The organism is Asanoa iriomotensis (assembly GCF_016862515.1).
Lineage (GTDB): Bacteria > Actinomycetota > Actinomycetes > Mycobacteriales > Micromonosporaceae > Asanoa > Asanoa iriomotensis.
In genome coordinates, this window is the sequence record NZ_BONC01000026.1 from 53970 (window position 1) to 105402 (window position 51433).

Consider the following 51433-nt stretch of genomic DNA (forward strand, 5'->3'; position numbering starts at 1 on the left):
CGCAGTGCGCACAGCAGAAGAACCGGCCGCCCACCTCGACGCCGTGCCCGACGATCTTCGTGCCGCAGTGCTCGCAGATCGGCGCGAGGCGCTGGATCGCGCATTCGAACGAGTCGAAGACGTGCCGGTCGCCGCTGACCGTGGCCACCTCGAACGCCAGCCAGTAGTCGTTGCCGCAGGTCTCACACACCGCCATGGTGCCCGCCCCCAATCGGTTACCCGCAGCGTTACCCGGAACTATGCCGCCCTGCAACCGGAACGCCCGATTTGCCCGTTGGAAACGTGGCGTAACGCCCGGTGTGTCGACCCCTCCAGTCACGCGTCCGGCAGGGAAGCTCCAAGAGGTTGTGTCCTTACCGGGAGGAGCCGACATGATCAAGAGAACCAAGCTTTTCGGCAGCAAGACCCGCGTGACGTTCTGCCTGCCCAAGGACAGCCCGGTCGGCCAGGTCAGCGTCGTGGGCTGCTTCAACGACTGGGAGCCCGGGCGGCACGAGCTGCAGCCGAGGCGGGACGGCACCCGCACGGTGACGCTCACGCTCGCACCGGGTGAGTACACCTTCCGCTACCTCGCCACCGGTGGCGTCTGGCTCGACGACGAGCAGGCGGACCGGATCGACGGCCAGGGTGGCCGGATCGTCCTCGCCCAGCGTTAAGGCGACCGGAAGGCGTCGTGAGGCGCCAGCATCGCGACGGCTGAGGACCTCAAAATTCCAGATGAAAGACCGGTCAGCCCGGCATTAACCTCACCGGGATGACCGCCGAAGAGATCGTCGTACCCCCGGCTCTCGTAGCCGCCCAGGTCCGGTTCCGCGGCGCAGCGGGCCGGGCCTGGGTGGACGGTGTGGCCCGCACGGCGGCCGAGTTCCTCGACCGCTGGGAGTTGCGCCGCGACGGCCCGACCCGCAGCGGCGTGGCCGGCCTGGTGCTCCCGGTCGTCACCGCCGACGGCACCCCCGCGATGCTCAAGCTCCAGGACACCGACTGGGACCACCCCGGCGAGGGTCTCGCCCTGCGCACCTGGGCCGGTGACGGCGCCGCCCGGCTGCTCCGCGAGGACCCGGAGACCTGGACGCTGCTGATCGAACGCCTCGACCCCGACCGCGACCTGCGCTCCGTCGAGGACGACACGGCGGCGGTACGGGTGATCGCCCTGCTTCTGAACCGGCTCAACGCGCACACCGCGCCGCCGGAGATCCCCCGGCTGGCCGACAAGGCCGCGAAGATGATCGAGGACACGCCGGCCGCGGCGGCCCTCCTCGCCGACCCGGCCGAGGGTCGTCTGCTGCGGCGCTGGGCCGACATGCTCGCCGAGGTGGCGCCGGCGGCCGGCGACCGTCTGCTGCACTGGGATCTGCACTACGAGAACGTGCTGGCCGGCGGCCGCGAGCCGTGGCTGGCGATCGACCCGAAGCCGCTCGCCGGCGACCCCGGCTTCGAGCTGTGGCCCGGGCTGTGGAACCGGTGGGACGCCGCGGCGCCGGAACGCACGATCCGGCGCCGGTTCGACATCATGACCGAGGCGATGGGCCTCGACCGGCAGCGGGCGGCCATCTGGACGGCCGGCCGCACGCTGCAGAACGCGCTCTGGTCGGTCGAGGACGGCGAACGCGTCCTCGACCCCGTGGAGATGACGATCGCCGAGGTGGTTACCCGGCGGGGATGAGCCGCATGCTCACCGAGTTGATGCAGTAGCGGGCGTCCTTGGGCGTGTAGCCCTCGCCGTCGAACCGGTGGCCGAGGTGCGAGTCGCAGTGTGCACATCGGACCTCGACGCGGACCATGCCGAGCGACCGGTCCTCGATGTAGCGGATCACGCCGGGGATGGCCTCGTCGAACGACGGCCAGCCGCAGTGCGAGTCGAACTTCGTGCCGCTCTCGAACAGCGCGGCGCCGCAGGCCCGGCAGACGTACGTGCCGGGCGTCCTGGTGTCGACGTACTCGCCCGTGAACGGCCGCTCGGTGCCGGCCTCACGCAGCACCCGGAACTCTTCGGGGTTGAGCCGGACCCGCCACTCGTCCTCGGACGTGGGCAGCTCTTCGGTGGGGATTTCGGTCACGGGGGAGGACTTCTCAGGTGCCATGCGTCAACCGTACGACCCCCTTCGCGCGAGGGCCGATTACCTCGGTGTGGCCTCGTCGTTGACAGTGCATGCGTACACCGGCCAGGTCGGCCAGTGGTCAGGCGTGGGAGCCGTTCCCGGGCGACCCGCTGCGTTTCCGGCCGACCTGGCGGCAGTCGCTGGGACAGGGCATGTGGATGGGACTGCTGGTGGCCGGCGCGCTCGCGCTGACCGGCCTCGCGGCGGTGCTCGCCCCGGTGGTGGCGCACTGGCTCACCGGGGTGCACCCGCAGCGGTCGGTGCCGCCGCAGGTCTGGTGGGCGCTGGCGCTGCCGGTGCCTGTCGGGGGACTGGTCGGCCTGGTGGTGGGCCGCCGGGTGGGCGCGGACCTGGACGCCGTGGGCGCGTGGGCGGTGCCGGGCGCGCTCGGTGGTTCGGCGCCCTGGCACCGGGTGGTCGAGGTGCGGATGGAGCGGCGTGGCCGGCGCACGGTGGTCGCGCTGCCGCTGGTCGACGGGTCGATCGTCCGGCTCCGGGCGCCCTACGACGGGCACCTGATGGGCCGCGACCCGGACTTCGAGCGCAAGCAGTTCCGCATCCGGTTGCACTGGGAGACCCACCGGTACGGCTGACCCTGGCTGGGTGATCTGCATCCGACCGCTTCGGCGTTTTCGGACATTACGCCGTACGCTCCCAAAAATGCTCCTTTCGAGACGAATTACCGGACGACAGGAACAGAAGGACGATGAGTAGAAAACGACGGCTGGCCAAAGCCGCCCTGCCGGCCGCGGGCCTCGCGGTGGTGGCCGGCGCGATCGCCCTCACCGGGCAGGCGGCCAGCGCCGCACCGCTCGGCGACGGCGCCGGCCACGGCGAGACCGGCGATCCGGGTGCCGCGGCGGCGACCGTGACCGACCGGGCGCAGCTGGTCACGGACGAGGCGCGCGACGCCGCCGACCGGGCGCTGGCCGCGGTGGGCGAGGCACCGGTCAGCGACGACGCCGAGGACGGCGAGGGCGCGTCGAAGGGTCCGTCGGACCTGCCCGCCGCAGCGAAGTTCGGCAGCGGCGTCTCGCACATCGCCACCGGGCACAACGCCGGCATCCTCAACGGCAACCAGGTGGTCGTGCCGGTGCAGGTCGACGTGAACGTCTGCGGCAACAGCATCGCGGTGCTGGGCAACGCCACGGCGTCCTGCGGCTCCGACGACCACGGCTACGACGACGAGCCGCCGGCTGACGAGGAGCCGCCTCCGCCGACCGACCAGGAGGAGCCGCCTCCGGTGCCGCTGCCCCGGCCGGTCGCGGAGCCGCCGGCCGCACAGCCCGAGCTGCCCAGGACCGGCCTGCCGATCGGCTCGCTGGCGGGCATCGGCGGGGTGCTCACCGCCGGCGGCGCCGCGATGCAGCTCGCCGGCGTCCGCGGTGGCCGCTACGTCGGCCGCCACCGCCGCCGCCCGCAGCCGTCCTGACCGTCACCAACGCGCATCGCCCGGGGTCCTACCTCGGGCGATGCGCCTTGAACTTCGCTATCCAGTCCGCGTTGAGCTGGTCGGCCTGGCGCCGGTGCCCGACCACCAGGTGCCGATCCGGCGGGACACGCAGGCCGAGATGGTCGAGCACCCGTTGTGCGGTGCCGAGCGGATCTGCGGCCAACTCCTCGTACGTCACCTCGCACGGCACGATGCCGTTGGCGGCGAACCAGGTCGTCCAGTCGGCCTCGGAGCGCTCGATCGTGGCGACCAGCCGGCCGATCAGCTCTTCGTCGTAGTGCGGATCCTGACCTCCGGGTGCGACGGCTTCGCCGGGATGCCAGAAGTGGGTCTGCAGTGACCTCGCATACGAGACCGCCTGGGCCACGACGTCACATCGCCGCAGGTGAACGAATTTGAGTCGACCCAGTTGGGCGCTCAACAGGTCGACATCCGCCACCCCGGGGGCACCGAGCCCGTTCAGCAGCTCCGGCAGCGTCTCGGCCATGATCCGCCCGCCGAAGACACCGTTCGGTGTCCGGCCGGCGGTCAGCGCCGCGCGAACGAACGCCTCGTCGATCCGGCCGTCGCGCGGTCTTGCTATCCGCCACTCGTCGGCGTAGTCGTCCAGGCTCTTGCGGTTGAAGTAGGAGGCCGGGTGGCCGGCCACCCCGGACGAGTCCAGCAGGCCGCAGAGCAGGGTGCTTCCGGAGCGGGGCGTCGCGCAGATCAGGTACGAGTCGAAATCCGGGCTGGTCACGGTGGAGGACCGTAACCAAGCGTCGGCGTGCGACCAACCGAATTCCGGCCGTCGGTCAGCGCGGGCTCGGGGGGGGTGGTGCGTATCTGGATGCAGAGCAGAGCAGGGCCTCGCCGGCTGCGCAAGGGGCATAGGGTCGAGGGCATGCCGTCGAAAAAGGCCGCCGCTGTCGAGGTCGAGGTCGCCGGGCACGCCGTGCGGCTCAGCAGTCCCGACCGCGTGATGTTTCCGCGGGCCGGCTACACCAAGCAGGACGTGTTCGACTACTACCTGGCCGTCGGCGACGGCATCATGCGGGCGCTCGACCACCGGCCCACCACGCTGCAGCGGTTCCCCGACGGGATCGACGGTGAGGCCTTCTACCAGAAGCGGCTCCCGGCCCGCGGCACGCCCGAGTGGCTCAACGGCGCCGAGATCACCTTCCCGAGCGGGCGCAAGGCCACGGAGCTGTGCCCGGTCGACCTCGCACACGTCGCCTGGGCCGCGCAGATGAACTCCGTCGTCTTCCACGCCTGGCCCGTGCGGGACGCCGACCCCGACCACCCCGACGAGCTGCGGATCGACCTCGACCCCCAGCCCGGCACCGACTTCGGTGACGCCGCCGAGGCGGCCGGTGAGCTGCGGGCCGTCCTCGAGGAGATCGGCGCCACCGGGTGGCCGAAGACCTCCGGTGGCCGGGGCGTGCACGTCTACCTGCGGATCCAGCCACGGTGGACGTTCGTCGAGGTGCGCCGGGCGACGATCGCGCTGGCCCGGGCGCTCGAGCGGCGCCGGCCCGACCTGGTCACCACCAGTTGGTGGAAGGAGGAGCGGGGCGAGCGGGTGTTCGTCGACTTCAACCAGATGGCCCGCGACCGGACGATCGCCTGCGCCTACTCGCTGCGGGCCAACGCCCGGGCCACCGCGTCGACGCCTGTGACCTGGGCCGAGTTGCCCGACGTGGAGCCTGACGACTTCGACCTGCGTACGCTGCCGAAGCGGTTCGCCGAGGTCGGCGACCCGCACGCGGGGATCGACGACACCGCGTTCGACATCACGCCGCTGCTGGAGTGGTCGGCGGCCGACGAGCGCGAGGGGCGCGGCGGCGACATGCCCTACCCGCCCGACCACCCCAAGATGCCGGGCGAGCCACCTCGCGTGCAGCCGAGCAAGAAGAACCCGGCGAACTGGACCGAATAGGCTAGACCCCCAGCTTCATGCCCTCGTGGGTCGCGGCGAAGCCGAGGGACTCGTAGAAGCGCTTGGCGTCCGGGCGGCGCTTGTCGGTGGTGAGCTGCACCAGCGTGCAGCCCGTCGCGCGCGCCTCCGCGACGGCCCAGGCGATCATCCGGCGGCCCAGGCCCGCGCCGCGGTGGGCCGACGAGACGCGTACACCCTCGATCTCCAGCCGTTGCGCACCGCGGCGGGTGAGCGACGGGATGACGATGAGCTGCATCGTGCCGACGATCTCACCGGCCAGTTCGGCGACGACCACGGTGTTGCGGGGGTCGCCGTCGAGTGCGTCGAACGCTTCCCAGTAGGCCGCGTCGACCTCCTCGGACACCGTCTCCCGGGCGCTGCCGAGCGGGTCGTCTGCCAGAAGCCCGACAATCGCCGGTACATCGGCCCGCAAAGCGGACCGGAAGATCAGGTCGGTCACGGCGAGCAGCTTCGCACATCGACCCGCGGGTGCATGATGACGGACCATGAAGGCCCTGCTGCTGCCGTTCAAGGCGGTCTACCGCGGGTTGGTCTACTTCGCCAACTCGCCGCGGACGCTGATGCTGTCGTACGCCCTGATGATCGTCATCGCGGCGGCGCTCTACAGCGTGTTCGAGAAGGTCGGCGTGGGTGACTCGCTCTGGTGGGCCGTGGTCACCGCGTCGACCGTCGGGTACGGCGACATCTCGCCGGAGACCTGGCAGGCCCGCGCCCTCGCGGTGCTGCTGATCTCGACGATGGTGCTGCTGGTGATCCCGCTGATCACCGCGCACTTCGCCAGCAAGCTGATCGTCGACACCGACGCGTTCCGGCACGACGAGCAGGAAGAGCTCAAGAACAACCTGCGGATCGTGCGCCGCTTGCTGGAGGAGATGGCGGCCCGGGACGCTACTTCGCCGGGCAGCGGGTCCCCTCTGGCGGAAGCGTCTGATTGAGCAGGTACTTGTTGACCGCCGAGGTGATGCACTCCGTCTGCGGGTAGGCCGTGTGCCCCTCGCCCTCCCAGGTCAGCAGCCGGCCCACGCCGAGCATGTTGGCCAGCGCCGGTGCCTGGGCGTAGGGGGTCGCGGGGTCGCCGGTCGTGCCCACCACCAGGATCGGCGCCGACCCGGTGGCCGGACCGGTCGGGTAGGGGTCGTGCCCGCCCGGCCACTCCGAGCAGGGCAGCATGCCGACCGCGAGCGGCGCGCCGAACATCGGGATCGACGAGCGCCACTGGTTCTGGTAGGTGCGGACCTGGTTGGCGTCGGGCACCGTGCGCTGGTCGGCGCAGTTGACGGCGATGTTGGCGTCGAACAGGTTGGAGTAGTGCCCGCTCGGGTCGCGCTCGGCATAGCTGTCGGCGAGTTGGAACACCTCGGCCGGGTCGCCGCCCTCCAGTGACTTGATCGCGCTTGCCAGCGCCTGCCAGCCCGACTGGGTGTAGAGCGACGAGATCACCGCGTAGAAGACCCAGCCCGAGGTGGCCTTGCGCCCGCCGGCCCCGGTCACGGGGGAGACCTCGGCCTTCTCGATGGCGGTGTTGACCGCCGCCTTGGCGTCGGGCGCGATCGGGCACTGTGCCGGCGTCGAGTCGCACCACTTCGCAAAGTTGTCGAACGCCAGCGCGAAGCCCTTCGCCTGGCTCTCCGAGCCGGCGACGAAGTTCTGCCGGGGGTCGACCGCGCCGTCGAGCACGAGCGCCCGCACGTTCTGCGGGAAGAGTTGGGCGTACGTGGCACCGAGCAGCGTGCCGTAGGAGTAACCGAGGTAGGTCATCTTCTGGTCGCCCACGGCGGTGCGGATCGCGTCCATGTCGCGGGCGGTCTGCACCGTGGAGAACAGCTTGAGCTTGTCGCCGTATTTGGCCCCGCACTCCTGGCCGATGCTCTTGTTGAGGTTGACCAGGCCGTCGAACTGCTCCTGGGTCACCGGGTCGGGGGTGTAGCCGAAGCTCTCGTCGAGCTGGGCGTCGCTGATGCACTCGACCGGGCTGGACCGGTCGACGCCGCGCGGGTCGAAGCCGACGATGTCGAACCGGTTGGTGATCTCTTCCGGGATGCCCTGGAAGGCGGCGCCGAACGAGAGGTAGACGGCCAGGTTGACCCCGGACGCCCCCGGGCCGCCCGGGTTGACCAGCAGCGACCCGATCCGGTCGTGCTGCTTGTCGGAGCGCACCCGGATCAGCGCGATGTCGAACGTCTGCCCGTTGCCCTTGTCGGCCCAGTCCTGCGGCACCTTGATGGTCGCGCAGTCGTAGCTCATCCCGCGCGCGCCGCGGCCGACCAGCTGGGCCGGCACGTCGGGGCAGGGGCGCCAGTTGGGCTGGCCGGAGGCGGCCGGCGCGGGCGCGGCGCCCCGCACGTCGCCGCCGGAGTTCGGCGCGACCACCGGCACCGTGCAGCCGGCGAGTGCGAGCAGCCCGGCGAGCAGGCCGAGCACGAGGAATCTGAAACGCAAACGCACTAGGAGACTCCCGTGCCGGCAGCCGGGTCGCCGCCCAGCACCTGGTCGACGTCGAACCGGACCGGGCGGTCCAGCTGGTCGTAGCCGCACGAGCGCGGGTCGCGGTCGGGGCGCCAGCGGACGAACTGGGCGGTGTGCCGGAAGCGGTCGCCCTCCATCGCGTCGTAGCCGACCTCGACCACGAGGTCGGGGCGCAGCGGCTCCCAGGCGAGGTTCTTGCCGCCCGTCCACCGGCTCACCCCGCCGGGGCGGCGCTGGCCGGTCGCGCTGGTCGGGCCGATCTGCTGCTCGTCGCTGTCGGCGTCGATCCACGGGTGCTCGGCGGGCTCCCGGTAGTCGGCCAACTCGTCGAGCAGCTTGGCCCGGCGGGCCATGCTGAACGAGGACGAGACGCCGATGTGGTGCAGGGTGCCGTGCTCGTCGTAGAGGCCGAGCAGCAGCGAGCCGACCACGGGGCCGGACTTGTGCCATCGGAAGCCGGCGACGACCGCGTCGGCCGTGCGCGCATGCTTGATCTTGAACATCAGCCGCTTGTTGGGCTCGTACGCGATGTCGGCCGGCTTGGCGATCAGCCCGTCGAGCCCGGCGCCCTCGAAGATCTCGAACCAGCGCCGCGCCGTCGCGATGTCGTGCGTGGTGGGCGTGATGTGCACCGGCGACTTGACCCCGGCCAGTGCCTTCTCCAGCCTGGCCCGGCGGGTCGCGTAAGGCTGGTCGACCAGCGCCTCGTCACCGAGCGCGAGCAGGTCGAACGCGACGAAGTCGGCGGGCGTCTCTTCCGCCAGCAGCTTGACCCGGGAGGCGGCGGGGTGGATCCGCTGGGTCAGCCAGTCCCACTCGAGCTTGGGCTGCTGCCCCTCCTGGCGGTGGATGACCACGATCTCGCCGTCGACCGCGCACCGCTCCGGGAGCTGGGCCTTGGCCTGCTCGACCACCTCGGGGAAGTAGCGGGTGAGGGTCTTGCCACCCCGGCTGGCCAGCTCGACCTCGTCGCCGTCGCGGAACACGATGCACCGGAAGCCGTCCCACTTGGGCTCGTAGCTCATGCCCTCGGCCTCGGGGATCTGCGGCACGCTCTTGGCGAGCATCGGCTCGACCGGCGGGTTGATCGGCAGGTCCATCCCACAGAGTCTTCCAGATTCGCGTATCGAAGCGGGTCCCGGAGCGGCTTTCCTAGTTGACCACCACCGCGGCCACCCAGATGATCGCGATGGCCAGGGCCGAGCCGAGCTCGACCAGCATGGCCAGGCCGGCCGCCTTGATCGCGTGCTTGGTCGACGGCCAGGCCTGCCGGCTGTCGCCGAGCCGGGCGATCTCGGCCAGCCAGACGCCGGCGACGAAGCCGATCACGAGGCCGATCACCGGGATCAGGAAGAAGCCGACGATCGCCAGGACGCCGCCGAGGAGCAGGGTCCGATTGGGTACGCCGGTGCGCTTGAGGTTGCGCCCGGGCCAGGCGTACTTGACCACGATGCCGAGGCCGGCGATCAGCGTGACCAGCGCCAGCAGGCCCCACCGCGTGGCGCCCTCGCCGGCCAGGAACGCCCAGGCCACCGCCGACGCCCAGCAGAGCAGCAACCCGGGCAGGAACGGGATCACGACCCCGAAAACGCCGACCACCATGGCGACCCCGGACAGGATCGTGACGTTGGTCTGCGTATCGGTCAGATCCATTGCCGCACTCTAGCGGTCTACAGCACGAAAGCGTCGGTCCAGAGCTGCCCCGATCGCCCGGAGAGGGCGTCGAGCAGAGCAACGGCCTGCTGGTCGGTGAGCGCGGCGACGAAGTCGACGATCGCCCGGCCACGGGCCCGGGCGGCCCGGTCGGGCGTGCCCACCGGCAGCTCGGCCTCGGCCAACTCGACCAGGTCGTGCAGGCGCTGCGGCAACCGGGCCTCCTCGGCCGGGTCGACGATCCAGGCCAGCAGCGCCTCGACCAGGGTGGCCAGCAGGCGGGCCTGGCCGCGCTGGTGCAGCGCCAGGTCGGGGCGGTCCAGCACGAACCGGTGGTGGATCAGCTTGAGCACCTGGACCTCGTGCCACTGGGGCCGGTCCAGCAACACGTAGCCGGAGCGGACCGACGGGTTGTCGGTCAGCCGGATCGCGTCGACCAGCCGCCGGGTCCACCGGCCGGAGAACCGGGCCACGTACTGCTCGGCGGCCACCGAGCCGTCGAACTGGTCGGCCAGGAGCCCGTCGACCAGGTCGTGCCGGACCTGCTCGACCGCGTTCCCGAAGGCCTCGTCGTCGCTGTTCCAGCGGTCCCGGCGGTGCAGGCGGCGGCGCAGCTTCTCGATCGCCGCGCCGGCCTGGCGACTGCCGGCGTCGAGTGCGGCGTCGGACAGGCCGCCGAGCCGCTTGGCCTCGCGCTGCCAGCCGATCAGCTCGGCGGCCACGGTGCCCTGCTGCAGCACGCCGACCCGGTGGAAGTCCTCGACGTCGTGGATGGCGTACGCGATGTCGTCTGCGGTGTCCATGATGGACGCCTCGACCGTCTGCTGCCAGTCCGGGATGCGGCCGACGAACGGTGCGCGCGCCTGCCGCAGGTCGTCGACCTCGGTGGTGTAGGCGCCGAACTTGGCCGACCCGCTGGACGGGGCCCAGCTCGGCGCCGACGCTCCGCGCGGCGGCGGGCTCATCCGGCGCGGGTGCGGGTCCGGGTAGTCCAGGCGGGTCCACGGGTACTTGACGATCGCGGCGCGGACCGCGGCGGTCAGGTTGAGCCCGATGGTGGCCGCGCCGCGGATCTCGGTGCTGGTCACGATGCGGTACGACTGCGCGTTGCCCTCGAACCCGTCGGGCAGCCCGAGCCGTTCGCGGGCCAGCCGGTCCAGCACAGCCTCGCCGAGGTGGCCGAACGGCGGGTGGCCGAGGTCGTGCGCCAGCGCGGCGGCCTCGACCACGTCGGGGTCGCAGCCGCCGAGCTTGTCCAGCAGGGCCACGTTGCCGGGGTCGGCGGTGAGCCGCTCGGCGATCGCCCTGGCCACCTGGGCGACCTTGAGGCTGTGGGTGAGCCGGTTGTGCACGAGCAGACCGCTGCCGCCGGGGCTGATCACCTGGGTGACGCCGCCCAGCCGGGCGAAGAACGGTGAGGTGACGATCCGGTCGCGGTCGGCTCGGAAGGGGCTGGCGGCCAGGTCACCGGGCCCGGTGCGCCCGGTGTCGAACAGCCGCCGCGCGCGGGGATCGACCGGCTCCGTCATGATCCGACGCTAGCGCACCGCGGGTTTCGCCAGGTAAACCAGGCCCGGCCCACGGCCGAGGGAGCGGCGGTCGAACTCGGTGTAGCCGTTGCGCTCGTAGAGCCGGATGTTGTCGTGGCTGGCTGCGCCGGTGAACAGCTCGAACCGGCGGGCCTCGTGATGCGCTGTTTCGACCGCGCGCAGCATCCGCCGGCCGAGCCCCTGACCGCGCAGGTCCGGCGCGACCGCGAGGCGGGCGATGTGGCAGGTGCCCTGATCGTCGAGCCGGCCGCGGCCGACGGCGACCAGTCGCCCGCCCTGGTGGCCGACGAGCACGGTGACCGGGCCGGCGATCACGGCTTCGATCTCCGCCAGGGTCTCGGTGAGCATGGGCAGGTGCGGGTCGTCGTACCGCTGCGCTTCGCGCAGGAACGCCGCGCGTTGCAGGGTGAGCACCTCGCCGGCGTCGCCGGGCGTGGCCCGTCGGATCTCCATGCCGGCCAGCACACCGGCCCGTGGCGCACGGCACATCAGCCAGCGTCGACGCGTCTCGACAGGTGAGACTTGAACGTGTTCAAATGATCTCGTGACCGCGCTGCTGAACCTCGTCGACGCGCTCGCCATGGTGCTGCTCGTGCCGCTGGCCCTGGGCCTGGTCGGCGTGCCGGCACCGATCCGCCGGGTCTGGCCGTGGGTCGCCCTGCCGGCGGCCGTCGCGCTCTGGCTGCCGCCCGGCGCCGGTGCCGCGCTACTCGCCGCGCCGTATCTCGCGCTGACCGTGGCTCTGGCGGCGCTCGCTGTCGCCCGGCTGCGTCGCTTCGCGGCGGCCGACGTCGCGGTGGCGACCGGGCTCGCCGCGCCCGCGGTCGCCGCATCCGCGCTCGTCGCCGAGCGGGCCGGTCACCGGCTGCTGGGCTTCTCCCTGGAGACGCTCGCGTTGACCGTGCCGCACCTGCACTACGCCGGCCTGGTCGCGGCCGTGGTGGCGGCGCTGGTCTGCCGGGCGACCGGCGACTCGGTGCTCGGCCGCGCCGCCGCCTGGTGCGTGCCGGCCGGCACCGGGATCGTGCTGGTCGGCTACTTCATCGGCGACCCGGTCGAGTTGGCCGGGGCCGCGGTGCTGACGGCGGGGATGTGGCTCGTCGGCGGGCTGACGGTCGCGCGGGTCCGGCGGCGGGCGCCGCGCTGGGCCCGTGCGCTGTTCGCGGTGTCGTCCGGCATGCTGGTGATCACCATGCTGCTGGCGCTGGACTGGGCGGCCGGGCACGTGTTCCCGGTGCCGCACCTTTCGGTCTCGTGGATGGTGGCGACGCATGGGCTGCTCAATGCGGTCGGCTTCGCGTTGTGCGCCCTGCTCGCCTGGCGACGGACGGAGACGAGATGGGTTCCCTGACCTACGCCGAGGTCGGCGCGACCGAGACGGGCACGCTGCCGCCGGGCTACCGGCACCTGCGCTACCGCACCGCGGTCGGGCACGACGTGTTCGCGGCGGCCGCCGAGGCGGTGCTGACCTGGCGGATGCACCGGGCGGCAGGCATCACCGTGGACACCACCGCGGACCGGGCGGCGCCGGGCGTGGACGTGACGATGCACATCGGGCCGCTGCCGGCGCCGTGCCGGGTGGTCTGGGTGGTCGACGAGCCGGGCCGGGCGGGCTGGGGGTACGGCACGCTGCCGGGACACCCGGCGCGCGGCGAGGAGGCGTTCGTGGTCACGCAGGGCGCGGACGGCACGACCTGGTTCGAGGTGACGGCCTTCAGCGTGCCGGCGGGCTGGCTCATGCGGGCGGCGGGCCCGGCCGGGCGGCTGTTCCAGCGGGCGTACGCCGCGTGGTGCGCGCGGGCGCTCCGCCGGCTGGTCCGCTAGAACTTCGCGAACGAGCGGATCGGCATCCGCGGGCCGAACTTCGGTGCCATCAGGCCGCTGGCCTCCAGCAGCATGCAGACCCGGCCGCGGTGGCCGCGGAACGGCTCCAGCAGCGCGAGCATGCGGGCGTCGTCGCCCCGGGCTTCGCCGGCCAGGTTCCAGGCGACCATGTTCGGGATGTGGAAGTCGCCGACGCTGACCGCGTCCGCGTCGCCGTACGCGATCCGCACGACCTCGGCCGCGGTCCAGACGCCGATCCCGGTGATCGACCGCATCCGGGTGGTCGCCTCGGCGGCGGTCGCGCAGCGCTCGATCGCGGCGGCGGCGACCGCGGCCCGGCGCAGCGTGTCGGCCCGCTTCTGCTCGACGCCGAAGGGGTGGAACACCCAGTAGGGCTGGGCGGCGATCACCTCGGGCAGCGGCGGCAGCGTGAGCCCCTCGATCGGCCCGGGCGCCGGGGTGCCGAACTTCCGCACGGTCCCGGAGTAGCCCTTGTAAGCCTCCTTGCCGGTCACCTTCTGCTCGAAGATCGCCCGCATGAGGCGGGGGAAGACGATCCCGGTGGCTGGGATCCGCCGGCCACGGTGCACGCGGGCCACCTCGCGGACCACCGGGTGGGCGGCGGCCAGTTCCGCGAAGCCGGTGAGATCGTCGCGCAGTCCGGCAACCGCGTCGGCGTGCTCGACGACCCAGCCCTGGCCCGGCCCGTACCCGGTGGCGGTCAGCTCTTGACCTTGCCTGCGGAGCGCGAGCGTGGCGGGACCGTCGGGGGTGTGCGTCGCCCACCAGAACGTGTCGCCGGTGAACCGGGCGCACGGATCCCAGCGGCTCATCGGGATGGGACCCACCGAGCCGCCGAGGTGGTAGCCCTCCGGGGCGCGCATCACCCGCTGCACGGGACCAACTGTATGGCTCACTCCGGCACCTCCGGTCGGGGGCCGAACATGCCGACCGGTGGGGGAGCGGAGGGTGTGGCGTCGGCGTCGGTGACGACCGTCTCACCGCCGGCGAACCGGGTGAGGTCGTCGCCGGTGAGCAGCCGCCCCGGGAACCAGTCACCGGCCACCCGGCGCCCGATCGCGGCGGTCGGCAGCGGGGTGTTGGCGGCGGTCAGCACCAGGTTGCCGAACCGCCGGCCGCGCAGCACCGACGCGTCGGCCACCAGAGCGGCCTCGGCGAACACGTCCGCGACGGTGGCGACCTGGGCCTTGGCCAGCCCGAGCGGCGGCCCGTCGGTCATGTTGACGAGGTAGCGCCCGTCGGGGTGCAGCACCCGGGCGGCCTCGTGGACGAACTCGACCGACCGGACGCTGGCCGGCGTGCGCGCGCCGGCGAACACGTCGACGATCACCACGTCGAACTCGTCGTCGTGCGCCTTGCGCAGCTCGGTGCGGGCGTCGCCGATCCGGACCTTCAGCTTGGGGTCGGGCCGCCAGGGCAGCCACTCGCGGACGAAGTCGACCAGCTTGGCGTCGGCCTCCACGACCCGCTGCCGGCTGCCGGGCCGGGTGGCGGCCAGGTAGCGGGCGATGGTGAGCCCGCCACCACCGAGATGCAAGACCCGCAACGGCATCCGCGGCGGCGCGGTCAGATCGAGCGAGGCGGCGATCCGGCGCACGTACTCGAACTCGAGGTAGGTCGGATCATCGAGATCGACATGCGACTGCGGCGCACCGTCGACCAGCAGGGTGTAAGCGTTGGGCCGGTCATGGTCGGGCAACAGCTCCGCGACCCCGGACCCGATCTGGGTCACCACCCGCCGCTGCTGCCCGCGCTGTCGACCCACGTCGCCTAGCGTATGCGGCCCGGCGGCGGAACCATTCTCGATGGACCGTCTATGTCGGCGAAGAAGTCGTGCGTCGCGGGGTGGAGGAACCGCTTCCAGCCGGCACCCGCTCCCAGCGAGCCGCGAAGCTCCGTCGACGTCACGACCTCGAGGTCGGAGACGTCGATCAACGCGGTCTCCCAGCCGAGCCGCTTCCACACCTCGACCCGTCGAAGGTCCGAAGCGTCCTTGTTGCTCGTGCACCGCACCGTGCGCCTGGGCAGGAACGGCCGCAGCAGTCCCCACCGCGGTTCGTCGAACTTCGGCACGAAGACGGAGTCGACCCGCGAGGCGAGCCCTTCCGCGGCGAGGATCAGGCTGAGCATGGTCCGTCGTTCGTTCGGGGCGAAGACGTCGAAGGGCCCGTGGGATGCCGAGCCGAACTCCGTGCAGACGAACGCCACCAGGTGCTCGGTGGGAAGCACCTGGAGGCTCCGCTCCAGGATCCGAAAATGCCCAAGGTGATATGGGTGCATGCGGCCGATCCAGACGGCCACTGGCTGGTCGGCACCATCGATCACGCGGCTCTTCCACTCTCCAGATCTCGGTAGGCGATGACCGGGCATCCCATGTCCCTCAGCATCGCGTCACCGCCGAGACCGCTCTTGCGAAAGGCGACGCAAGCGGCGAGGACCGAGGCGTCGCACGATCGGTGCAGGATGTCCAGCACCGCCGTCAGTGCGGCGCCGGTGGACAGGAAGTCGTCCACCAGCACCACACGGGAAACTCCGCGAAGTTGTCGGGAGCTGAGTGACAGGCGGGTGCGGGTCTCGCCGGTGTAGGAGTCGACAGGCGAGTCGAGCAGCGGGCCCCTGATGTTTCTCCCCATCGTCTTCCTGGCGAAGAGCACCGGCACGTTGACTCGGATGCCGAGCGCGACAGCCAACGCGATCCCGGAAACCGCGGGGCAGACGAGCAGGTCGACGTCGGGCCAAGAAATGTCAGCACGGTCGATCCAGTGATCGCACACGTCATCGAGAAACAGCGGATCCACCTTGTGGGTAACCAGGTCGTCACCGTAGTACATGTCGGTGTTGACGAGGTCACGGGCCAGCGCGCCCGACCCCAACGGGACGTACAGATCCGAGAACACCTTACGCGACCAAGGAGTCCAGCTCGTGCAATGCGATCTCGTCGACCTTTGGCAAAATGGGATTGTGCGTCCTGGTCGGCGGGCGGAGGAAGACAACGGTGGTGTCGCCGAGCTCTCTGCGCCCGGTGACCGTCATGCGCTGATATCCCCATGCGGTCGACGTGGAAACGTGGCCGAGGCTGCCATGGCCGAGCCGACCCATGATGATCGGTGCGATGGCCACCCTCATCTCGTCGACGAGGTCGGCCTCGAGCCATTGACCGATTATCTGCGGACCACCTTCGATCAGCAGGCGCGCAATTCCCTGCTCACCCAGGAAAGACGCGACGTCTTCGAGGTCCTTCAGGCCGGGAACGACGCGGACGCCGGCCAGACCCGCCAAGTTGCCGGCCGCAAGCTCGGGGTCCTGCCCGAGGACGTATTTCGTCGACTCTCCGGCAGTGAAGAACGGGTTGTCGGGATCGATGTTCCCGGACCGCGTCATGACACATTTGAGCGGGTCCGGGGGCCGTCCTGAGGAGACGCGAACGGATCGGGCTTCGTCGGAACGCGCGAGCAGACGCGGTTTGTCGCGGCGCACGGTGTCCGCGCCCACGAGAATCGCATCGGCCCAGATCCTCAACCGCCCGGTTGCCTCGCCGTCCTCTCGACTCGAAACCGGAAATCCGCCACCGTCGCCGGCCTTGTCCATATAGCCGTCCAGTGTGATCGCGCATTTGGCTATCACGGTCGGGCGTCGGGTCATCGGGCACTCACCTTCCTGCCTGCCAGTTCGCGTTGTACATACTAGGGCTCGCCTACGGCGAATGTGCAGACCGTCCTCGACTCGCCAGAACGGGGGCCGCGAGAGATCATGCAAAGGTGCACGGCATCGGTCCGCACTGTTACCGCACGGGGACTGATCTGCCGGTTGATCTCCACCGCTATCTCCTGCGTCAAATGCTCCTGGATGATCAGCCGTCGTGCCATGAGATCGACCAGCCTGGGTATCTTGCCCAGTCCGGTAATGATTTCGTGGGGCCAATAGGTGACGTCGCAAGAGCCGTAGTACGGAAGCAGGTGATGCCCGCACATCGAAAAGAACGGAATGTTCGAGATCGAGACCGGCCCGGCCGTCCCGGGTTCCTGTCTCGCCGTGACGTTCAGGACGTCGAAGCTGGTCGAGTGGCCGACGAGCAGCTCGCGGTAGGCGCGCTTGATCCGCGCCTCGGAGTCCCGGGCCACGGCCGCCGCCACCTCGGGCGGCAGAACTTCCGCCAACCAGTCCATCAAGGTGCCCGAGCGGACGTCTGCCTGGGTCATGCGTCTCCTTCGAAATACCTGAGCACGGTCAGACCGGTTAGCCAGACGACCCGGCCGCTGATCGGCTGCCGCGGAGTCGTGTGCTGGATCAGCGGCCCGAAGATCGCCAATGACCCAGGTGTGTCCTGGACGACGTCGCCGTCGTCCAGATGCATCAGGAACTCGACTCCGGTCGGCAGGCGGATGGGCATCGACGAGCTTACGGTCGTTATCTTGTGCGGCGGATGACTCGCGACGGTCACCAGCTCGACGTCGTCCGCGTGCCGCGGGTGGCCGAGCACTCCGTTGTCGTAGAGCCGGACCTGGACCTCGGTCGTCGCGTCCGAAGCGCCGAAGGACGCCGCGAAACAGTCGGTCAGTTCGCGGGACAGCGTGTGGAGCAACGGAATCTTGCGCTCCGCGTCCGGGACGACCACCTCCTTGGTCACATCGTCGGCGACGACCCCGCCGTACGCGCTGACCAGGTCGTCGCCGCGAGTGAACAGGCCGGCGACGAGAACCTTGGTGACCTCGGCCGAAAAGGCATGTTGGACGTTGATCGCCGTGTTGAGCGCCCGCACTCCTTGGCTGGACTCCAAGCTGGATTCGAGCGCCGACGCAACCCGTGCCCGGGTCTCGCGTGACAGCAGTTCCAATGCCCCTCCCTAAGTTGTCGTCGCCCAGCCCCGCTCCATGACGCCGCCGAGCCAACGCGCCACGTCGTCCGTCTTCGACATTCGGGAAAGCGTCACGATCTCGGGCGGTTGCTTCAGCACGCCGGTCTTGATCCGCTTGGCCATCTCGTCGGCGACGCCGCCTGTGCCCGGCACCGGTGCGACGGGAACCCCGAGTGAGACCGCGATGTCAACCTCTACGCTGGTCATGAACCCGCCGCCGATCACGATGAACAGATCGGTGCCGCTCACCAGCCGTTCGCGGTCCACAAAGACCAGTTCTGAACTGACCGACCGCGATTGAAACTGGTTGTTGCATTCGTTGGCGACCATGATGCCCGATCCCCTGGGTCCGTGCACGAGGATCACCCGGTACCTGGAGATGACCCGGGCACAAGCGGTCACCGCCGCACGCGCGGCGGGCTCGCGGGCTCCACTGCGCTCCGGGTTTCCGCCGATCGCTATCCGCTGGAGGGCGGCGATTTTCGACGGATCGCCGGGGTTCTCGGCCGCGGGGCCGGCGGTGGGTGAGGGTGCCGAGTCGCGTGCCAACAGAATCTGTTCGATCGCCATGGCCTCTGCCTCGACGAGGTTCCCCACTCCGCGGGGCGTCTTCAAGGTGAAGGCCACGGCTTTGGGCCACGCCTTGGCCGCCTCGCTCCACCCCAGGGACCTGATCAAGATGAGCCCGGCCTCTCTCGCCGATAGGTCGTCGCTGTCGAGGAGCTGCTCAAGTGATCGTGGCTTCCGCATTGCTGGTGCTATCTGGGACTCTCTGGCGGCTGTTTGATTAACGCGCGGATTTGCGCGGTGGCCACCTCGGGCCGCACGAGGGCTTTTTCGAGTGCGCGCTTGAGGGCGGTCGCGACGATCGACCCGACGATGACCGGAACGATGGCGTATCCGAGCAGCGCCAATGGAACCGTGATGTGATAGGCGCCCGCCGCCGACGGACCACGATCACCGACCAGGATCTCGAGGGCCGGGATCCAGCCCACCTCGAAACCGGCGATGACGAAGACCGGTGCTGTGACAGCCAGCGAGACGAACGAGACGATCGCGGTGTGTCCAACGGCGGGGTGCACGGTTGACGACCATTGTCGGGTCAGTCGGACGAGCTCGCGCCTGGTGATGACCAAGGTCAATCTCCCGTCACACGTCAATGCCATGCACGGTGGCCGCCCAGTTTACGCCCGGCGTTTCTGCCCGAGCGTCATCCGATGGTATGAATGCACCCCTGCGATGATCCGCTCGAAGGTGGACCCCTCCAAGACGGGCCCGGGGAGCGTGTATCCAGGTATGGCGGCTGAGGACTCGTTCCGTGACTACGTCGCGGCGCGGCTCGTGGGGTTGTCCCGTGCCGCCTACCTGCTGACGGGGGACCGGCATCTCGCGGAAGATCTGGTGCAGCAGGCGTTGGTCCAGGTCGCCAGCCGGTGGGAGAAGATCGCCGCCGGTGGCGACCCGGATCCGTACGTGCGCCGGGTGCTCTACCACCAGCACGTCTCCTGGTGGCGGCGGCGGCGCGTGGTGGACCGGCCGCAGGCCGAGCCCCCGGACACCGCGGTCGCCGACCGGGTGTCCGACAAAGACACCGAGCTGACCGTGCGGCAGGCGTTGCGCCGGCTGACCCCGCGCCAGCGGGCCGTGCTGGTGCTGCGCTACTTCGAGGATCTGACCGAGGTGCAGACGGCCGAGGTGCTCGGCTGCTCGGTCGGCACGGTGAAGAGCAACACCCGGGACGCGCTGGCCCGTCTGCGGGCCACCGCCCCCGAGCTCGAAGACCTCCGGGGGGCGCGATGAGCGACCGGCTGTTGAAGGAGATCGCCGACGAGATGCCGCCGGTGCGGCTGCCCGACGACCTGTGGGCGGCTGGGCGGCGGCTCCGGCAGCGCCGGCGCTTCGGGTACGCCGTCGCCGCGGTCGCCGTGCTGGTGCTGGTCGTGGCGCTGCCGGGGCTGGCGGCACACCGCCGGGCGGCGCTGGTGCCGGCCGACGGACGCGGTGCGGTGCCGTCCGGCGTCGACTTGCCGCACTTCTGGCAAGCCAAGGTCGGGCAGTGGCCGGCCGGGCCGGGTGGACCGGCGGCGCTGGTGTTCTACACGGGGAAGACCCGGTACTTCGAGAGCACCGGGGTCGCGGTGGGCGTATCCGGCAGCTACCGGCTGATCTACCAGGACATCGGCGAGGGGAGCGGGCTGCTCACGCCGGACGGGCGCTACTACGTGCGACCCGGGCTGCGGATGCTCGACCTGACCACCGGCGAGGAGCGGCAGGTCGCCGGCGACCCGATCCTCGGTCAGCCGCTGGCGTTCTCGCCCGACGGCACCGAGCTGCTGGTCGGCGTGTCCAACGACGACGGCGTGATCGTCTACGGCGACGACGCGGTACCTGACAACGACCCCGACAAGCCGGACGACCTGGTCGCGGTCGACCTGCGTACGGGTGCCCGCCGGTTCGTGGCCGTCGGGCGGCTCAACTCCTACACGGCCGCCGCCTGGTCACCGGACGGCACGCGGATCGCCGTCGAGGGTCCGGTGGGTCGCGGCGACACCGGGCGTCGCCTGTCGGTCATGGACGCGCGCACCGGCGAACCCTTCTGGTCGCTGGACGTGCCGCTGACGCAGGGCCTGGCCGGGCCGGGCGCCTGGAGCCCCGACGGTCGGCAGCTCGCGCTGTTCGCCTTCGACGGCTGCACCAACACGTGTGACCAGGCGGGCTACCTGGCCCGGAGCTGGCGGGTCGAACAGGTCGACGCGGCGACCGGCCTGCCGCGAGGCGAGGCGGCCGTGGCGCTGCGCGGCGAGCCGGGTCGAGCGATCGGCTGGCGGGACGGCCGCGACCTGGTGTTCACGTACCTGCCGGACCCGGGCGGGGAGCCGCGCACGACGCTGGTCGCGTTGGGTCCGGCCGGCCGGCTCGACACGCTCGTCGACACCCCCGCCGGTGTGTCGGGTCTGGAGGTCGCGGCGGACCTGGTCGAGGTCGGTGCGTACGGCGGCCCGGTGCCGCACCCGTCCATCTGGGCCGCGCCCGCCTGGGCCTACCTGTTGGCCGCGGCACCGGTCGCGCTGGTGGTCTGGATCGTGCGCGCGGTGCGCCGGCGCCGTCAGCGGCGGGTGTAGCGCAGCAACAGCAGGTCGTCGCCGAGCAATGTGTGGTGCAGGCGCAGCGGGACCGGGTCGCCCTCGCGGTGCGGTCCGGCGATGATCCGGCCCGCCGAAGGGCCGGTCAGCAGCGGCGAGACCGTCAGGCACAGCTCGTCGACCAGGTCGGCGGCCGTCAGGGAGCCGAACAGGTGCGGGCCGCCCTCGCACAGGATCTGGTCGAGCCCACGCTCGCGCAGCGCGGCCAGCCCGGCGGTGAGGTCGAGGTCGCGCTCGCCGACGCGTACCACGTCGGCGACCTTGTCCAGGCCCGGCGGCGCCGCGGCGGCGGTCGTCGTCAGCACCACCGGCCGGACCGGCGCCTCGGTGAAGACCGGCGAAGCCGGGTCGACGTGGAGGCTGGCGGTGACCACCACCAGCGTCGGCACCTCGGGCAGGCCCTGTGCGCGCCGCCAGGCCCGGCGCGGCTCGTCGAGCTTGACTGCCTTGTAGCCCTCGTGGCGCAGCGTGCCGGCGCCGACCAGCAGGGCGTCGCAGACCTTGCGGAGGATGCCGAACACCCGCTTGTCGGCCGGCCCGGACAGGCCGGCGGAGTAGCCCTCGACCTCGACGGCGCCGTCGACGCTGGTCACGAAGTTGACCCGAACCGTCGGCCGCTCCGATCGGCCGTACCACCGTGTGAGTGCCTCGTCGTCGAGCTCCTCACCCGGCGCCGCAGCCGCGTCGACGCTCCACAGCGCCCGGATCGCGGGCTTGTCCGTCACGCGACGTCACCGTTGCTCGGAAGGGCCGATCCAGGGGTACGGTGCTGGCAGTCGCAGCTCATCCGGCCACCTTATCGAGGGACCATCGCATGCCTCGGCAGATCTTCCAGGTCAAGGTGACGCTGGCCGACGTGCTGCCCGAGGTCTGGCGCCGGGTGGAGGTGCCGGGCGGCTACACGCTCGACCGCGTGCACCGGGTCGTGCAGCACGCGATGGGCTGGCAGGACTACCACCTGCACTCCTTCGAGGTCGACGGCGTGCAGTACGGCGAACCCGACCCCGACGGCGAGCTGGCCGTCCGCGACGAGTTGGACGTCCGCCTCGACGCCGTGGCGCACAAGGGGACCCGGCTGCTCTACACCTACGACTTCGGTGACTGGTGGGAGCACGAGCTGCTGGTCGAGGACGTGTTCGTGGCCGAGCCGGACGAGCGCTACCCGCGCTGCGTGGCTGGACAGCGGTCGTGCCCGCCGGAGGACGTGGGCGGTGCGTTCGGCTACGCGGAGCTGCTGGTGGCGCTGCGCGACCCGGCGCACCCGCAGCACGCTCACCTGCGTGGCTGGGTCGGGCGGGGTTTCGACGCGGAGGAGTTCGACGCGGTCCGTGCCAGCACGCTGCTCCGCCGACTCACATAACCCGCTCAAAAGGATGAAACTCTCTTTCATCTCATCCGGCACTGCCCCGCGAGTCGACTGGGAGCCGGTCGTACTGATGTTGCAAGATGCGAGTCGTGGTATCGGTGGGAGCGATGGGTGAGCAGAGCGCGGTCGGCCGGGTGCTCGGCACCTCCGACGCGACCCCGCTGCAGTTCTGGACGGCGGTCTCGCCGGGCAGCTACCTGCAGCTCGACGACGTCGTGGTGACCACCCGCGAGCTGCCCGACGGCCGGCCGCCGGTGCGGATCGCCGGCGTGGTGACCCAGGTCCGGGCCCGGCACGAGGGCGCGGTCTTCGACTCCGACGTCTTCTCGATCGCCGACGGCACGCTGCCCGCCCAGGTGCAGGAGGCGGCCGAGATCAGCGTCACGCGGGTCGACCCGGAGCTCTACGTGCCGCCCGCGCCGGGCGCTCTGGTCCACCGCGCCACCGGCGACCTGCGGGCCGCCGCGCTGCACTTCGACCGGATGGAACGCCAGGTGCCGATGGGCACGGGTCGCGACGGCGTCCCGGTCTACCTCAACGCCGACTTCCTCGACGGCACCCGCGGCGCGCACGTCTCGATCTCCGGCATCTCCGGCGTCGCCACCAAGACCAGCTTCGCCACGTTCCTGCTCTACTCGGTGTTCAACTCGGGCGCGCTCGGCGGCGACGGCGTCAACGCCAAGGCGCTGATCTTCAACGTCAAGGGCGAGGACCTGCTCTTCCTCGACCACCCCAACGTCAAGCTCGACGATCGCACGACGGCGGCCTATGCGGCCCTCGGCCTGCCGGCCAAGCCGTTCGCCGACGTGCGGGTCTACGCGCCGCCGCGAATGGGCGACTCGTCCGGCACGCCCGACGTGAGCAGCCGGCTCGCGGGGGTCGACAGCTTCTACTGGACGCTCGAGGAGTTCTGCGCCGACCGGCTGCTGCCCTACGTGTTCGCGGACGCCGACGACGAGCGCCAGCAGTACACGATGGTCGTGCACGCCGTGACCGCCCATCTCGCGCGGCACGCGGTGCCGGCCGACGGCGGCATCGCGATCGACGGCACCCGGCTGGGCTCCTACGCCGACCTCGTCGACTTCGTCGTGGCCCAACTCTCCGACGACGAGACCCGCTACACCTGGACGGGCAGCGCCGTCGGGCTCGGCACGGTCAACGCGTTCGCCCGCCGCCTGATCGCCAGCAAGCGCGACCTCGGCCGGCTGATCCGGGGCGACCTGGCCACCCGCCGGCCGCACCAGATCAACACCGACGAGAGCGCCCAGGTCACCGTCGTCGACCTGCACAACCTGCCCGACCGCGCCCAGCGCTTCGTGGTCGGCGTGACGCTCAAGCGCGAGTTCGAGCGCAAGGAGAAGAAGGGCACCGCCAAGCCGCTGCTCTTCGTGGTGCTCGACGAACTCAACAAATACGCGCCGCGCGAAGGCTCGTCGCCGATCAAGGAGGTGCTGCTCGACATCGCCGAGCGTGGCCGCTCGTTGGGCGTGATCCTGATCGGCGCTCAGCAGACCGCCAGCGAAGTCGAGCGGCGGATCGTGACCAACTCGGCGGTACGCGTGGTCGGCCGGCTCGACCCCGCCGAGGCGTCCCGCCCCGAATACGGCTTCCTGCCGCCCGCGCAGCGGCAGCGGGTGCTGCTGGCCAAGCCCGGCACGATGTTCGTCAACCAGCCCGACATCCCGGTGCCGCTGTGCGTCGAGTTCCCCTTCCCGTCGTGGGCGACCCGGCACTCCGAGGCGGGCGCGGCACCGGCCGGCTCGCTGCGCTCGGTCACCCAGTCCGCCGACCCGTTCGCGGTGGTCGGCTCGCGGTCGGGCGCGATCTCCGACGACGACATCCCGTTCTAGCTCCGGAGGAGGTTCGCCGTGCGCATCCTGCACACCTCGGACTGGCACGTCGGCAAGGTCCTCAAGGGACAGTCGCGGGCCGAGGAGCATGTCGCCGTGCTCGCGCAGGTGGTCGAGATCGCCCGCGCCGAGCAGCCCGACCTGGTCATCGTCGCCGGCGACCTCTACGACACCGCCGCGCCGTCGCCGGAGTCGACCCGGCTGGTCACCCGCGCCTTGTCCGCGCTGCGGCGCACCGGCGCCGACGTGGTTGCGATCGGTGGCAACCACGACAACGGCGCGGCGCTCGACGCGTTGCGGCCGTGGGCCGACGCCGCCGGCATCGCGCTGCGCGGCAGCGTGCGGGACAACCCGGCCGAGCACGTCATCTCCGGCACCACGGCGAGCGGCGAGGCGTGGCGGTTGGTCGCTCTTCCGTTCCTGTCCCAGCGGTACGCGGTCCGCGCGGTCGAGATGTACGACCTGACCGCCGCCGAGGCGACCCAGACGTACGCCGACCACCTGTCGCGGCTGATCGGGGCGCTGACCTCGGGGTTCTCCGAGCCCGGTGTGGTCAACCTGGTCACGGCGCACGTGACCGTGGTGGGTGCCAGCCAGGGCGGCGGCGAGCGCGAGGCGCAGACGGTGCTGGGCTATGCCGTGCCCGCCAACGTGTTTCCGACGAACGCGCACTACGTGGCGCTCGGGCACCTGCACCGGGCGCAGACGGTGCTCGGGCCGTGCCCGGTCCGCTACAGCGGCAGCCCGCTCGCGATCGACTTCGGCGAGGGCGAGAACGTGCCGGCCGTCTCGATCGTCGAGGTGACCGCGCAGACGGCGGCCAAGGTGCGCGAGGTGCCGGTCACGGCGGCGGTTTCTCTGCGCACGGTGCGCGGGAGCTTGGAGCAGCTCGCGTCGTTGAAGACGGGCGAGGCTTGGCTGCGCGTGTATGTGCGTGAGACGCCCCGGGCTGGGTTGCGCGAAGAGGTGCAGGAGCTGTTGCCGCGGGCGCTGGAGGTGCGGATCGACCCCGAGATGGTCGCCTCCGCCCCGGGGCCGCGTGCTGAGGAGCGCGCCGGGCGGTCGCCGCGCGAGCTGTTCGCCGCGTACCTCGAATCCAGGGGTGTTTCCTCCGAGGACGGCGTTCAGGATCTGTTCGACGAGCTTTACGAGGAGGCTTCCGCGTGAGGGAGCTTGCGACCGAACCAGTCGGCTCAGCAGGCCAGGGCTCATGCCCGAGCTCGCGAAGCGAGGTCGCGGAGTGAGGCCCTTGCGGCTGGACATGGCGGGTTTTACGGTCTTTCGGGACGAGACGACCGTCGACTTCACCGACGCTGACTTCTTCGCGCTGGTGGGGCCCACCGGGGCCGGCAAGTCCACCGTGCTCGACGCGATCTGCTTCGCGCTTTATGGGCAGGTGCCGCGGTGGGGCAGCAGCCGGGGCATCGCCAACGCGCTGTCGCCGTCGGCGACCGAGGCCCGGGTGCGCCTGGTGTTCGAGTCCGCCGGCGCCCGGTTCGTGGCGACCCGGGTGGTGCGCCGGGACAGCCGTGGCAACGTGAAGACCGGTGGCGCGGGCCTGCAGCAGATGCCCGACAACTTCGACGTGTCCAAACTCGACACCGGGATGACGCCCGAGGACCTCGGCGAGGTGCTGGCGGGCACACCGGGCGAGATGGACGAGGCGGTGCTGCGGGCGGTCGGGCTGCCGTACGAACAGTTCACGAGCTGTGTGATCCTGCCGCAGGGCCAGTTCGCCGACTTCCTGCACGCCAAACCCGCGACCCGGCAGCAGATCCTGGTCAACCTGCTCGGCCTGCACGTCTACGAGGACATCCAGAAGCGGGCCACCGCGCGGGCGCAGCAGGCCGACGCCGACCTGCGGGCCGTCGACCAGCTGCTCGCCGGGCTCGACGACACCTCCGACGAGGCGCTGGCCGCGGCCGCCGATCGGGTCGACGCGATGCTGGCGCTCGCCGCCCAGGTCACCGCCGGCACGCCGGCGTTGGACGACGCGCGGCGGGTGGCGGCGGAAGCCGCGGCCGGTCTGGCCGCGCTCGACGACGAGATCGCGCTGCTCGACCGGGTGCGCCCGCCGCGCGGCGTGGCCGCCCTGGCCTCGGCCGTGGCCACCGCCCGGGACGCCGCGACGGCGGCCGGCGACGCGGTGACCGCCGCCGAGGAGCGCGAGGAGAAGGTCCGCGGCGAACTGGCCGCCGCCGGCGACCCGGCCGCCCTGCGGCTGCTGCTGCGCGGCCACGAGGAGCACGCGGCGGTCACGGCCGAGGCGACGACGCTCCATGATGGACTTTTGGCGGCGACCACCGAGCACCGTGACGCGGCGGCCTCGCTGGAAGAGGCACGGGCGAAGGCGCTCCGCACGGCCGCCGAGCTGGAGGCGGCCCGGCGGGCCTACCAGGACGCGCAGGCGGCCGACCGGGCCGGCGCGCTGCGGGTGCACCTGCACGCGGGTGCGCCCTGCCCGGTCTGCGAGCAGCCGGTCTCGACGGTCCCGGCGGTGCCGGCGACGTCCGCGGTGCCGGCGGCCGAGAAGGCCGGCCACGCCGCCAAGGCGGCCGACGAGAAGGCGCAGGCGCGCGTGGCGGAGCGGGAGAAGTCGGCCCGCGCCCTCGAGCGCACGCTGGACCGGGCGCGCGCCCAGCACGAGCAACTGGCCACGCGGTTGGTCGCCCTCGACGAGCAACTCGCCGCGTCACCGGGCGTCACCGCGCTGCGCCGCGAGCTGGACACGCTGGCCGGCCTGCAGAAGTCGCTGGACGGCGCGGTCGCCGCGCTGAAGTCGGCCCGCGAGCAGGCCCGCACCGCCAACGCGGGCCGGGCCGCCGCGGAACAGCGGCTGACGGCGGCGTGGCACGAGTTCGACACGGCGCGCGACGCGGTCGCGCGATTCGCACCGCCCGCGGCCGCCCGCGACGACCTCGCCGGGTCCTGGTCGGCGCTGTCCGACTGGTCGGCGTCCGAAGTGGAGAGCCGGCGCGCCGCCCGCGCGTCCCTCGCGGCTGCCGCGGCCGACGCGGACGCCGCGGTGGCCACGGCCCGGGAGCGGCTCGACGCCGCGTTCGTCGACGCCGGGCTGCCGGCACCGGACGACCACGTGCGGGCGGCGACGGTGGCGGTCGAGCGGGCCACCGCGGCGCACCAGCGGGTGGAGGAGCGGCGCGCCCAGGCGCAGGGGCTGCTGGACAAGCGCACCGCGCACGAGCACGACGGTCAGGTCGCCAAGTCGCTCGCGGGGCACCTGCGGGCCAACAACTTCGAGCGCTGGCTCCTGGAGGAGGCACTCGACCTGCTGGTCGAGGGCGCGTCACGGATCCTGCGGGAGCTGTCGGCCGGGCAGTACGACCTCGTGCACGAGAAGGGCGAGTTCTCGGTCGTCGACCACCACGACGCGGGCCTGCGCCGGGGTGTCCGCACGCTGTCGGGCGGCGAGACGTTCCAGGCGTCGCTGGCGCTCGCCCTGGCGCTGGCCGAGCAGCTCGCCGGGATGTCGACGTCGGCGGCGAGCCTGGAGTCGATCCTGCTGGACGAGGGCTTCGGGACACTGGACGCGGCGACGCTGGACACGGTGGCGGCGACACTGGAGGGTCTGGCGGCCCGCGGCGACCGGATGGTCGGGGTGGTCACCCACGTGCCGGCGCTGGCCGAACGGGTGCCGGTGCGCTTCGACGTGACGAAGGACGCCCGCTCGGCCCACATCACCCGGAGCGGGATATGACCAGCTATTTCGTAGACAACTGGGATCCGGCGTACGGCGCCTCGTTCGAGGCCACCAGCGCGCCCGCGACCCAGAGCAGCGCCCAGGTCAACACGGACGTCGAGCTGCCCGCGGCGGCCTGGCGGCCGCTGACCGCACCACCGACGGTCCGGGCGCCGGACGTGGTGCTGCTGGTCGACGGCGTGCGCCGGATCGACGCGAGCCTGTGGACCCGCGAGGAGGACGGCACGTCGCATCCGGGCCTGGCGGCCTCGTACGCGGCGGGTGTGGTCCGTTGCGACCTGCGCGCGGGAGCGGCGTCGCTGGCCGGCGCCCTGGTCGAGCGCGGCCTGTTCACGACGTCCCCGACGGCGACGGACATCACGGCGGGCTCGGTCCGCTACGGCGTGCGCCAGATCTCCGGCGCACCCGACCCGGCCCGGCTGATCCCGGCGGTGCAGGGCCCGCTGACGGCGCTGGAGGTCGCGGTCTCGACCCAGGTCCGCGGCGAGTCCGACGACCTGCTGGTGGTCGACGGCCCGCTGCGCAACCGCCGGCAGCTCACCCGCACGATCGGCTACGTCAAGACGCAACAGAGCCAATACCTGGACGGCGCGTTGACCGCGGTGGTCACCGCGCTGCGCCCGGGCGAGCGCTCGCCGGTGTTCCTGATGGGCACGGCCTGGGGCGGCTACACGTGGTACCTGCGCCTGCCGGGCCCGTCGGGCGCACCGTGGGCGGGCATCGTCCGCGTGGAGTGCTCGACGGAGCTGCCACCGCAGGAGGCCATCGAGCTGGCGGACCTGTCGCTGGTCACGCTGCCGAGGTTCGCCTCGACCCCGTACAAGGACCCCCGCGCGCCGCAGAACCTGATCCCGATCGCGGGCCTGGAACGCCGCCTCCGCACGCTACTCGGCGACTCCCGCCTCCTGCACCGCGCCCTGACCCTCGCCGCCGCCCGCAGCACCGCGGTACCAACCGGCGCCCGACCGTGACGGACCTGTTCGATCGGCTCGGCGTTGGTCCTTGGGACGAACGAGCCTATTTCGACCTCGGTGAGACGTCCCACCGTGTCGAACTCCTCGACGGCAGCCTGCTGGTAACCGGCGCCGGCACCAAGGTGCGCCAACGCCTGGCCTCTCGACTCGCGATGAGCTTCAACGCGGCCGCGGAGAGATCCGGGCTCGTCGCCTACCAAGCGGTCAACCTGCGCCTACGCACGGACCGGGTGGTGATTCCCGACCTCGTCGTTGCCGCAACCGATCCGGACGGTCTGGTGGTCGAGGCCGCTGAGGTCAAGCTGGTCTACGAGATCGGGCCGTCTACCAATGCGATCAAGAAGCAGCTCTACGCGGATGCCGGAATTCATAGCCTCCTGCTGGCGGAGCCGGAACCGGCAGGACTGGTCCTGCGGCTCTTCAGGTTGCGGGTTGAGCGGTACGTGCTTGCCGCGGAGGCGCGCAGCGGTCAGGTGTTGCGGCTTACCGAGCCCTTCCCGATCGAGCTTGCGGTCGACACGCTTTCCTGAGTGCGGCGCCCGAAGTGGAGTTCTGGGTCCGTGACGCGGTCGGCGCGGAGGAGTTTGACGTCTGTGTGGTAGTGCATCGAGGTCCGCCACGGTAGGCGGTCGCCCTGGCGGGGGAGTTCGTCGATGACCCGGCGGATGTAGCCCGCGCCGAAGTCCAGGAACGGGCGCGTCGGCATCGCCGGGTCGGCCGGGGCCGGGCGGCAGATCTCATAGCCGTGTTTGTCCATGTGGGCCAGCAGCAGGCAGAAATGCTCGCAGAGCAGGCCCACCTTGAGCGTCCACGACGAGTTGGTGTAGCCCACGACGAACGCGAAGTTTGGCACTCCCGAGAGCATCATTCCCTTGTAGGCGATGGTGTCCGGGATGCTCACCGGGGCGCCGTCGACCGTGAGGGTCACGCCGGCCAGCGCCTGGACCCGCAGGCCCGTGGCCGTGACGATGATGTCCGCTGCCAGGTCGCGGCCCGAGGCCAGGCGGATGCCCTGCTCGGTGAACGTCTCGATCCGGTCCGTGACCATCTCGGCGGTGCCGGCGCGGATCGCCGCGAACAGGTCGCCGTCGGGCACCAGGCACAACCGTTGATCCCACGGGTTGTACGGCGGCCGGAAGTGCTCGTCGACCGGATAGCCCTCGGGCAGGCTGCGGGCGTTGAGCCAGCGGATCACGCGGCGCGCCCGGTCGGGGTGGCGCTGGCAGAACCGCCAGATCGTGCGCTGCATCGTGATGTTCTTGCGCCGGGTCCAGGCGTGCCCGCGCTCCGGGCCCAGGTATTTCTTCAGCGCGTTGCCGATCGCGTCCTTGGTGGGCATCGAGAGGATGTACGTCGGGGTGCGCTGGAGCAGTGTGACGTGGGCGGCGGTCCCCGCCATCGCCGGGACGATCGTGACCGCGGTCGCACCGCTGCCGACCACGACGACCCGCTTGCCGGCGTAGTCGAGGTCCGCCGGCCAGTGTTGCGGGTGCACGATGGTGCCCTCGAAGCGGTCGCGACCCTCGAAGTGCGGCGTGAAGCCCTCGTCGTAGCGGTAGTAGCCACCGGCGCAGAAGAGCCAGCGGGCCGTGAACGTGACCGGCTCGCCCGCCCGGTCCACCATGACCGTCCACAGTGCTGTCTCGGAGTCGAACGCCGCCGCGCGTACCCGATGGTGGTAGCGGATGTGTGGGTCCAGGCCGTTCTCCGTCGCGGTCTCCCGCAGGTAGGCGAGGATCCGGGGCGCCGAGGCGATCGCCTCCTGGTCGAGCCACGGCTTGAACGCGTAGCCGAACGTGTGCAGGTCGGAGTCCGAGCGCGTGCCGGGATAGCGGAACAGGTCCCAGGTGCCGCCGGACGCGGCGCGGGCCTCCAGGATCGCGAACGTCTTGGCCGGTAGCTCGGTCTTGAGGTAGCGCCCGGCCCCGATGCCGGAGATGCCGGCGCCGACGATCAGGACATCGAAATGCTCCACCGCCATGCCCTGACGTTAATGCTGCCGGCAGCACCTGAACAGCCCCGGCGGAGGGCCGCGCCGGGTAGGCCGGCGCGGCCCTCGCTATGACTACGGCCGCCAGCCGTCGCGGTAGACCACCGTGGTCAACGCGACCTCGTCGTGCGAGCTGCCCGGCACCGGAGCCGTCCGCACCGAGGCCGGCCGGTCGACCAGCACGCACACGTCCGCGCCGGGCCACCACCAGCCCGTGGAGCGGGCGAGGGCGGCCCAGTGTCCGAAATGGTCGGCAGTGTCGGAGTCCCAGCTCGCCAGGCCGAGGCGGTGCAGGGTGTCGTAGTAGCCGATCCAGCACGCGTCCTGCTGCCCGTACCAGCACACCGGGACGTCAGGGCCGAGCGCCGCCCGGACCGGATGCCGGAACCCGTCGCCCAGGCTGCGATGCAGACCGCCGCGGACCGCCTGGTGCAGCACCACCGCCAGTGGCACGCCGCGACCGATCGCGTCCAGCGGTGGCAGTTCGGGCCAGGGATCCTTCTTCTTCCCGGGCTGGCGGGCCGGTGACAGCTCCGGATCGGCGTAGCCGACGCCGGCGCTGAGCGCGGCCCGCAACCGGGACCCCACGGCGGCCACGTCGGTGGCCGGCGGCGGCGAACCCACCGGGTCACGGATCCAGCGGTAGAGGTCGTCCAGCGTGGGCCAGCCGTCGACCAGGGCGAGCGCCTTGGCGGGGGAGGAGACCCACTCGAACCGGGGACGTGGTCGGGAGATCCGGGCGTAGATCGCGGTCACGGAGCGTTCCGCGGTCTCCCGATCGGCGGGCAGTGTGGACAGGGCCTGGTCAAGCCATTCCTGTCGGATGAGCACTGCTTCTCGCCAGGTTTGGGCGGCGTCATTGCGCCGCACCGGCGCGGTCATCGCGCGAGGGCGTCGACGCCCTTTCGGTTGGAGATCATCCGTCCATGGTGCCACAGGACCGCAAGACCTGCGCACCGTTGGTACTGTCCCGGAGATCCAGCCGTCCCTCTCAGCGGAGTCGTGATGATCATCTTCGGTGTGTCGGTCTTCTACATCTTCGGTCTGATCGGCACCGGGCAGTTCCACTGCCCGCACTGCGGCGGCGACCGGGACTACGAGCACCGCACCGCGCGCCGGTTCTTCACGCTGTTCTTCCTGCCGGTGATCCCGCTGGACAAGGTCGGCGAGGTCGTCCGCTGCAAGACCTGCCGCACCAAGTTCGACCCGATCGTGCTGACCCGCCCGACCACCGCCCAGCTCGCCAGCGCCCTCCCGGCCGGCATGCGGGCCGCCGCGGCCGTCGTGCTGCGCGCCGGCGGGGTCTCCGACGCCGCGGCCAGGGCCGCCGTCGACGCGGTGCGCGAGGCGGGCGCGACCGACTACGACCTCGCGCACGTGAGCGCCGACGCCGGCCAGCCCACCGAGTTCGCGGTCGAGCCGCTGCGCGCCCTGGCCGGCAACTTCACGCAGGACGCCTGCGAGCGCCAGCTCGCCAACGCGGTCCGGATCGCCCTCTCCGACGGCCCGCTCAGCCAGCCCGAGCGCGAGGCCATCCACTGGATCGCCGAGCAGCTCCGGATGACCCCGGCCCACGCGACCGGCGTCATCGCCACGGTCGAGCAGTCGATCCGCAACTAGAGGTCGCGGACTTCGATCACTCGGGTGGACGGGGCGGCCACGCCGATCGCCGCGCGGTGGGCGAGGCGCTCCGGGTCGACCATGAAGGACTCGTAGCCGGCGCGGTCCGCGAAGCGGATCAGGTGCACCTCGGTCGTGCCGTCGGTGCCGCGGGTGCGCCGTTCCACGGTGCCGCGGTGCCGGGGGAGGAGCGCGAGCACCGCGTCCTCGTAGCCCTGTCCGGCCGGAACGTGCCCAGCGGCCATCTCGACCACGGCGACCAGCAGCAGGCCGGCACCCGGCCGCTCCAGCCAGACCGAGGCGGGCCAGCCGGGCCGCTCGGCGGGCTGCTGGTGCGACTCGACGAAACCGTGCCGGGCGTAGAAGCGGGCGGCATGGTCGTTGCCGGCCAGGTACGCGAGCCGCACCGGCCGCCCGCCCGCCGCGTCGATCAGGGCGGTGAGCAGCGCCGAGCCCACCCCGCGGCCCTGCGCGGCCGGCCGCACGTACAGCCGCCACACGATCGGGACCTCGCCGGACAGGTCGAGGTTGCCGATGCCGAGCAGCTCGTCGCCCTCCGCCGCGACCAGCACCGTGGTGTTCGCGATCGCCCGCTCGGTCGCCTCGGCCGACCACCACGTCGCCAGCCCGTGCGCGACGTAGTCGGCGCCGGCGAACGCGTACGTCGCCGGCCAGGTCTCGTGCCCGACCGCGATGATCTGGGCGATGTCGCCCGGGCCGGCCGCTCTGATCTCCATGGCCGTCAAGCCTGTCAGACGAGCAGGCCTCCGGTCGCCCGGATGTTCTGCCCGGTGATCCAGCCCGCGTCCGCCGTGGTCAGGAACGCCACCACGGCCGCGACGTCGTGCGGCGTGCCGAGCCGCCCGAGCGCGCTCCAGGCCGCCGACAGCGCCAGCTCCTCCGCGGAGTTGTGCGCCCGCAGCAGGTCCGTGTCGGTGGCGCCGGGTGAGACCGTGTTGACGGTGATCCCGCGCGGGCCCAGCTCGCGCGCCGCCACCGCGGTGACCTGCTCCAACGCCGCTTTGCTGGCGCAGTAGAGCACGTTGCCCGGCGCCGGCGAGACCGTGTTGATGGTGGAGATGTTGACGATCCGGCCGCCGTCGCGCATCAGCGGCGCCGCCCGCCCGATCGCCAGCAGCGGCACCTTCGTGTTGGCGGTCAGCGCCCGGTCGAACTCCTCGGCGGTGACGTCGGCGACCGCCGCGGGCACGATCACGCCGGCGTTGTTGACCAGGATGTCGAGTCCATCCTGGATCGGCGCGAACATTTCGTCCAAACTGGACAGCGACGTCTGGTCGGCCCGCACCGCGATCGAGCCGGGGCAGAGCGCGGCCACCTCGTCGGCGGCCGCCTTGTCGTTGGCGTAGGTGAACACGACGCGGTGGCCGGCCGCGGACAGGCGCTCGACGACGGCCCGGCCGATGCCCCGCGAGCCGCCGGTGACCAGGGCGGTGGATGTCATGCCCCGGGACGCTACGCGCCGGGCAGCGGCTCGTATTGAACGATTGCGCACAGCTGGGCCGGGGTCAGCCCGGCCATCGCGCGGGTCGACCGGGTGAAGTGCGCCTGGTCGGCGTAGCCGGCGCCGGTAGCGGCGCGCGCCGGCCCCACCCCTTCGGTGAGCAGGCCGAGCGCGGCCTGGAACCGGGAAACCCGGGCCACGGTGGCCGGTGCGAGCCCGATCTCCCGGCGGAAGCCGAGTTCCAGCGCCCGCCGGCTGACACCGAGCCGGTCCGCCAGCGCCGAAACGGCGATCCGCGGGCCCTGCAGGCGGCTCCAGGCGGCAGAGACGACCGGCGGCGGCGCGGCCGCTCCGAGCCGGGCCAGCAGCGCCGCGTCGAGCAGCGCGAACCGGGCCGGCCAGGACGGTGCCGCGAACAGCCGCTCGGCCAACGGGTCGGCCCGCGGGCCCAGCACGTCGCGCCAGTCGACGATCTGGCCGACCAGCGCGCTCGACGGGAGTCCGAACAGGACGGACACGCCGGCCGGGGTCAGCCCGACCGAGATGCCGCGGCCCCAGGTGGTCCTCCCGTCGACGGTCGCCTGGGCGCGGGGACCGCTGAAGACCGCGAACGGGCCTTCGAAGGCGATCACGAGCGTGGTCGAGCTGAGCGGGAGCACGCGGTGGGGCAGTGGTGCGCCGGTGTGCGAGGAGAACCCGCCGTAGCCCAGCACGTACGGGCGCAGCCGCGGGTCGGGCCGTCCGGGCGTCGCGCGGCACGCACCCTCGGGCGGGCGCAGCGGCACCGAATGGATCAGCTCCACCGACCCATCATCGCGGAGCCGCCAGCGCGTACGCCACCGCCGAGGCCAGGTTGTCGGCGGTGCCCTCGGCCCACGCCCCGGTGTGCGCGGCGGTGTCCGGCTCGGGGCCACCGCCCGGCCACGGCGGCACGTACGACCGCATCCACGCGGCGCTGGCCGTCGTCCGCAGCTTGTGTGCGGCCGCGGCCAGCCGCACCGCCCGGTCCTGCGCACCCCGCCGGGCGGCGACGTCGGCCAAGGCCTCGAGGAATAGCGCGGCACCGGCCTCGTCGCGGTTGCCGCCCGCCACCCGCAGTCCCGACTCCAGGCACGTGGCCGCGTTTTCCAGGTCGCCGCCGGCGACGGCCGTGACCGCGAGGCTGTAGAGCGCGACGACCTCGCCCAGGTAGTCGTTGGTCTTGCGGGCGATCCGCAGCCCGTCGGTGAACTTGTCGACGGCGTCCGCGAAGTCGCCGGTGCTCAGCGGCACCAGGCCCAAGCGGGCGTAGTAGAGCGAGATCATCCACTCCTCGCCCAGCCGCTCGCTGATCTGCTTGGTCTCCTCCAGCAGCTCGCGGGCGAGGTCGTACTCACCGCGAGCGATGGCGAGCTGCCCGAGCATCCCGGCGGCCCGGGCGGTGGCGTCCTCGTCGCCGACCTCGCGCAGCAGCGGAAGCGCCTGCTCCAGCTTGGCCCGACCGGCGACCGCCTGCCCCGTCATCACCGAGATCGCGCCGTCGCCGAAGAGCACATGGGCGTACGCCTGAGGCGAGAGCGAGTCCGCACGCTCCAGCACCCGCTCGATGTTGCGGGCGCCCTCGTCGGTGTGGCCGCGCAGCCACCACAGGACCCAGACGATCCAGCCCAGCCGCACGGCGTCCTCGAGCTGGTCGGTGTCGATGAACCAGCTCATCGCCGCGCGGAGGTTGTCGTGCTCGACCTCGAGCTCGTCGACGGCCTGGGGGTTGGTGGACGTCCGGCCGAGCGGCGGCGCGGTGCGCTCGGCGAACTCCAGGTAGTGCCGGGCGTGCCGGTCGTGGGTGTCCTTCCAGTCGCCGGCGTCCAGGAGCCGCTCAAGGGCGAAGTCCCGGATGATCCCGAGCATCGTGAACCGCGGCTCGCGCTCGCCCGGTTCCTGGGTGATCAGGCTGCTCTCGACCAGCGAGGCGAGCGCGTCCAGGCCGGCGTACTGGTCGGGCATGCCGGCCACCGCGCGGGCCGCGTTGAGGTCGAACGCCCCGGCGAAGACGCCGAGCCGGGCGAACAGCTCCTGCTCGCGGGGCGGCAGCAGCTGGTAGCTCCAGGCGATCGCGTCCCGCAGCGTGCGCTGGCGGGCGGGCAGGTCGCGGGCACCGCCGGTGAGCGTGCCGAGGCGGCTGGCCAGCCGGTCGAGCAACGCCCGCGGGGTGAGCACCCGCACCTTGGCTGCGGCGAGCTCGATCGCGAGGGGCAGGCCGTCGAGCCGGCGGACGATCTCGGCGATCGCCGCCGCGTCGTCCGCACCGACGCCGAAGTCGGCCTTCACGGCCCGGGCCCGCTCGACGAAGAGCCGGGCCGCGCCGTCCCGGCGGACCGCGATCGCGGGGTCCTCCCTCGGGTCGGGCACCGGCAGCGGCGGCACGTCGAACACGTGCTCGCCGGTCAGGCGCAGCGGGACCCGGCTGGTGGCCAGCACGGTGACGCCGGGCGCCGCGTCGAGCACGGCGGCCAGTGCCGGTGACGCCTCGGCGAGGTGCTCCATGTTGTCGACGACGAGCAGCAGCGACCGGTTGCGCAGGTAGGTGACCACGTCGTCGATCGGCGACCGGTTGGGCACGGTGCGCAGGCCGAGGGACTGGGCCAGCGCGGCGGCGACCAGGGCCGGGTCGGTGACGCCGGACAGGTCCACGAAACGCACGCCGTCCGCGTACGTGTTGCGCAGCTCCGCACCGAGCTCGGTCGCGAGCCGGGTCTTGCCGACGCCGCCAGGCCCCGTCAGTGTGACCAGCCGCACGTCGTCGCTGGTCAGCAGGTCGCGCAGGCCGCGCAGCTCGACGCGCCGGCCGAGCAGCGGGTTCGGTGGCACCGGCAGCTCGTCGCGCGGCGTCACCTCGGGCTCGGCCTGCGCCGTGCGCCGGGAGCTGAATCGCTCGGTGAGCAGCACCGCGATGTCCTCGCCGACCACCCGGCGCAGCTCGTCCGCCGAGCGGAACTGCCGGTAGCTGACGCGGGCGTCGTCGCGGATCCGGTCGAGCATGGCGGCCAGCCGCGGGTCGCGGTCGGGGGCGGGCGTCTTGACGTAGATCAGCTTGGGGAGGTTCCCGGCGAACCGCAGCTCCTCGGCGATGCCGGACACCTCGGCCTCGGGCGCCACCCAGCCGTAGCTCTCCCAGTAGACGCCGATGAAAAGCTGGCTCTGCTCGATGTAGGCGCGGTAGACGTCCTGTGGCCGGTGCGGGCGGGCGCCCAGCTCGAACATGACCGGCACCAGCCGCATCCGGGCGATCGCGTCACGGACCGCCAGTCGCTCGGGCTCGAGCTCCTCCAGCGTCGACGAGACGAACACCCGCAACCGGTGGTCCGGCGTGTGGATCAGGTTGCTCGATCCAGAGGCCGGCTCGCCAGAGCTTGCCATGAAAAATCATCACATCCCCCCGTACGGCTGACGAAGCTACCTGCTTTCGGCAGCGCTGCGTAAGACGGGTCCCACCCAACGCGACGGAGCACTCCCTGAGAGCGCTCCCATAACGATATGGGAACGCTCCCAGCAACCGGTATTGACGGGGACGAAACCGATCGGCAATCTCGTGGGAGCGCTCCCGGCGGACCGTGAACCGGCACGAGTCCGGACGAATCCGTGTGGCGCCGACCACCCCACCACTTTGTGTTCAGACCTGAGAGGGGTCCTGGATGAGCGTCATCAGGCGCCGCAACAGGCTGGTCGCGCTCGCCGCTGTTTCCGCTCTTGTGCTCGGCGTCGCAGCCTGTGGCAGCGACGACGGCGACAGCAGCGGCAGCACCGGCGGCAAGCCCGACAAGCTGGTCGTCGAGACCTTCGGCGAGTTCGGTTACGACGAACTCGTCAAGCAGTACGAGAAGGACACTGGCATCAAGGTCGAGCTGCGCAAGACCGCCCAGCTCAACGAATACCGCCCGAAGATCGTGCGGAGCCTGGCGACCGGCAAGGGCATCGCCGACGTCGTCGCGCTCGAAGAGGGCATCCTCAACGAATTCAAGATCAACCCCACCAACTGGGCCGACCTGACGCCGCTCGTCGCGGACCACAGCAAGGAATACCTGCAGTGGAAGTGGGAACTGGGCAAGGCCGCGGACGGCCGGCTCATCGGCCTGCCGACCGACGTCGGCAGCCTCGCCGTCTGCTACCGCTCCGACCTGTTCAAGGCGGCCGGCCTGCCGACCGAGCGGGACGCCGTCACCGCGCTGTGGCCTGACTGGGACGCCTTCATCGAGACCGGCAAGAAGTATCGCGCCGCGACCGGCAAGGGCATGCTCGACTCGGTCACCACGGCGGCCAGCGCGGTCACGATGCAGGTCGGTGGCGACATCTTCTACGACAAGGACGACAACATCGTCGCCGACAAGAGCGCGGCCGTGAAGCAGGCGTGGGACACGTCGCTGAAGATGGTCGACGCCAACATCACGGCGAAGACGGCGACCTGGTCTCCGGAGTGGAGCGCGGGCTTCAAGCAGGGCACCTTCGCGGCGACCTTCTGTCCTTCGTGGATGCTCGGCATCGTCCAGGACAACTCCGGCCCGGAGAACAAGGGCAAGTGGGACGTCGCCGGCGTGCCGGGCAAGTCCGGCAACTGGGGTGGCTCGTGGCTGGCGGTGCCTGAACGGGGGAAGCACAAGACCGAGGCCGCGAAGCTTGCCGAGTACCTGACCAGCGCGACCAGCCAGGTGGCGGCCTTCAAGCTCAAGGGCCCACTGCCGACCAACCTGGAGGCGCTGAAGAACCCGGAGTTCCAGTCCTACACCAACGAGTACTTCAGCGGCGCGCCGACCGGAAAGATCTTCGGCGGGAGCGTCGAGGGCATCCAGCCCGTCCACCTCGGCCCCAAGCACCAGGCCGTGAAGGAGCAGGCGATGGAGCCCGCGCTGCGGGCCTATGAGAACGGCGAGGCCAAGGCGGCCGCAGCCTGGGACCAGTTCATCAAGGACGCCGCGACACAGGGCGCCTTCTGACGGAGCCTCCCGGAAGGGCCCCTTGTGCAAAGGGGCCCTTCCGCACGGTCGGAGAAAGGACCCAGGATGGCCCTCGCCACCCCCGCGCGCCCGGCGTCGCCCGCGCCGGCCAAGCCGCCCCGGCATCGCCCGGCCCGCGGTGCCAAGCGCGCCCGCTGGGACATGAAGTACTCGCCGTACCTCTACATCGCACCGTTCTTCGTCATCTTCGGCATCTTCGGGTTCTATCCGATGCTCCGGACCGCCTGGATGTCGCTGCACGACTGGGATCTGATCGGCGCGCACACGTTCATCGGCTTCGACAACTACGCCGCCCTGCTCAAGGACGAGTACTTCTGGAACTCGGTGTTCAACACGCTGGGCATCTTCGTCGTCGCCACGGTGCCGCAGCTCGTCCTCGCGCTGTTCCTCGCCAACCTGCTCAACCGCACGCGGCTGCGGGCCAAGACGCTGTTCCGGATGGCCATCTTCGTGCCCAACATCACCTCGGTGGCCGCGGTGGCGATCGTCTTCGCGATGCTCTTCCAGCGTGACTTCGGCGTCGCCAACTGGCTGCTCAGCCTCGTCGGCGTCGACCCGGTCGACTGGGACGCGCAGCGGTGGAGCTCGTGGACCGCGATCGCCTTCATGGTCGACTGGCGGTGGACCGGCTACAACGCCCTGATCCTGCTCGCCGGCATGCAGGCGATCCCGCGTGACCTCTACGAGGCGGCGGCGATCGACGGTGCCAACCAGTGGCGGCAGTTCTGGCGGATCACGTTGCCGATGCTCACGCCGACGTTCGTGTTCGTCGTGCTGCTCTCGACGATCGGCGGGCTGCAGCTGTTCACCGAGCCGCTGGTGTTCGGCAACGGCAACATGCGCGGAGGTACGCAGCGGGAGTTCCAGACGGTCGCGATGTACATGTACGAGAAGGGCATCAACAGCCTCAACACGGCCGGGTACGGCGCGGCCATCGCGTGGGCGCTGTTCGTCCTCATCGGAATCATCGCCGCGATCAACTTCGCCCTTGTCCGCCGTACCGTTAAATGAGGGAGCCCACGATGGTCGCGGCCTCCGCCCGCCTCTGGAAGACCAGCCCGCTGACCTACATCGCGTTGGTCCTCGCGGTCCTGGCGTCGATCTACCCGTTCTACTACATGTTCGTCATCGCCACCCGCAGCCTGGACGCCATCAACTCGGTGCCGCCGCCGTTCACGCCCGGCAGCGCGTTCGGCGACAACTTCCAGCGCGTGCTCGACAACGACGCCGCCAACTTCGTCAAGGGCCTCGTCAACTCGGTCATCGTGTCCACAGTGGTCACCGTCGCCGTCGTGCTGACCGGCACGCTGGCCGGGTTCGCGTTCGCCAAGCTGCGCTTCCGAGGTCGCGGCGGCCTGCTGCTGTTCATCATCGTGACGATGATGGTGCCGACCCAGCTCGGCCTCATCCCGCTCTGGGGAATGATGCAGGACCTGGGCTGGTACGACACCCTCTACGCGGTCACCGTGCCGTTCCTGGTCACGGCGTTCGGTGTGTTCATGATGCGCCAGTACGCGATGCAGGCGGTCTCCGACGAGCTGATCGAGGCGGCGCGGGTCGACGGCTGCAGCACGTTCCGGATCTACTGGAACGTCGTGCTGCCGGCGCTGCGCCCGGCCGCCGCGGTGCTCGGCCTGCTGACCTTCATGGACACCTGGAACCAGTTCCTCTGGCCGTACGCGGTGCTGACCAACGACAACCCGACGCTGCAGGTCTCGCTCGCGTTCCTGTCCTACGCCTACTACACCGACTACGCGCAGGTCTTCGCCGCGACGGCGGTCGGGACCGTGCCGCTGCTCCTCGTGTTCATTTTCTTCGGCCGCCAGATCATCGGCGGCATCATGGAAGGCGCCGTCAAGTCGTGACCACCACGTTTCCTCCCGGCTTCCTCTGGGGTGCGGCCACCGCGGCGTACCAGATCGAAGGGGCGGCCGCGGAGGACGGGCGTACGCCCTCGATCTGGGACACCTTCAGCCACACGCCCGGCCGCACGGTCGGCGGCGACACCGGTGACGTCGCGTGCGACCACTACCACCGGTGGCGCGACGACGTGAAGCTGATGTCCGCGATGGGGCTGCGCTCCTACCGGTTCTCCCTGTCCTGGCCCCGGATCCAGCCGGGCGGCAGCGGGCCGGCCAGCCAACGGGGGCTCGACTTCTACCGCGCGCTGGTCGACGAGCTGCTCGACAACGGCATCGAGCCGTGGGTGACGCTCTATCACTGGGACCTGCCGCAGGAGCTGGAGGACGCGGGCGGCTGGCCGGCGCGGGACACGGCGCGCCGGTTCGCGGACTACGCGACGCTGGCGCACGATGCGCTCGGCGACCGGGTGCGGCTCTGGACGACGTTCAACGAGCCGTGGTGCTCCGCGTTCCTCGGCTACGGGTCGGGGGTGCACGCGCCCGGGCGGTCGGATCCGGGCGACGCGGTGCGGGCGGCCCACCACCTGTTGCTGGGGCACGGGCTGGCCGCGCAGGCGGTGGGGCCGATCGGGATCACGCTGAACCTTTACGCGATCTCGCCGGCGTCTTCCGCTGAGGTTGATCTTGATGCCGCGCGGCGGATCGACGGCATGGCGAACCGGATCTTCCTGGATCCGCTGTTGCGTGGTGCGTATCCGGCGGATGTGGTCGCCGATCTTGCACCGGTTTCCGATATGTCCCACGTACGCGATGGGGATCTTGAATTGATCTCCACGCCGTTGCCGATGCTCGGCGTCAACTACTACAGCCGCCACGTCGTCGCGGGCCCCGTCCCGGGCGTTACGCCGTCGCCGTGCTGGCGGAAGCAGACGTCGTGGCCCGGCAGCGAGGATGTCCGGTTCGTCACCCGAGGGTTCCCGGTCACCGATATGAACTGGGAGATCGACGCGCCCGGCCTGGTCGAGACGCTGACCCGGCTCGCGGCGGAGTACCCGGCGGTGCCGCTCTACGTGACCGAGAACGGCGCCGCGTTCGTCGACCAGGTCGTCGACGGCGAGGTCGCGGACCCGCAGCGGGTCGCCTATTTCGATGCCCACCTGCGCGCCTGTCATGAGGCGATCACGGCCGGGGTGCCCCTGCGGGGCTACTTCGCCTGGTCGCTGATGGATAATTTCGAATGGGCGTGGGGTTACACCAAGCGTTTCGGCCTGATTCATGTCGATTACGCCACGCAACTCCGCACCCCGAAGACGAGCGCCAGGTGGTACGCCGAAGTGATCCGACGTAACGGACTGGCCGCAGAATAAGGCGCGGTGTCCGGCCGGCGGAGGAGCGAGAAGATGACGACCCAGCGCACCAGGTCCCTCGGCCGCCCCACCCTCGACGCGGTCGCCGCGCGGGCCGGGGTCGGCCGGGGCACGGTCTCCCGGGTGGTCAACGGCTCACCACAGGTCAGCCCCGAGGCGCGGGCGGCGGTGCAGGCGGCGATCGCGGAACTCGGCTACGTGCCCAACCGCGCGGCCCGGGCCCTGGTCACCCAGCGGACCGACTCGGTCGCCCTGGTCGTCTCGGAGTCCGAGGAACGGGTCTTCACCGAGCCGTTCTTCGCGGCCATCGTCCGCGGGGTCAGCTCGGGGCTGATCGACACGTCGATGCAGCTCTGGCTGGCGATGGCCCAGTCGCCGGCGGAGCGCGAGCGGATCGAGCACCATCTGACCAACCAGCACATCGACGGGGTGCTGTTGCTGTCGTTGCACGACGCCGACCCGCTGCCGACGCTGCTGGAGCAGCGCGGCCTGCCGGCGGTGCTGGGCGGGCGGCCGGCGCGGATGCTGCAGCCGGACGCGCAGGAGGCCTACTACGTCGACATGGACAACGCGGGTGGCGCGCGGCAGGCGATGGAATACCTGTTCGGCCGGGGCCGCCGCCGGGTCGCCACCATCGCGGGGCCGCAGGACATGGGCGCCGGGGTTACCCGGTTGGCGGGCTACCGCCAGGCGATCGAGGCCACGGGCGCCACGGTCGACGAGAAACTGATCGCGTACGGCGACTTCAGCGAGGCCAGCGGCACGGCGGCGATGCGCCAACTGCTCGCCGACAACCCGGACGTGGACGCGGTGTTCGCGGCGTCGGACCCGATGGCGTACGGCGCGGTCCGCGCGCTGCAGGAAGCCGGCCGCCGCATCCCGGACGACGTGGCGGTGGTGGGCTTCGACGACGCCCCGATCGCCCGCCAGTCGAACCCGCCGCTGACCACGGTCCACCAGCCGATCGAAGAGATGGGCCGCGAAATGGCCCGGCTGCTGGTGTCCCGGATCCGCCGGGAAGAGATCGCCCAGCCCCACGTCCTCCTGGACACCTGGCTCGTCGAACGCGAAACCGCCTAACCTCGTCCAATGGTGACGGCGTTGTGCGTTCCGCAGTGGCAGGGTTCTAGTGCGGCGGGGGCGCGGCGGCTGGCCGTCGGTGCGGGGCGCACCGCTTCGTTGGTGGCGGCGGACGCCGTGGTGACGGTGCCCGTACGCGCTGATCCCGGCGCTTTCGACCTGGGTGTCAAAGCACTCGACGTGCTGGTCGCCAACCTGGACCTGACCCGGGCCGCGCTGGCCGGGATCGACGGTCCGGTCTTCACCGCGGGCGGCGAGTGCGGCGTGGACCTGGCCCCCATCGCGCGAGCGCGGGCCCGCCACGGCGACGACCTCACGGTGCTGTGGTTCGACGCGCACCCCGACCTCTACACGCCGCAGACGCTGCCGTCGGGGTCGTTCCACGGAATGGTTCTGCGCACGCTGCTGGGCGACGGCCCGGCACCGCTGGTCCCGGCCGATCCGCTGCGCCCGGAGCAGGTGGTCCTCGCGGGCATCCGGGCCGGCGACCCGAGCGAGTACGACTATCTGGAACGCTCCGGCGTCCGCGGCTACGGCGTCGCCGACCTGGAGCGGGCGGTCGAGGGCGTGTCCGGTCCGGTCTACGTCCACGTGGACCTGGACGTCCTGGATCCCGGAGCGTTCGCGTCGGTCGGCTACCCGGAGCCGGACGGCGTCGCACCCGACCGCCTGGCCGCCCTGCTGGCGAGCCTCGACAACGTGGTCGGCGCCGCCATCACCGAACACGCCCCACCCGACGACACCACCGACCAGGCCGAGGCGGACGTCATCCGCGGCCTGGCCGCCGCGATCCGGCTCTGACCACTGATCAGCGCTGGGCCTGCCACTCCTCCGCCAGCATCGCGAAGTCGAGCTCTGTGCTCCACTCGCCCTTGAACCACTCGTTCCGCACCAGCCGGGCCTCCTCGCGCATGCCGAGGCGGCGCAGGACCTTGGCCGACGGCTTGTTGCGTTCGTCGATCCGGCCGATGATGCGGTGCAGGCCCAGGTCCTCGAAGCCGAGCTTCAGCAGGGCGCGGGCCGCCTCCGTCGCGTACCCGTTGCCCTCGAACGACGGGTTGACGACGTAGCCGATCTCGCCGCCGCGGTGTGCCCGGCTGTGGAAGAACAGCACCACGTCGCCGACGAGTTCGCCCGTGGTGGCCAGCTCGATGCCGAGCGTGAGGGCCTGGCCCTCGTCGGTCAGCGTCGTGACGGACCACATCCCCGCCAACCGGTCCGCGATCACCGCCTTGTCCATCGGGGCGAACGGAACATATCGGCACACCTCGGGGAGGCTGCGGTAGGCGAGCAGGGCGTCGGTGTCGGCTGCGGTCAGCGGGCGCAGGTGCAGGCGTTCGGTCCGGACGGGGTACTTCGGGTGCAGTGAAAGATCGTCAACCACGCCGCCCATCGTGCCAATCGTGAGCCAGGCTCGCTAACCCACCGACCACTTCCGCAGCTCGCGGCGGGCCAGCGACGCCCGGTGCACCTCGTCGGGGCCGTCCGCGAGGCGCAGCGTGCGGGCCGCCGTCCAGAGCGCCGCCAGCGGCGTGTCCTGGCTGACCCCGGCCGCGCCGTGCGCCTGGATCGCCTTGTCGATCACCCACTCGGCCATCGCCGGCGTCGCGATCTTGATCGCCTGGATCTCGGTGTGCGCGCCCTTGTTGCCGACCGTGTCCATCAGCCACGCGGTCTTCAGCACCAGCAGCCGGGCCTGCTCGATCCGGACCCGCGACTCCGCGATCCAGTCGCGCACCACGCCCTGCTCCGCCAGCGGCTTGCCGAACGCCTGGCGCGCCGCCACGCGCCCGCAGAGCAGCTCCAGCGCCCGCTCCGCCATGCCGATCAGGCGCATGCAGTGGTGGATCCGGCCCGGGCCGAGGCGCGCCTGCGCGATGCCGAAGCCGTCGCCCTCCGCGGCGATCAAATTATCCGCGGGTACGCGTACCCCCTCGAAGCTGATCTCCGCGTGCCCCCCGTGCGCGCCGTCGGTGAAACCGAAGACGGTCATCCCACGGAGCACCGTCACACCGGGCGTCGACCGCGGCACGAGGATCATGCTCTGCTGCTTGTGCCGTTCAGCGCCCGGATCCGTCTTGCCCATCACGATGAAGATCTCGCAGCGCGGGTCCATCGCGCCCGACGACCACCACTTGCGGCCGTCGATCACGTAGGAGTCGCCGTCGCGGCGGATCGTGGTGGCAATGTTCGTCGCGTCGGAGGAGGCCACGTCGGGCTCGGTCATGCAGAACGCCGAGCGGATCGTGCCCTCGAGCAGCGGGGTGAGCCAGCGGGCCTGCTGCTCCGGCGAGCCGAACTCGGCCAGCAACTCCATGTTGCCGGTGTCGGGCGCGGCGCAGTTGAGCGCCTCCGGCGCCAGGTGGGGGCTGCGGCCCAGCAACTCGGCCAGCGGCGCGTACTGCAGGTTGGACAGGCCCGCGCCGCGGGAACCCGGCAGGAACAGGTTCCACAGGCCGCGCCGACGGGCCTCGGCCTTGAGCTCGTCGACCACCGGCGGGCGCGTCCACGGGTTCTCCGCCTGCGCGAACTGCTCCGCGAAGACCGGCTCGGCCGGGTAGACGTGCTCGATCAGGAAGTCGTTGACCGCCTCGTGCAGTTCGCCGGTGCGTTGGTCGAAGCCGAAGTCCATCAGCCCTCCACGGATGCGATTGCGGCGAGACCGTGCGCGGTGAGCGGCCCGGCCATCTCGGCGAACCGCTCGAAGCCCGCGCCAACGGTCTGGCCGAGCGTGTACCGGTAGTAGATGCCTTCCGAGATCACCGCGAGCTTGAAACAGCCCAGTGCCACGTGCCAGTCAAGCGGGCCGACGTCGACGCCGCCGGCGGCCACGTACCGCTCGATCAGGTCGGCTCCGCTCGGGAAGCCGGCCCGCGGGCCGAGGCCGGTGGAGACGACGCCGGCGGCGCCGGCCGCGGCCGGACCGCCGAGCACGTCCCAGTAGGTCAGCAGGAGGCCCAGGTCGGCGAGCGGGTCACCGAGCGTGGCCATCTCCCAGTCGAGCACCGCCCGGATCGCGCTGCCGTCGGGCGCGACGATCAGGTTGTCGAGCCGGTAGTCGCCGTGCACGATCGCACCGGGCCCGGTCGGTGCCGGGATGGTCGCCGCGAGCCGGTCGCGCAGCGCGTCGACCTCGGGCAGCGGGCGGCTGCGCGACTTGTCGAGCTGGGCGCTCCACCGCTTGACCTGGCGGGCAAGGTAGCCGTCGGGCCGGCCGAAGTCGCCCAGCCCCACCTCGTCGGGCTTCACGGAGTGCAGCGCCGCGAGGGTGTCCATCATGGTGTGCGCGAGGTCGCGGCGCCGGCCCGCACCCAGCGGATCGGTCTGGTCCGCGCTGCGGAACACCGTGCCCTCGACCCGTTGCATCAGATAGAACGGCGCGCCGATGACCGTCTCGTCAGGACAGAACCGGACCGCCTGCGGCACGGGGACCGGGGTCTGCGCCAGCGCGGAGATCACCCGGAACTCGCGACCCATGTCGTGCGCGGTGGCCAGCACGTGGCCGAGCGGCGGCCGGCGCAGCACGAGATCGTCGCCGCCCGCGACCAGGTGGTAGGTGAGGTTGGACCGACCGCCGGGGATCAGGGTGGCGGCCACCGGGGTGCCCAGGTAGCCGGACAGACTACGCAGATCGAGCCCAGCCGGCCCCTCCTCGGTCATCTGAACAGTTGAGGGCACGGCGTTCACAGTGTCAAGCCGAGGTTGTAGCGGTCGAGACATGGCGCGGCAACAGGGACGAAATGGTCACCCGGCAACCTGGTCATCACGCGAGCGAGGGAGACGGGGATGTTGTTGCGGGTACGGGTGACCCTGCCAGACCGCCCCGGGGCGCTCGGCCAGGTGGCGCGCACGCTGGGCGTCGCCGGTGCCGACATCGTCCAGGTGGTCGTGCTGGAACGGCTGGGTGGCCGGGCCGTCGACGACTTCACCGTCGTGTGGCCGGGCAGCTCACGGCTGGAGCGGCTGCACGCCGGGCTGGGCGCCATCCCGGGCGTGCACATCGACGGCATCTGGCGGGCGATCGGCGCGCCCACCAGCAGCGGTCACGATGCCGAGCTGCTCGCCCAACTCGCCGCCAACCCGGCCGACGGCCTGGCCACCCTGGTCGACGCCGTGCCGGGGTTGCTAGCCGCGGATTGGGCAGCCGCCGCGGTGGTGCCGGCCGACTGGGCGGCGCGGGCACGTCCTTCGGCCGGCTCGGTGGCAACGGGTACGGCTCCGGCGGTCGCCTGCGCGAGCTGGCGGGCGCCGGAGCCACCCCGGCTGCCGGAGGTCACACCCCTGCGGGCGCGACCGTTCGACGGTCTCGACGGCATCCGCTACGCCGTGGCGCCGTTCGGCCGGGCGGGCCTCGTGCTGGTGGCCGCCCGCACGGACGGTGACGAGCTGCCCGCCGCCGCGTTCCACGTCAGCGAGGTCGACCGGATGGCGCAGTTGGTCCGCGCCGCCGCGGTGATCCTCGGTGACCGGCTCGACCTGGTCTCCGCGCCGCCGGTCGCGGCGGCCTGATCTCGAAAGATTGGAAAGGAGGACGGCATGACCCTTTGGCGGATCCGCGCGACGGTCGACGACCGTCCGGGCTTCCTCTCGGTGCTGACCGCTAGCCTGGCGCTCAAGGCGGTCAACATCCTCGCCGTCCAGGTGCACACGACCGAAGCGGGCGCGGTGGACGACTTCCTCGTCGACGCGCCGCACACGATGACCGAGGCCGACCTGCGGGCGGCCGTCGAACGGGGGCGTGGCCGCGACGCGTGGATCGCGCCGGCCGAGGCCCAGGGCCTGGCCGACCAGCCGACCCGGGCGCTGGGCCTGGCCGCCCGCCTGGTCCGCGACCCGGACTCGCTCGGCGACGCGCTGCGGTCGCTGCTCGACGCCGACACCGTCACCTGGCGGCCGGCCGGACCGGCGCGGCCCGACATGCGGGCGCACGGGATGGCCCTGCCGGACCCGACCGGCGGCCGTTACGACGTGCAGCGGGCGGCACCGGACTTCACCCCGGCGGAGTACGCGCGGGCGCAGGCGCTCGTCGAGATCGCCGCCGCCGCGGCACAGCGCGCGGCCGACACCGCGACCCTGCTGCTGCCCGACGGCACGGAGCTGACGCTGCGCCCGGCGACGCCCGACGACCTGTCGGCCCTCGTGGCGATGCACGAGCGCTGCTCGCCGGGCACGCGGCGCCGCCGTTACCTGACCACCGACGGCGTGCCGGGGCCGGCCGCGCTGGGTCGGTTGCTCGATCCCGCGCGCGTGCAGACGCTGCTCGCCGTGGTGCCCGGGATCACGTCCGTGGATACCGTCGTCGCGATGGCCAACCTGGTCGTGGAAGGCTCGTGCGCGGAGCTGTCGGTGGTCGTCGAGGACGGCTGGCAGCGCCGGGGTCTCGGCACGGCGTTGGTGCGGCGCGCGTTCGCCCGGGCCGAACGGATCGGCTGCGCGGCGGTCCTGGCACACACCGCCGCCGACAACCCCGGCATGGAACGCACACTGCGGCGGCTCGGACACGGGGCGCCGGCCCAGCGCGACGGTGTGGTCGCGAGCGTGACGGTGCCACTCAAATCTTCGGCGTCTGGCTGATGCCGAGCAGGCTCCGACGGTTCGCTCCTGATGCGGGAGCGGGACGGCGGGGGTAGGGGATGGGTCCGGGTCCCTTCCCGTGGGACGGCGGGAAGGGGCCCTTCCTAGCGGGCGCGATGCTGGTTCGGCATCGCGCCCGCTAGGCATTTGCGCGCATTAAAAAAGGGGGCGGATGCGCCCACATCCGCCCCCTCGTGTCCTCCGCTGCGCGTAGTCGCGCGCGGCTCCACGGACACGCACGAGTTTAGTGCGAAAAAACGCCGCGCCAGCCCGGCCGAAAGGCCAAAAGCGCTGGTACCAGCGTGTGATGGCGGCAGGCCCTGTTGTCGGCTGAGACCGGTGGGAAAACTGTGGCGCGCTATCGATGCGTGAGCGATAGCCTTCCAAGAATGACCACGTTGACCGGCGAGTACGTGCTTCTCCGCCAGGCGAACGACGCCGACATAGCGCCACTCGCGGTGATCCGGTCCGCGCCCGAGGTCACCCTGTGGTGGGGCCCCGAGGACGACTATCCCGCCGCGGTGGCCGAGGACCTCGACCGCACCTACGTGGTCGAGGTCGACGGGCGCACGGTCGGCGCCGTGCAGACCTACGAGGAAGAAGACCCCATGTACCGGCACGCCGGCATGGACATCTACCTCGAGCCCTCCGTGCACGGCAAGGGCATCGGGACCGACGCGGTACGCACGATGGCCAGGCACCTGATCCGCACCGTCGGCCACCACCGCCTGGTGATCGACCCCGCCGCCGCCAACGTGGCGGCGATCCGCGCTTACGAGCGGGTGGGTTTCCGGCGGGTCGGCGTGCTGCGCCGCTACGAGCGCGGCCCCGACGGCACCTTCCACGACGGGCTGCTGCTCGACCTGTTGGCGGAGGACCTCCCGGACTGACTCCCGTGCGCGGTTTTGACCGGGCATCGCACCTTGTGGTGGAGTGCGCGGCGTGAGCGACGCGTGGACCGGCCCTGTTCTGGTCACCGGCACCGACAGCGGGGTCGGCAAGACCATCCTGACCGCGGCCGTCGCGGTCGCGGCACAGGCCGCCGGCTTGCGGGTGTCCGTGGTCAAGCCCGCGCAGCCGGGGCTTCCCGACGGCGCGGTGTCCGACGTGGACATCGTGCGTGCGCTGGCCGCGCCGGCCGCCGCCCGGACGATCGCGACCTATCCCGAGCCGCTCTCGCCGTTGGCCGCCGCCCGCGTCGCCCAGGTCGAGCCGCTGGAGCTCTATGCGGTCGTGGACACGGTGCGGGAGCAGGCGGAGCAGCACGACGTGGTCCTGGTCGACGGCGCCGGCGGGCTGCTGGTGCCGATGGGGGTGCGCCCGTCCGGTGAACCGTGGACGGTCGCGGACCTGGCCGTCTCGCTGGGCGCGCCGGCGGTGGTCGTGGCCCGCGCGGGCTTCGGCACGCTCAACCACATCGCGCTGACGCTGGAGGCGCTGTCGCGCCGGGCCGTACCGGCCGGGGTGGTGCTCGGCGCCTGGCCCGCGGAGCCGGAGTTGCAGCACTGGGCCAACCTGACCGACCTCGTCGACGACCTGGTGGGCGTGCTGCCCGACGGCGCCGGTGCGATGGAACCGGGCGTGTTCGGCCGGTCGGCGCCCGGCTGGCTGACCCCGTCACTGCACGGGGTGCTCGACGACTGGCGCGCCTGGGCGGAGAACATCGACTGATGACCGATCTCGCTGACGCGTTCGTCCGGCTGCACGCCCGGCTGGCGCCCGTGCCCCTGATCCCGGAAATTCTGCTGCACCAGGCCGACGAGCCGATCGGGCTCTGGGAGCTGACCGAGGGCGAGTTCCGCAGCGAGCAGCCGCCGCCGTTCTGGGCGTTCGCCTGGGCGGGCGGCCAGGGCCTGGCCCGCTATGTGCTGGACCACCCGGAGGTGGTCGCCGGCCGCCGGGTGCTCGACGTGGCGTGCGGCTCGGGCCTGGTGGCCGTCGCCGCCGCGAAGGCCGGTGCGGCCACGGTGCGCGCGGTCGACATCGACCCGCTGGCCATCGCCGCGGTCGGCGCCAACGCGAAGGCCAACGGCGTCACCGTCGAGGCCGTGTGCGCCGACATCCTGGACGGGCCGGCCGACGCCGACGTGGTCCTGGCGGGCGACGTCTATTACAGCCAGTCGTTCGCGACGCGGATGTTCAACTTCCTCCGCCGGGCGCGCAAGGCAGGTGCCGACGCCTACGCGGGCGACCCGGGCCGCGCCTTCCGCCCACAGGCCGCCGGCACGGAGGTCGCCTCCTACGACGTCCCCACGACGATGGCCCTGGAAAGCGTCACGAAGAAGCACACGTCGGTCTGGCGCCTGCCCTAGTTCCAAGGGGGTTAGTTGTCGCCGCCGGCTGAGCTGCGCGAGACCTTCGGTGCGGTGGCGGGGGCCTCGATATCGTCGGGCGCGCCGTCGTGGTCGCGGGATCCGGGTCGCGCGCATCGCGTCGCGGGTGGTCGGGCGTGCCGGAACCCGGTAGCCGTCCGTGACGTTCGGTTCGTGATCGAATGCGGGCGGCCGGCGAGGTCGAGGCGCTCGCGCGTGATTGGGTGCGGGCGACCGGCGGGGTCGAGGCGCTCGTGCGTGATT

The 51433-nt window shown here is 71.6% G+C and carries 57 protein-coding genes (1 of these 57 running past the window's edge); 28 read left to right on the forward strand and 29 right to left on the reverse strand.

Going from position 1 to position 51433, the window contains the following annotated elements:
• Nucleotides 1-196, reverse strand: the 5' portion of a protein-coding gene (locus Air01nite_RS19440; RefSeq protein WP_203704079.1) for a metallothionein. Its footprint begins 65 nt before the window's first position; the window shows 196 of its 261 coding nt (coding positions 1-196); it begins with the start codon at nucleotides 194-196; the stop codon falls past the left edge of the window.
• Nucleotides 197-371: 175 nt separating this feature from the next.
• Between Air01nite_RS19440 and Air01nite_RS19445 the strand changes: the two genes are divergently transcribed.
• Nucleotides 372-656 (forward strand): isoamylase early set domain-containing protein, encoded by a 285-nt coding sequence (locus Air01nite_RS19445; RefSeq protein WP_203704080.1) that lies wholly within the window; start codon nucleotides 372-374, stop codon nucleotides 654-656.
• 98 nt (nucleotides 657-754) lie between these two features.
• Entirely contained in the window at nucleotides 755-1666 is a 912-nt protein-coding gene (locus Air01nite_RS19450) for an aminoglycoside phosphotransferase family protein (protein WP_203704081.1), read from the forward strand.
• Here the strand turns inward: Air01nite_RS19450 and msrB are convergent.
• Complete coding sequence (gene msrB, locus Air01nite_RS19455) at nucleotides 1650-2084, reverse strand: peptide-methionine (R)-S-oxide reductase MsrB (RefSeq protein WP_203704082.1); 435 nt, start codon at nucleotides 2082-2084, stop codon at nucleotides 1650-1652. The two genes, Air01nite_RS19450 and msrB, sit on opposite strands and share 17 nt — an antisense overlap.
• 68 nt (nucleotides 2085-2152) lie before the next feature.
• On the opposite strand from msrB, the gene Air01nite_RS19460 reads away from it, so the two are divergent.
• On the forward strand, nucleotides 2153-2695 hold the full coding sequence (locus Air01nite_RS19460; protein ID WP_203704083.1) for a hypothetical protein: 543 nt from the start codon (nucleotides 2153-2155) through the stop codon (nucleotides 2693-2695).
• Nucleotides 2696-2808: 113 nt separating this feature from the next.
• Complete coding sequence (locus Air01nite_RS19465; protein ID WP_203704084.1) at nucleotides 2809-3534, forward strand: chaplin family protein; 726 nt, start codon at nucleotides 2809-2811, stop codon at nucleotides 3532-3534.
• A gap of 28 nt (nucleotides 3535-3562) precedes the next feature.
• Here the strand turns inward: Air01nite_RS19465 and Air01nite_RS19470 are convergent, their stop codons facing one another.
• Complete coding sequence (locus Air01nite_RS19470; RefSeq protein ID WP_203704085.1) at nucleotides 3563-4294, reverse strand: Stf0 family sulfotransferase; 732 nt, start codon at nucleotides 4292-4294, stop codon at nucleotides 3563-3565.
• Between the two features lie 144 nt (nucleotides 4295-4438).
• On the opposite strand from Air01nite_RS19470, the gene ligD reads away from it, so the two are divergent.
• Nucleotides 4439-5473, forward strand: coding sequence for a non-homologous end-joining DNA ligase (ligD, locus tag Air01nite_RS19475; RefSeq protein ID WP_203704086.1), 1035 nt, complete (start codon nucleotides 4439-4441; stop codon nucleotides 5471-5473).
• A 1-nt stretch (nucleotide 5474) separates the two neighbouring features.
• On the opposite strand, the gene Air01nite_RS19480 is transcribed toward ligD, so the two are convergent.
• Entirely contained in the window at nucleotides 5475-5933 is a 459-nt protein-coding gene (locus tag Air01nite_RS19480) for a GNAT family N-acetyltransferase (RefSeq protein ID WP_203704087.1), read from the reverse strand.
• A gap of 46 nt (nucleotides 5934-5979) precedes the next feature.
• Between Air01nite_RS19480 and Air01nite_RS19485 the strand changes: the two genes are divergently transcribed.
• The gene (locus Air01nite_RS19485; protein ID WP_203704088.1) at nucleotides 5980-6429 is read left to right on the forward strand and encodes a potassium channel family protein; all 450 of its coding nucleotides are present in this window, start codon (nucleotides 5980-5982) and stop codon (nucleotides 6427-6429) included.
• Here the strand turns inward: Air01nite_RS19485 and Air01nite_RS19490 are convergent.
• The 5 genes from Air01nite_RS19490 to Air01nite_RS19510 are packed head-to-tail and all read right to left on the reverse strand — an operon-like array spanning nucleotide 6383 to nucleotide 11616.
• Nucleotides 6383-7939, reverse strand: coding sequence for an alpha/beta hydrolase (locus Air01nite_RS19490; protein ID WP_203704090.1), 1557 nt, complete (start codon nucleotides 7937-7939; stop codon nucleotides 6383-6385). The genes Air01nite_RS19485 and Air01nite_RS19490 overlap by 47 nt on opposite strands.
• A complete protein-coding gene (locus Air01nite_RS19495) occupies nucleotides 7939-9060 on the reverse strand; it encodes an ATP-dependent DNA ligase (RefSeq protein WP_203704091.1) in 1122 nt (373 codons plus the stop codon). Before Air01nite_RS19495 ends, Air01nite_RS19490 begins: the two co-directional genes overlap by 1 nt.
• 52 nt (nucleotides 9061-9112) lie before the next feature.
• The gene (locus Air01nite_RS19500; protein WP_203704092.1) at nucleotides 9113-9613 is read right to left on the reverse strand and encodes a DUF456 domain-containing protein; all 501 of its coding nucleotides are present in this window, start codon (nucleotides 9611-9613) and stop codon (nucleotides 9113-9115) included.
• 17 nt (nucleotides 9614-9630) lie between these two features.
• Nucleotides 9631-11142 carry a deoxyguanosinetriphosphate triphosphohydrolase family protein gene (locus tag Air01nite_RS19505; protein WP_203704093.1) on the reverse strand — a complete coding sequence of 504 codons (1512 nt, stop codon included), beginning with the start codon at nucleotides 11140-11142 and terminating at the stop codon, nucleotides 9631-9633.
• Nucleotides 11143-11151: 9 nt separating this feature from the next.
• Nucleotides 11152-11616, reverse strand: coding sequence for a GNAT family N-acetyltransferase (locus Air01nite_RS19510; RefSeq protein WP_203704095.1), 465 nt, complete (start codon nucleotides 11614-11616; stop codon nucleotides 11152-11154).
• Between the two features lie 91 nt (nucleotides 11617-11707).
• Here Air01nite_RS19510 and Air01nite_RS19515 point away from each other — a divergent pair, with 91 nt between their 5' ends.
• Complete coding sequence (locus Air01nite_RS19515; RefSeq protein ID WP_203704096.1) at nucleotides 11708-12514, forward strand: YndJ family transporter; 807 nt, start codon at nucleotides 11708-11710, stop codon at nucleotides 12512-12514.
• Nucleotides 12502-12987, forward strand: a complete 486-nt coding sequence (locus tag Air01nite_RS19520; RefSeq protein ID WP_203704097.1) for a DUF1990 domain-containing protein — start codon at nucleotides 12502-12504, stop codon at nucleotides 12985-12987. Before Air01nite_RS19515 ends, Air01nite_RS19520 begins: the two co-directional genes overlap by 13 nt.
• Here Air01nite_RS19520 and Air01nite_RS19525 read toward each other — a convergent pair.
• The 9 genes from Air01nite_RS19525 to Air01nite_RS19565 all read right to left on the reverse strand — a co-directional run bounded on the left by Air01nite_RS19525 (nucleotide 12984) and on the right by Air01nite_RS19565 (nucleotide 18999).
• Nucleotides 12984-13871 carry a DNA-3-methyladenine glycosylase family protein gene (locus Air01nite_RS19525; protein WP_203704148.1) on the reverse strand — a complete coding sequence of 296 codons (888 nt, stop codon included), beginning with the start codon at nucleotides 13869-13871 and terminating at the stop codon, nucleotides 12984-12986. The two genes, Air01nite_RS19520 and Air01nite_RS19525, sit on opposite strands and share 4 nt — an antisense overlap.
• 29 nt (nucleotides 13872-13900) lie before the next feature.
• Nucleotides 13901-14773, reverse strand: coding sequence for a spermidine synthase (locus Air01nite_RS19530; protein WP_203704098.1), 873 nt, complete (start codon nucleotides 14771-14773; stop codon nucleotides 13901-13903).
• Between the two features lie 5 nt (nucleotides 14774-14778).
• On the reverse strand, nucleotides 14779-15378 hold the full coding sequence (locus Air01nite_RS19535; protein ID WP_275408268.1) for an adenylyltransferase/cytidyltransferase family protein: 600 nt from the start codon (nucleotides 15376-15378) through the stop codon (nucleotides 14779-14781).
• Entirely contained in the window at nucleotides 15330-15905 is a 576-nt protein-coding gene (locus Air01nite_RS19540) for a phosphoribosyltransferase family protein (RefSeq protein WP_203704101.1), read from the reverse strand. Before Air01nite_RS19540 ends, Air01nite_RS19535 begins: the two co-directional genes overlap by 49 nt.
• Nucleotide 15906: 1 nt before the next feature.
• On the reverse strand, nucleotides 15907-16650 hold the full coding sequence (locus tag Air01nite_RS19545; protein WP_203704102.1) for a RibD family protein: 744 nt from the start codon (nucleotides 16648-16650) through the stop codon (nucleotides 15907-15909).
• A 41-nt stretch (nucleotides 16651-16691) separates the two neighbouring features.
• Nucleotides 16692-17207: a GTP cyclohydrolase I gene (locus Air01nite_RS19550; RefSeq protein WP_203704104.1), complete on the reverse strand. Its 516-nt coding sequence runs from the start codon at nucleotides 17205-17207 to the stop codon at nucleotides 16692-16694.
• Entirely contained in the window at nucleotides 17204-17842 is a 639-nt protein-coding gene (locus Air01nite_RS19555; protein WP_203704105.1) for a hypothetical protein, read from the reverse strand. Before Air01nite_RS19555 ends, Air01nite_RS19550 begins: the two co-directional genes overlap by 4 nt.
• A 9-nt stretch (nucleotides 17843-17851) precedes the next feature.
• Nucleotides 17852-18433 (reverse strand): LOG family protein, encoded by a 582-nt coding sequence (locus Air01nite_RS19560; RefSeq protein WP_203704106.1) that lies wholly within the window; start codon nucleotides 18431-18433, stop codon nucleotides 17852-17854.
• Nucleotides 18434-18621: 188 nt separating this feature from the next.
• Nucleotides 18622-18999, reverse strand: coding sequence for a hypothetical protein (locus Air01nite_RS19565; RefSeq protein ID WP_203704107.1), 378 nt, complete (start codon nucleotides 18997-18999; stop codon nucleotides 18622-18624).
• A gap of 160 nt (nucleotides 19000-19159) precedes the next feature.
• Between Air01nite_RS19565 and Air01nite_RS19570 the strand changes: the two genes are divergently transcribed.
• Together Air01nite_RS19570 and Air01nite_RS19575 are read left to right on the forward strand one after the other, a co-directional pair.
• Nucleotides 19160-19663, forward strand: coding sequence for a SigE family RNA polymerase sigma factor (locus tag Air01nite_RS19570; RefSeq protein ID WP_203704109.1), 504 nt, complete (start codon nucleotides 19160-19162; stop codon nucleotides 19661-19663).
• Nucleotides 19660-20985, forward strand: a complete 1326-nt coding sequence (locus Air01nite_RS19575; protein ID WP_203704110.1) for a beta-propeller domain-containing protein — start codon at nucleotides 19660-19662, stop codon at nucleotides 20983-20985. The genes Air01nite_RS19570 and Air01nite_RS19575 overlap by 4 nt, the downstream gene beginning before the upstream one ends.
• Here Air01nite_RS19575 and Air01nite_RS19580 read toward each other — a convergent pair.
• On the reverse strand, nucleotides 20970-21731 hold the full coding sequence (locus tag Air01nite_RS19580; RefSeq protein ID WP_203704111.1) for a pyrimidine reductase family protein: 762 nt from the start codon (nucleotides 21729-21731) through the stop codon (nucleotides 20970-20972). The two genes, Air01nite_RS19575 and Air01nite_RS19580, sit on opposite strands and share 16 nt — an antisense overlap.
• 89 nt (nucleotides 21732-21820) lie before the next feature.
• Here Air01nite_RS19580 and Air01nite_RS19585 point away from each other — a divergent pair, with 89 nt between their 5' ends.
• From Air01nite_RS19585 to Air01nite_RS19610, 6 genes are all read left to right on the forward strand, one after another.
• Entirely contained in the window at nucleotides 21821-22366 is a 546-nt protein-coding gene (locus Air01nite_RS19585; protein ID WP_203704112.1) for a plasmid pRiA4b ORF-3 family protein, read from the forward strand.
• A gap of 113 nt (nucleotides 22367-22479) precedes the next feature.
• Nucleotides 22480-24222 carry an ATP-binding protein gene (locus Air01nite_RS19590; RefSeq protein ID WP_203704114.1) on the forward strand — a complete coding sequence of 581 codons (1743 nt, stop codon included), beginning with the start codon at nucleotides 22480-22482 and terminating at the stop codon, nucleotides 24220-24222.
• A gap of 18 nt (nucleotides 24223-24240) precedes the next feature.
• A complete protein-coding gene (locus Air01nite_RS19595) occupies nucleotides 24241-25389 on the forward strand; it encodes an exonuclease SbcCD subunit D (protein WP_203704115.1) in 1149 nt (382 codons plus the stop codon).
• A 73-nt stretch (nucleotides 25390-25462) separates the two neighbouring features.
• Nucleotides 25463-27937, forward strand: a complete 2475-nt coding sequence (locus tag Air01nite_RS19600) for an AAA family ATPase (protein WP_203704116.1) — start codon at nucleotides 25463-25465, stop codon at nucleotides 27935-27937.
• Nucleotides 27934-28911, forward strand: a complete 978-nt coding sequence (locus tag Air01nite_RS19605) for a hypothetical protein (RefSeq protein WP_203704117.1) — start codon at nucleotides 27934-27936, stop codon at nucleotides 28909-28911. The genes Air01nite_RS19600 and Air01nite_RS19605 overlap by 4 nt, the downstream gene beginning before the upstream one ends.
• Nucleotides 28908-29444: a Uma2 family endonuclease gene (locus Air01nite_RS19610; RefSeq protein WP_239090814.1), complete on the forward strand. Its 537-nt coding sequence runs from the start codon at nucleotides 28908-28910 to the stop codon at nucleotides 29442-29444. The genes Air01nite_RS19605 and Air01nite_RS19610 overlap by 4 nt, the downstream gene beginning before the upstream one ends.
• Here the strand turns inward: Air01nite_RS19610 and Air01nite_RS19615 are convergent.
• Nucleotides 29384-30895: a flavin-containing monooxygenase gene (locus Air01nite_RS19615; RefSeq protein ID WP_203704119.1), complete on the reverse strand. Its 1512-nt coding sequence runs from the start codon at nucleotides 30893-30895 to the stop codon at nucleotides 29384-29386. The genes Air01nite_RS19610 and Air01nite_RS19615 overlap by 61 nt on opposite strands.
• An 84-nt stretch (nucleotides 30896-30979) precedes the next feature.
• Nucleotides 30980-31735: a hypothetical protein gene (locus tag Air01nite_RS19620; protein ID WP_239090815.1), complete on the reverse strand. Its 756-nt coding sequence runs from the start codon at nucleotides 31733-31735 to the stop codon at nucleotides 30980-30982.
• Between the two features lie 174 nt (nucleotides 31736-31909).
• Between Air01nite_RS19620 and Air01nite_RS19625 the strand changes: the two genes are divergently transcribed.
• On the forward strand, nucleotides 31910-32524 hold the full coding sequence (locus tag Air01nite_RS19625; RefSeq protein WP_203704121.1) for a TerB family tellurite resistance protein: 615 nt from the start codon (nucleotides 31910-31912) through the stop codon (nucleotides 32522-32524).
• Here the strand turns inward: Air01nite_RS19625 and Air01nite_RS19630 are convergent.
• From Air01nite_RS19630 to Air01nite_RS19645, 4 genes are read right to left on the reverse strand one after another with little or no spacing between them, the layout of a single operon-like run.
• Entirely contained in the window at nucleotides 32521-33261 is a 741-nt protein-coding gene (locus Air01nite_RS19630) for a GNAT family N-acetyltransferase (protein ID WP_203704123.1), read from the reverse strand. The genes Air01nite_RS19625 and Air01nite_RS19630 overlap by 4 nt on opposite strands.
• 14 nt (nucleotides 33262-33275) lie before the next feature.
• The gene (locus Air01nite_RS19635; RefSeq protein WP_203704124.1) at nucleotides 33276-33986 is read right to left on the reverse strand and encodes an SDR family oxidoreductase; all 711 of its coding nucleotides are present in this window, start codon (nucleotides 33984-33986) and stop codon (nucleotides 33276-33278) included.
• Nucleotides 33987-33997: 11 nt separating this feature from the next.
• Nucleotides 33998-34789, reverse strand: a complete 792-nt coding sequence (locus tag Air01nite_RS19640; RefSeq protein ID WP_203704125.1) for an AraC family transcriptional regulator — start codon at nucleotides 34787-34789, stop codon at nucleotides 33998-34000.
• A 7-nt stretch (nucleotides 34790-34796) separates the two neighbouring features.
• Nucleotides 34797-37382 carry a DUF4062 domain-containing protein gene (locus Air01nite_RS19645; RefSeq protein WP_203704126.1) on the reverse strand — a complete coding sequence of 862 codons (2586 nt, stop codon included), beginning with the start codon at nucleotides 37380-37382 and terminating at the stop codon, nucleotides 34797-34799.
• 275 nt (nucleotides 37383-37657) lie between these two features.
• On the opposite strand from Air01nite_RS19645, the gene Air01nite_RS19650 reads away from it, so the two are divergent.
• From Air01nite_RS19650 to Air01nite_RS19675, 6 genes are all read left to right on the forward strand, one after another.
• Entirely contained in the window at nucleotides 37658-38953 is a 1296-nt protein-coding gene (locus tag Air01nite_RS19650; protein ID WP_203704127.1) for a sugar ABC transporter substrate-binding protein, read from the forward strand.
• Nucleotides 38954-39019: 66 nt separating this feature from the next.
• A complete protein-coding gene (locus Air01nite_RS19655) occupies nucleotides 39020-39985 on the forward strand; it encodes a carbohydrate ABC transporter permease (RefSeq protein ID WP_203704128.1) in 966 nt (321 codons plus the stop codon).
• A gap of 11 nt (nucleotides 39986-39996) precedes the next feature.
• Complete coding sequence (locus Air01nite_RS19660) at nucleotides 39997-40839, forward strand: carbohydrate ABC transporter permease (protein ID WP_203704151.1); 843 nt, start codon at nucleotides 39997-39999, stop codon at nucleotides 40837-40839.
• Nucleotides 40836-42203: a GH1 family beta-glucosidase gene (locus Air01nite_RS19665; protein WP_203704129.1), complete on the forward strand. Its 1368-nt coding sequence runs from the start codon at nucleotides 40836-40838 to the stop codon at nucleotides 42201-42203. Before Air01nite_RS19660 ends, Air01nite_RS19665 begins: the two co-directional genes overlap by 4 nt.
• A 33-nt stretch (nucleotides 42204-42236) precedes the next feature.
• On the forward strand, nucleotides 42237-43283 hold the full coding sequence (locus Air01nite_RS19670) for a LacI family DNA-binding transcriptional regulator (protein ID WP_203704130.1): 1047 nt from the start codon (nucleotides 42237-42239) through the stop codon (nucleotides 43281-43283).
• Nucleotides 43284-43292: 9 nt separating this feature from the next.
• Nucleotides 43293-44084, forward strand: a complete 792-nt coding sequence (locus Air01nite_RS19675; protein WP_203704131.1) for an arginase family protein — start codon at nucleotides 43293-43295, stop codon at nucleotides 44082-44084.
• 7 nt (nucleotides 44085-44091) lie between these two features.
• Here Air01nite_RS19675 and Air01nite_RS19680 read toward each other — a convergent pair whose 3' ends face one another.
• The 3 genes from Air01nite_RS19680 to Air01nite_RS19690 are packed head-to-tail and all read right to left on the reverse strand — an operon-like array spanning nucleotide 44092 to nucleotide 46943.
• Nucleotides 44092-44667 carry a GNAT family N-acetyltransferase gene (locus Air01nite_RS19680; protein ID WP_239090816.1) on the reverse strand — a complete coding sequence of 192 codons (576 nt, stop codon included), beginning with the start codon at nucleotides 44665-44667 and terminating at the stop codon, nucleotides 44092-44094.
• 33 nt (nucleotides 44668-44700) lie between these two features.
• Nucleotides 44701-45915 (reverse strand): acyl-CoA dehydrogenase family protein, encoded by a 1215-nt coding sequence (locus Air01nite_RS19685; protein WP_203704133.1) that lies wholly within the window; start codon nucleotides 45913-45915, stop codon nucleotides 44701-44703.
• A complete protein-coding gene (locus Air01nite_RS19690) occupies nucleotides 45915-46943 on the reverse strand; it encodes a phosphotransferase family protein (protein ID WP_203704135.1) in 1029 nt (342 codons plus the stop codon). Before Air01nite_RS19690 ends, Air01nite_RS19685 begins: the two co-directional genes overlap by 1 nt.
• 126 nt (nucleotides 46944-47069) lie before the next feature.
• On the opposite strand from Air01nite_RS19690, the gene Air01nite_RS19695 reads away from it, so the two are divergent.
• From Air01nite_RS19695 to Air01nite_RS19715, 5 genes are all read left to right on the forward strand, one after another.
• Nucleotides 47070-47792, forward strand: a complete 723-nt coding sequence (locus Air01nite_RS19695; protein ID WP_203704136.1) for an ACT domain-containing protein — start codon at nucleotides 47070-47072, stop codon at nucleotides 47790-47792.
• A 27-nt stretch (nucleotides 47793-47819) separates the two neighbouring features.
• Complete coding sequence (locus tag Air01nite_RS19700) at nucleotides 47820-48857, forward strand: GNAT family N-acetyltransferase (RefSeq protein WP_203704137.1); 1038 nt, start codon at nucleotides 47820-47822, stop codon at nucleotides 48855-48857.
• Nucleotides 48858-49246: 389 nt separating this feature from the next.
• Entirely contained in the window at nucleotides 49247-49747 is a 501-nt protein-coding gene (locus tag Air01nite_RS19705; protein ID WP_203704138.1) for a GNAT family N-acetyltransferase, read from the forward strand.
• A 43-nt stretch (nucleotides 49748-49790) separates the two neighbouring features.
• Nucleotides 49791-50528, forward strand: coding sequence for a dethiobiotin synthase (gene bioD, locus Air01nite_RS19710; RefSeq protein ID WP_203704140.1), 738 nt, complete (start codon nucleotides 49791-49793; stop codon nucleotides 50526-50528).
• Complete coding sequence (locus Air01nite_RS19715) at nucleotides 50528-51169, forward strand: class I SAM-dependent methyltransferase (protein ID WP_203704141.1); 642 nt, start codon at nucleotides 50528-50530, stop codon at nucleotides 51167-51169. Before bioD ends, Air01nite_RS19715 begins: the two co-directional genes overlap by 1 nt.
• Nucleotides 51170-51180: 11 nt before the next feature.
• On the opposite strand, the gene Air01nite_RS19720 is transcribed toward Air01nite_RS19715, so the two are convergent.
• The coding region (locus Air01nite_RS19720) for a hypothetical protein (RefSeq protein WP_203704142.1) at nucleotides 51181-51433 on the reverse strand (253 nt) is incomplete at its 5' end.

What these genes read in the sequence shown, in the direction of transcription:
- Air01nite_RS19445 (WP_203704080.1), top strand. Translation starts at nt 372, where the DNA reads ATGATCAAGAGAACCAAGCTTTTCGGCAGCAAGACCCGCGTGACGTTC.
- Air01nite_RS19450 (WP_203704081.1), top strand. Translation starts at nt 755, where the DNA reads ATGACCGCCGAAGAGATCGTCGTACCCCCGGCTCTCGTAGCCGCCCAG.
- msrB (WP_203704082.1), bottom strand. Translation starts at nt 2,084, where the DNA reads ATGGCACCTGAGAAGTCCTCCCCCGTGACCGAAATCCCCACCGAAGAG.
- Air01nite_RS19460 (WP_203704083.1), top strand. Translation starts at nt 2,153, where the DNA reads ATGCGTACACCGGCCAGGTCGGCCAGTGGTCAGGCGTGGGAGCCGTTC.
- Air01nite_RS19465 (WP_203704084.1), top strand. Translation starts at nt 2,809, where the DNA reads ATGAGTAGAAAACGACGGCTGGCCAAAGCCGCCCTGCCGGCCGCGGGC.
- ligD (WP_203704086.1), top strand. Translation starts at nt 4,439, where the DNA reads ATGCCGTCGAAAAAGGCCGCCGCTGTCGAGGTCGAGGTCGCCGGGCAC.
- Air01nite_RS19485 (WP_203704088.1), top strand. Translation starts at nt 5,980, where the DNA reads ATGAAGGCCCTGCTGCTGCCGTTCAAGGCGGTCTACCGCGGGTTGGTC.
- Air01nite_RS19495 (WP_203704091.1), bottom strand. Translation starts at nt 9,060, where the DNA reads ATGGACCTGCCGATCAACCCGCCGGTCGAGCCGATGCTCGCCAAGAGC.
- Air01nite_RS19500 (WP_203704092.1), bottom strand. Translation starts at nt 9,613, where the DNA reads ATGGATCTGACCGATACGCAGACCAACGTCACGATCCTGTCCGGGGTC.
- Air01nite_RS19505 (WP_203704093.1), bottom strand. Translation starts at nt 11,142, where the DNA reads ATGACGGAGCCGGTCGATCCCCGCGCGCGGCGGCTGTTCGACACCGGG.
- Air01nite_RS19510 (WP_203704095.1), bottom strand. Translation starts at nt 11,616, where the DNA reads ATGGAGATCCGACGGGCCACGCCCGGCGACGCCGGCGAGGTGCTCACC.
- Air01nite_RS19520 (WP_203704097.1), top strand. Translation starts at nt 12,502, where the DNA reads ATGGGTTCCCTGACCTACGCCGAGGTCGGCGCGACCGAGACGGGCACG.
- Air01nite_RS19525 (WP_203704148.1), bottom strand. Translation starts at nt 13,871, where the DNA reads ATGCGCGCCCCGGAGGGCTACCACCTCGGCGGCTCGGTGGGTCCCATC.
- Air01nite_RS19535 (WP_275408268.1), bottom strand. Translation starts at nt 15,378, where the DNA reads ATGCCCGGTCATCGCCTACCGAGATCTGGAGAGTGGAAGAGCCGCGTG.
- Air01nite_RS19545 (WP_203704102.1), bottom strand. Translation starts at nt 16,650, where the DNA reads ATGACCCGACGCCCGACCGTGATAGCCAAATGCGCGATCACACTGGAC.
- Air01nite_RS19550 (WP_203704104.1), bottom strand. Translation starts at nt 17,207, where the DNA reads ATGACCCAGGCAGACGTCCGCTCGGGCACCTTGATGGACTGGTTGGCG.
- Air01nite_RS19560 (WP_203704106.1), bottom strand. Translation starts at nt 18,433, where the DNA reads ATGGCGATCGAACAGATTCTGTTGGCACGCGACTCGGCACCCTCACCC.
- Air01nite_RS19570 (WP_203704109.1), top strand. Translation starts at nt 19,160, where the DNA reads ATGGCGGCTGAGGACTCGTTCCGTGACTACGTCGCGGCGCGGCTCGTG.
- Air01nite_RS19575 (WP_203704110.1), top strand. Translation starts at nt 19,660, where the DNA reads ATGAGCGACCGGCTGTTGAAGGAGATCGCCGACGAGATGCCGCCGGTG.
- Air01nite_RS19585 (WP_203704112.1), top strand. Translation starts at nt 21,821, where the DNA reads ATGCCTCGGCAGATCTTCCAGGTCAAGGTGACGCTGGCCGACGTGCTG.
- Air01nite_RS19590 (WP_203704114.1), top strand. Translation starts at nt 22,480, where the DNA reads ATGGGTGAGCAGAGCGCGGTCGGCCGGGTGCTCGGCACCTCCGACGCG.
- Air01nite_RS19605 (WP_203704117.1), top strand. Translation starts at nt 27,934, where the DNA reads ATGACCAGCTATTTCGTAGACAACTGGGATCCGGCGTACGGCGCCTCG.
- Air01nite_RS19615 (WP_203704119.1), bottom strand. Translation starts at nt 30,895, where the DNA reads ATGGCGGTGGAGCATTTCGATGTCCTGATCGTCGGCGCCGGCATCTCC.
- Air01nite_RS19625 (WP_203704121.1), top strand. Translation starts at nt 31,910, where the DNA reads ATGATCATCTTCGGTGTGTCGGTCTTCTACATCTTCGGTCTGATCGGC.
- Air01nite_RS19630 (WP_203704123.1), bottom strand. Translation starts at nt 33,261, where the DNA reads ATGGAGATCAGAGCGGCCGGCCCGGGCGACATCGCCCAGATCATCGCG.
- Air01nite_RS19635 (WP_203704124.1), bottom strand. Translation starts at nt 33,986, where the DNA reads ATGACATCCACCGCCCTGGTCACCGGCGGCTCGCGGGGCATCGGCCGG.
- Air01nite_RS19645 (WP_203704126.1), bottom strand. Translation starts at nt 37,382, where the DNA reads ATGGCAAGCTCTGGCGAGCCGGCCTCTGGATCGAGCAACCTGATCCAC.
- Air01nite_RS19650 (WP_203704127.1), top strand. Translation starts at nt 37,658, where the DNA reads ATGAGCGTCATCAGGCGCCGCAACAGGCTGGTCGCGCTCGCCGCTGTT.
- Air01nite_RS19655 (WP_203704128.1), top strand. Translation starts at nt 39,020, where the DNA reads ATGGCCCTCGCCACCCCCGCGCGCCCGGCGTCGCCCGCGCCGGCCAAG.
- Air01nite_RS19660 (WP_203704151.1), top strand. Translation starts at nt 39,997, where the DNA reads ATGGTCGCGGCCTCCGCCCGCCTCTGGAAGACCAGCCCGCTGACCTAC.
- Air01nite_RS19670 (WP_203704130.1), top strand. Translation starts at nt 42,237, where the DNA reads ATGACGACCCAGCGCACCAGGTCCCTCGGCCGCCCCACCCTCGACGCG.
- Air01nite_RS19675 (WP_203704131.1), top strand. Translation starts at nt 43,293, where the DNA reads ATGGTGACGGCGTTGTGCGTTCCGCAGTGGCAGGGTTCTAGTGCGGCG.
- Air01nite_RS19685 (WP_203704133.1), bottom strand. Translation starts at nt 45,915, where the DNA reads ATGGACTTCGGCTTCGACCAACGCACCGGCGAACTGCACGAGGCGGTC.
- Air01nite_RS19690 (WP_203704135.1), bottom strand. Translation starts at nt 46,943, where the DNA reads ATGACCGAGGAGGGGCCGGCTGGGCTCGATCTGCGTAGTCTGTCCGGC.
- Air01nite_RS19695 (WP_203704136.1), top strand. Translation starts at nt 47,070, where the DNA reads ATGTTGTTGCGGGTACGGGTGACCCTGCCAGACCGCCCCGGGGCGCTC.
- Air01nite_RS19700 (WP_203704137.1), top strand. Translation starts at nt 47,820, where the DNA reads ATGACCCTTTGGCGGATCCGCGCGACGGTCGACGACCGTCCGGGCTTC.
- Air01nite_RS19705 (WP_203704138.1), top strand. Translation starts at nt 49,247, where the DNA reads ATGACCACGTTGACCGGCGAGTACGTGCTTCTCCGCCAGGCGAACGAC.
- Air01nite_RS19715 (WP_203704141.1), top strand. Translation starts at nt 50,528, where the DNA reads ATGACCGATCTCGCTGACGCGTTCGTCCGGCTGCACGCCCGGCTGGCG.